Origin of the sequence: Haloarcula amylolytica JCM 13557, assembly GCF_000336615.1 — an archaeon.
Taxonomy (GTDB): domain Archaea; phylum Halobacteriota; class Halobacteria; order Halobacteriales; family Haloarculaceae; genus Haloarcula; species Haloarcula amylolytica.
Genome location: NZ_AOLW01000024.1, coordinates 167,075 through 222,021 on the forward strand (window position 1 = coordinate 167,075; position 54,947 = coordinate 222,021).

At 65.6% G+C, this 54,947-nt stretch carries 59 protein-coding genes (2 of these 59 running past the window's edge); 26 read left to right on the top strand and 33 right to left on the bottom strand.

The annotated features are described in order from the left end of the window. Positions 1-15, top strand: partial view of an iron-sulfur cluster assembly scaffold protein gene (locus C442_RS13240; RefSeq protein WP_008311217.1) — the end only. It extends 414 nt beyond the left edge of the window; 15 of the gene's 429 nt are visible here — the last part of the coding sequence; its start codon lies off the left edge, out of view; it ends in the stop codon at positions 13-15. A gap of 57 nt (positions 16-72) precedes the next feature. Continuing rightward, positions 73-834 (top strand): class I SAM-dependent methyltransferase, encoded by a 762-nt coding sequence (locus tag C442_RS13245; protein ID WP_008311219.1) that lies wholly within the window; start codon positions 73-75, stop codon positions 832-834. A gap of 19 nt (positions 835-853) precedes the next feature. On the opposite strand, the gene C442_RS13250 is transcribed toward C442_RS13245, so the two are convergent. After that, entirely contained in the window at positions 854-2,863 is a 2,010-nt protein-coding gene (locus C442_RS13250) for a heme-binding protein (RefSeq protein ID WP_008311221.1), read from the bottom strand. Positions 2,864-2,986: 123 nt separating this feature from the next. Between C442_RS13250 and C442_RS13255 the strand changes: the two genes are divergently transcribed. Next, on the top strand, positions 2,987-3,913 hold the full coding sequence (locus C442_RS13255) for a S49 family peptidase (protein ID WP_008311223.1): 927 nt from the start codon (positions 2,987-2,989) through the stop codon (positions 3,911-3,913). 1 nt (position 3,914) lies between these two features. After that, positions 3,915-4,997, top strand: a complete 1,083-nt coding sequence (locus C442_RS13260; protein WP_008311224.1) for a DUF4350 domain-containing protein — start codon at positions 3,915-3,917, stop codon at positions 4,995-4,997. A gap of 91 nt (positions 4,998-5,088) precedes the next feature. Here the strand turns inward: C442_RS13260 and C442_RS13265 are convergent, their stop codons facing one another. The 5 genes from C442_RS13265 to C442_RS13285 all read right to left on the bottom strand — a co-directional run bounded on the left by C442_RS13265 (position 5,089) and on the right by C442_RS13285 (position 8,202). Continuing rightward, positions 5,089-5,406, bottom strand: a complete 318-nt coding sequence (locus tag C442_RS13265) for a DUF5783 family protein (protein WP_008311226.1) — start codon at positions 5,404-5,406, stop codon at positions 5,089-5,091. 123 nt (positions 5,407-5,529) lie between these two features. Beyond that, on the bottom strand, positions 5,530-5,763 hold the full coding sequence (locus C442_RS13270; protein ID WP_008311227.1) for a hypothetical protein: 234 nt from the start codon (positions 5,761-5,763) through the stop codon (positions 5,530-5,532). 95 nt (positions 5,764-5,858) lie between these two features. After that, positions 5,859-7,322 (bottom strand): single-stranded-DNA-specific exonuclease RecJ, encoded by a 1,464-nt coding sequence (locus C442_RS13275; protein ID WP_008311229.1) that lies wholly within the window; start codon positions 7,320-7,322, stop codon positions 5,859-5,861. Between the two features lie 75 nt (positions 7,323-7,397). Continuing rightward, the gene (locus tag C442_RS13280; protein ID WP_008311230.1) at positions 7,398-7,943 is read right to left on the bottom strand and encodes a hypothetical protein; all 546 of its coding nucleotides are present in this window, start codon (positions 7,941-7,943) and stop codon (positions 7,398-7,400) included. Positions 7,944-7,947: 4 nt separating this feature from the next. After that, positions 7,948-8,202, bottom strand: a complete 255-nt coding sequence (locus tag C442_RS13285) for a hypothetical protein (RefSeq protein ID WP_008311233.1) — start codon at positions 8,200-8,202, stop codon at positions 7,948-7,950. Positions 8,203-8,418: 216 nt separating this feature from the next. Here C442_RS13285 and C442_RS13290 point away from each other — a divergent pair, with 216 nt between their 5' ends. After that, positions 8,419-9,144: a PspA/IM30 family protein gene (locus tag C442_RS13290; protein WP_008311235.1), complete on the top strand. Its 726-nt coding sequence runs from the start codon at positions 8,419-8,421 to the stop codon at positions 9,142-9,144. Positions 9,145-9,180: 36 nt separating this feature from the next. On the opposite strand, the gene C442_RS13295 is transcribed toward C442_RS13290, so the two are convergent. From C442_RS13295 to C442_RS13315, 5 genes are all read right to left on the bottom strand, one after another. Next, the gene (locus tag C442_RS13295) at positions 9,181-9,972 is read right to left on the bottom strand and encodes a uroporphyrinogen-III synthase (RefSeq protein WP_008311237.1); all 792 of its coding nucleotides are present in this window, start codon (positions 9,970-9,972) and stop codon (positions 9,181-9,183) included. Beyond that, positions 9,972-10,724, bottom strand: coding sequence for a uroporphyrinogen-III C-methyltransferase (gene cobA / locus C442_RS13300; RefSeq protein WP_008311238.1), 753 nt, complete (start codon positions 10,722-10,724; stop codon positions 9,972-9,974). The genes C442_RS13295 and cobA overlap by 1 nt, the downstream gene beginning before the upstream one ends. After that, the gene (hemC, locus tag C442_RS13305) at positions 10,721-11,875 is read right to left on the bottom strand and encodes a hydroxymethylbilane synthase (protein ID WP_008311240.1); all 1,155 of its coding nucleotides are present in this window, start codon (positions 11,873-11,875) and stop codon (positions 10,721-10,723) included. Before hemC ends, cobA begins: the two co-directional genes overlap by 4 nt. Positions 11,876-11,945: 70 nt before the next feature. Further along, the gene (locus C442_RS13310) at positions 11,946-12,491 is read right to left on the bottom strand and encodes a CDP-2,3-bis-(O-geranylgeranyl)-sn-glycerol synthase (RefSeq protein ID WP_008311242.1); all 546 of its coding nucleotides are present in this window, start codon (positions 12,489-12,491) and stop codon (positions 11,946-11,948) included. A gap of 208 nt (positions 12,492-12,699) precedes the next feature. After that, positions 12,700-13,074, bottom strand: coding sequence for a NifU family protein (locus tag C442_RS13315; protein WP_008311244.1), 375 nt, complete (start codon positions 13,072-13,074; stop codon positions 12,700-12,702). A 145-nt stretch (positions 13,075-13,219) separates the two neighbouring features. On the opposite strand from C442_RS13315, the gene C442_RS13320 reads away from it, so the two are divergent. Continuing rightward, on the top strand, positions 13,220-13,744 hold the full coding sequence (locus C442_RS13320) for a helix-turn-helix domain-containing protein (protein ID WP_008311246.1): 525 nt from the start codon (positions 13,220-13,222) through the stop codon (positions 13,742-13,744). Between the two features lie 32 nt (positions 13,745-13,776). Here C442_RS13320 and C442_RS13325 read toward each other — a convergent pair whose 3' ends face one another. Continuing rightward, on the bottom strand, positions 13,777-14,250 hold the full coding sequence (locus C442_RS13325; RefSeq protein WP_008311249.1) for a DUF6789 family protein: 474 nt from the start codon (positions 14,248-14,250) through the stop codon (positions 13,777-13,779). A 148-nt stretch (positions 14,251-14,398) separates the two neighbouring features. Between C442_RS13325 and C442_RS13330 the strand changes: the two genes are divergently transcribed. Continuing rightward, positions 14,399-14,971: a peroxidase-related enzyme gene (locus C442_RS13330; protein ID WP_008311251.1), complete on the top strand. Its 573-nt coding sequence runs from the start codon at positions 14,399-14,401 to the stop codon at positions 14,969-14,971. A 26-nt stretch (positions 14,972-14,997) separates the two neighbouring features. Here C442_RS13330 and C442_RS13335 read toward each other — a convergent pair whose 3' ends face one another. Continuing rightward, the gene (locus C442_RS13335; protein WP_008311253.1) at positions 14,998-15,165 is read right to left on the bottom strand and encodes an FmdB family zinc ribbon protein; all 168 of its coding nucleotides are present in this window, start codon (positions 15,163-15,165) and stop codon (positions 14,998-15,000) included. A 143-nt stretch (positions 15,166-15,308) separates the two neighbouring features. Here C442_RS13335 and C442_RS22195 point away from each other — a divergent pair, with 143 nt between their 5' ends. The 4 genes from C442_RS22195 to ribB all read left to right on the top strand — a co-directional run bounded on the left by C442_RS22195 (position 15,309) and on the right by ribB (position 18,058). Then, positions 15,309-15,446 carry a hypothetical protein gene (locus tag C442_RS22195; RefSeq protein WP_004964745.1) on the top strand — a complete coding sequence of 46 codons (138 nt, stop codon included), beginning with the start codon at positions 15,309-15,311 and terminating at the stop codon, positions 15,444-15,446. 74 nt (positions 15,447-15,520) lie between these two features. Then, positions 15,521-16,501 carry a 4-demethylwyosine synthase TYW1 gene (twy1, locus tag C442_RS13340; RefSeq protein WP_008311259.1) on the top strand — a complete coding sequence of 327 codons (981 nt, stop codon included), beginning with the start codon at positions 15,521-15,523 and terminating at the stop codon, positions 16,499-16,501. Positions 16,502-16,698: 197 nt separating this feature from the next. Continuing rightward, the gene (locus C442_RS13345) at positions 16,699-17,397 is read left to right on the top strand and encodes a DUF120 domain-containing protein (protein WP_008311261.1); all 699 of its coding nucleotides are present in this window, start codon (positions 16,699-16,701) and stop codon (positions 17,395-17,397) included. After that, complete coding sequence (gene ribB, locus C442_RS13350; protein ID WP_008311262.1) at positions 17,384-18,058, top strand: 3,4-dihydroxy-2-butanone-4-phosphate synthase; 675 nt, start codon at positions 17,384-17,386, stop codon at positions 18,056-18,058. Before C442_RS13345 ends, ribB begins: the two co-directional genes overlap by 14 nt. A gap of 136 nt (positions 18,059-18,194) precedes the next feature. Here ribB and C442_RS13355 read toward each other — a convergent pair whose 3' ends face one another. After that, on the bottom strand, positions 18,195-18,425 hold the full coding sequence (locus C442_RS13355; protein WP_008311264.1) for a hypothetical protein: 231 nt from the start codon (positions 18,423-18,425) through the stop codon (positions 18,195-18,197). A gap of 214 nt (positions 18,426-18,639) precedes the next feature. Here C442_RS13355 and C442_RS13360 point away from each other — a divergent pair, with 214 nt between their 5' ends. Beyond that, on the top strand, positions 18,640-19,572 hold the full coding sequence (locus C442_RS13360; protein ID WP_193363411.1) for a branched-chain amino acid transaminase: 933 nt from the start codon (positions 18,640-18,642) through the stop codon (positions 19,570-19,572). 20 nt (positions 19,573-19,592) lie between these two features. Here C442_RS13360 and C442_RS13365 read toward each other — a convergent pair whose 3' ends face one another. The 3 genes from C442_RS13365 to C442_RS13375 form a co-directional block, all read right to left on the bottom strand. Then, positions 19,593-20,252: a DUF502 domain-containing protein gene (locus tag C442_RS13365; RefSeq protein WP_008311266.1), complete on the bottom strand. Its 660-nt coding sequence runs from the start codon at positions 20,250-20,252 to the stop codon at positions 19,593-19,595. 124 nt (positions 20,253-20,376) lie between these two features. Continuing rightward, complete coding sequence (gene dgoD / locus C442_RS13370; RefSeq protein WP_049942977.1) at positions 20,377-21,552, bottom strand: galactonate dehydratase; 1,176 nt, start codon at positions 21,550-21,552, stop codon at positions 20,377-20,379. 142 nt (positions 21,553-21,694) lie between these two features. Further along, entirely contained in the window at positions 21,695-22,579 is an 885-nt protein-coding gene (locus tag C442_RS13375) for a ketopantoate reductase family protein (RefSeq protein WP_008311268.1), read from the bottom strand. Between the two features lie 89 nt (positions 22,580-22,668). On the opposite strand from C442_RS13375, the gene C442_RS13380 reads away from it, so the two are divergent. After that, on the top strand, positions 22,669-23,226 hold the full coding sequence (locus tag C442_RS13380; protein WP_008311269.1) for a hypothetical protein: 558 nt from the start codon (positions 22,669-22,671) through the stop codon (positions 23,224-23,226). Between the two features lie 24 nt (positions 23,227-23,250). On the opposite strand, the gene C442_RS13385 is transcribed toward C442_RS13380, so the two are convergent. From C442_RS13385 to C442_RS13395, 3 genes are all read right to left on the bottom strand, one after another. After that, positions 23,251-23,553: a DUF7130 family rubredoxin-like protein gene (locus C442_RS13385; protein ID WP_008311270.1), complete on the bottom strand. Its 303-nt coding sequence runs from the start codon at positions 23,551-23,553 to the stop codon at positions 23,251-23,253. A gap of 112 nt (positions 23,554-23,665) precedes the next feature. Beyond that, complete coding sequence (gene metX, locus C442_RS13390; RefSeq protein ID WP_008311271.1) at positions 23,666-24,874, bottom strand: homoserine O-acetyltransferase MetX; 1,209 nt, start codon at positions 24,872-24,874, stop codon at positions 23,666-23,668. Continuing rightward, positions 24,871-26,157, bottom strand: coding sequence for an O-acetylhomoserine aminocarboxypropyltransferase/cysteine synthase family protein (locus C442_RS13395; protein WP_008311273.1), 1,287 nt, complete (start codon positions 26,155-26,157; stop codon positions 24,871-24,873). Before C442_RS13395 ends, metX begins: the two co-directional genes overlap by 4 nt. A 143-nt stretch (positions 26,158-26,300) precedes the next feature. On the opposite strand from C442_RS13395, the gene C442_RS13400 reads away from it, so the two are divergent. Further along, positions 26,301-27,260, top strand: coding sequence for an AAA family ATPase (locus C442_RS13400; RefSeq protein WP_008311274.1), 960 nt, complete (start codon positions 26,301-26,303; stop codon positions 27,258-27,260). A 27-nt stretch (positions 27,261-27,287) separates the two neighbouring features. Here the strand turns inward: C442_RS13400 and C442_RS13405 are convergent, their stop codons facing one another. Continuing rightward, the gene (locus tag C442_RS13405; RefSeq protein ID WP_049942978.1) at positions 27,288-28,073 is read right to left on the bottom strand and encodes a TrmB family transcriptional regulator; all 786 of its coding nucleotides are present in this window, start codon (positions 28,071-28,073) and stop codon (positions 27,288-27,290) included. A gap of 195 nt (positions 28,074-28,268) precedes the next feature. On the opposite strand from C442_RS13405, the gene C442_RS13410 reads away from it, so the two are divergent. After that, complete coding sequence (locus C442_RS13410; RefSeq protein WP_049942979.1) at positions 28,269-28,601, top strand: DMT family transporter; 333 nt, start codon at positions 28,269-28,271, stop codon at positions 28,599-28,601. Positions 28,602-28,702: 101 nt separating this feature from the next. Here the strand turns inward: C442_RS13410 and C442_RS13415 are convergent, their stop codons facing one another. The 5 genes from C442_RS13415 to C442_RS13435 are packed head-to-tail and all read right to left on the bottom strand — an operon-like array spanning position 28,703 to position 35,526. Next, entirely contained in the window at positions 28,703-29,098 is a 396-nt protein-coding gene (locus C442_RS13415) for an SHOCT domain-containing protein (protein ID WP_008311278.1), read from the bottom strand. Between the two features lie 44 nt (positions 29,099-29,142). Next, positions 29,143-30,756, bottom strand: coding sequence for a DUF7519 family protein (locus tag C442_RS13420; protein WP_008311281.1), 1,614 nt, complete (start codon positions 30,754-30,756; stop codon positions 29,143-29,145). 2 nt (positions 30,757-30,758) lie between these two features. Then, positions 30,759-32,147 carry a DUF58 domain-containing protein gene (locus tag C442_RS13425; protein ID WP_008311283.1) on the bottom strand — a complete coding sequence of 463 codons (1,389 nt, stop codon included), beginning with the start codon at positions 32,145-32,147 and terminating at the stop codon, positions 30,759-30,761. A gap of 2 nt (positions 32,148-32,149) precedes the next feature. Next, positions 32,150-32,749, bottom strand: coding sequence for a DUF7269 family protein (locus C442_RS13430; protein ID WP_008311284.1), 600 nt, complete (start codon positions 32,747-32,749; stop codon positions 32,150-32,152). After that, the gene (locus C442_RS13435; RefSeq protein ID WP_008311286.1) at positions 32,749-35,526 is read right to left on the bottom strand and encodes a transglutaminaseTgpA domain-containing protein; all 2,778 of its coding nucleotides are present in this window, start codon (positions 35,524-35,526) and stop codon (positions 32,749-32,751) included. The genes C442_RS13430 and C442_RS13435 overlap by 1 nt, the downstream gene beginning before the upstream one ends. Before the next feature lie 228 nt (positions 35,527-35,754). Here C442_RS13435 and C442_RS13440 point away from each other — a divergent pair, with 228 nt between their 5' ends. From C442_RS13440 to C442_RS13455, 4 genes are all read left to right on the top strand, one after another. Continuing rightward, positions 35,755-37,083 (top strand): NosD domain-containing protein, encoded by a 1,329-nt coding sequence (locus tag C442_RS13440; RefSeq protein ID WP_049942980.1) that lies wholly within the window; start codon positions 35,755-35,757, stop codon positions 37,081-37,083. A 57-nt stretch (positions 37,084-37,140) separates the two neighbouring features. Further along, positions 37,141-37,416, top strand: coding sequence for a hypothetical protein (locus C442_RS13445; protein WP_008311289.1), 276 nt, complete (start codon positions 37,141-37,143; stop codon positions 37,414-37,416). A gap of 94 nt (positions 37,417-37,510) precedes the next feature. After that, a complete protein-coding gene (locus tag C442_RS13450; RefSeq protein ID WP_008311290.1) occupies positions 37,511-38,449 on the top strand; it encodes an ABC transporter ATP-binding protein in 939 nt (312 codons plus the stop codon). Continuing rightward, a complete protein-coding gene (locus C442_RS13455; protein ID WP_008311292.1) occupies positions 38,446-39,450 on the top strand; it encodes an ABC transporter permease in 1,005 nt (334 codons plus the stop codon). Before C442_RS13450 ends, C442_RS13455 begins: the two co-directional genes overlap by 4 nt. A gap of 2 nt (positions 39,451-39,452) precedes the next feature. On the opposite strand, the gene ligA is transcribed toward C442_RS13455, so the two are convergent. From ligA to C442_RS13480, 5 genes are all read right to left on the bottom strand, one after another. After that, positions 39,453-41,537: an NAD-dependent DNA ligase LigA gene (gene ligA / locus C442_RS13460; protein WP_008311294.1), complete on the bottom strand. Its 2,085-nt coding sequence runs from the start codon at positions 41,535-41,537 to the stop codon at positions 39,453-39,455. Positions 41,538-41,616: 79 nt separating this feature from the next. Then, positions 41,617-42,327, bottom strand: a complete 711-nt coding sequence (locus C442_RS13465; protein WP_008311295.1) for a bacteriorhodopsin — start codon at positions 42,325-42,327, stop codon at positions 41,617-41,619. Further along, a complete protein-coding gene (locus C442_RS13470; protein ID WP_008311297.1) occupies positions 42,320-43,921 on the bottom strand; it encodes a methyl-accepting chemotaxis protein in 1,602 nt (533 codons plus the stop codon). Before C442_RS13470 ends, C442_RS13465 begins: the two co-directional genes overlap by 8 nt. Positions 43,922-44,108: 187 nt before the next feature. Beyond that, positions 44,109-44,426, bottom strand: coding sequence for a HalOD1 output domain-containing protein (locus C442_RS13475; RefSeq protein ID WP_228841581.1), 318 nt, complete (start codon positions 44,424-44,426; stop codon positions 44,109-44,111). Positions 44,427-44,565: 139 nt separating this feature from the next. Further along, complete coding sequence (locus C442_RS13480) at positions 44,566-45,669, bottom strand: pyridoxal-phosphate-dependent aminotransferase family protein (protein ID WP_008311300.1); 1,104 nt, start codon at positions 45,667-45,669, stop codon at positions 44,566-44,568. 171 nt (positions 45,670-45,840) lie between these two features. On the opposite strand from C442_RS13480, the gene C442_RS21830 reads away from it, so the two are divergent. After that, positions 45,841-45,999, top strand: coding sequence for a hypothetical protein (locus C442_RS21830; protein WP_161606628.1), 159 nt, complete (start codon positions 45,841-45,843; stop codon positions 45,997-45,999). On the opposite strand, the gene C442_RS13485 is transcribed toward C442_RS21830, so the two are convergent. After that, the gene (locus C442_RS13485; RefSeq protein WP_008311302.1) at positions 45,965-46,438 is read right to left on the bottom strand and encodes a hypothetical protein; all 474 of its coding nucleotides are present in this window, start codon (positions 46,436-46,438) and stop codon (positions 45,965-45,967) included. The genes C442_RS21830 and C442_RS13485 overlap by 35 nt on opposite strands. A gap of 137 nt (positions 46,439-46,575) precedes the next feature. Here C442_RS13485 and C442_RS13490 point away from each other — a divergent pair, with 137 nt between their 5' ends. Next, positions 46,576-47,202, top strand: coding sequence for a hypothetical protein (locus tag C442_RS13490; protein ID WP_008311304.1), 627 nt, complete (start codon positions 46,576-46,578; stop codon positions 47,200-47,202). 33 nt (positions 47,203-47,235) lie between these two features. Beyond that, positions 47,236-48,981: an excinuclease ABC subunit C gene (locus C442_RS13495; RefSeq protein WP_008311306.1), complete on the top strand. Its 1,746-nt coding sequence runs from the start codon at positions 47,236-47,238 to the stop codon at positions 48,979-48,981. 109 nt (positions 48,982-49,090) lie between these two features. Here the strand turns inward: C442_RS13495 and C442_RS13500 are convergent, their stop codons facing one another. Then, positions 49,091-49,807 (bottom strand): fumarylacetoacetate hydrolase family protein, encoded by a 717-nt coding sequence (locus C442_RS13500; protein ID WP_008311309.1) that lies wholly within the window; start codon positions 49,805-49,807, stop codon positions 49,091-49,093. Between the two features lie 246 nt (positions 49,808-50,053). Here C442_RS13500 and C442_RS13505 point away from each other — a divergent pair, with 246 nt between their 5' ends. From C442_RS13505 to gfo6, 4 genes are all read left to right on the top strand, one after another. Next, complete coding sequence (locus C442_RS13505) at positions 50,054-51,007, top strand: M48 family metallopeptidase (protein WP_049942981.1); 954 nt, start codon at positions 50,054-50,056, stop codon at positions 51,005-51,007. Positions 51,008-51,355: 348 nt separating this feature from the next. Continuing rightward, complete coding sequence (locus tag C442_RS20960; RefSeq protein WP_014039293.1) at positions 51,356-51,544, top strand: hypothetical protein; 189 nt, start codon at positions 51,356-51,358, stop codon at positions 51,542-51,544. A gap of 733 nt (positions 51,545-52,277) precedes the next feature. Next, positions 52,278-53,723 carry a 2,5-dioxovalerate dehydrogenase gene (gene xacF / locus C442_RS13510; protein ID WP_008311312.1) on the top strand — a complete coding sequence of 482 codons (1,446 nt, stop codon included), beginning with the start codon at positions 52,278-52,280 and terminating at the stop codon, positions 53,721-53,723. Between the two features lie 724 nt (positions 53,724-54,447). After that, a protein-coding gene (gene gfo6 / locus C442_RS13515) for a D-xylose 1-dehydrogenase Gfo6 (RefSeq protein WP_008311314.1) crosses the window boundary here: on the top strand, positions 54,448-54,947 show its start. It continues 583 nt past the right edge of the window; 500 of the gene's 1,083 nt are visible here — the first part of the coding sequence; it begins with the start codon at positions 54,448-54,450; the stop codon falls past the right edge of the window.

Genomic DNA, 54,947 nt, shown 5'->3' on the forward strand with positions numbered 1-54,947 from the left:
GAAGACGACGACTGAGACGGACTCACACACCGTCAGTACGCTTTTCATGCCACTCGGGTGATAGCCCAGTCAATGCCGGAAAACGAGTGGGACCCCGACGACTACGACGGGGGACACAGCTTTGTCGCCGAGTACGGAGCGGACGTGGTCGAGTTGCTGGACGCACAGCCGAGCGAGCGCGTCCTCGATATCGGCTGTGGCACGGGCCACCTGACAGCCGAAATCGGCGACCGAGGTGCGGCTGTGGTCGGTATCGACGCCGCCGAAGAGATGGTCGCTCAGGCTCGCGAGCAGTATCCCGACCTGACGTTCGAGGTCGCCGACGCCCGGGACTACGACCCCGGCACGTTCGACGCTGTCTTCTCGAACGCCGCACTGCACTGGATACCCAGCGACGGCCACGACGCCGTGTTGTCGATGGTCGCCGAGGCCTTGGACGAAGGCGGTCGCTTCGTCGCGGAGCTTGGCGGCCAGGGGAACGTCTCACAGGTCGAAACAGCGGTCCGTTCGGTACTCGCCGAACGGGGCTACGAGACCGAGAACCCGTGGTATTTCCCGAGCCTCGGCGAGTACACGTCGCGTCTCGAAGCGCACGGACTGGAGGTCACCGCGGCGTGGCTGTTTGACCGTCCGACACCGCTTGAAGGCGGTAGCGCGGGCTTGAGAGAATGGCTCGAAATGTTCGGCGATTCGGTGCTGGCTCCGGTCCCCGAACGCGACCACGGAGCTGTTCTGGACAGTATCGAGGACCGGCTGCGACCGGCGTTATACGACACAGAGACCGAGACGTGGACCGTCGACTACCGGCGGTTGCGGTTCGTCGCCAGTCGATAACGAACAGCTGGCCTGTGATTCAGGCCAGGAAGACGTGGCGCGGTCGGTCGGCCAGTACGTCGCGACCCCAGTCGACCGTCTCCGAGAAGTCGTCGGAGCGGAAGAACGCCATCGCATCCTCCTGTGAGTCCCACTGGCTGGCGATGAACATGTCGTTCTCGTCGTCGTGGTTGAACAGCAGCGAAGTCTCGCGGTGCCCGTCCATCTCTTCGAGCAGGCCGCCGACGGTGTCGAACTTCTCGACGAAGTCGTCGTGGTACTCGGGCTTGACGGTGTAGAACATCCCCATCGTCCCGAACCCGTCGCCCTCTCCGTGGCGGCCGACGACGCCGGGCAGGTCGGTGAGGTAGTCGCTGGCGGTCTGGGCGGCGTCTTCGGTGTCCCACAGTGACGCGACAGCCGAGAGGTCGCCGTCGGTGTCGCCGTACACTGTCGTCTGGACGTGGGTGTCGTAGCGGTCGAACGCGCTCCGGAGGTCCGCGACCTCCTCGTCGAGCGTCGCCGCGTCGGCTTCGGAGTACACGACCAGCGCGTACACGTCTTCACCGTGTGGTTGGCCGGCATAGACGCCCGCCGATTCGAGCGTCTCTCGGATGGACTGCGACGACTCGGCAGTCTGGGCGTCACTGCCGTCCTCGGTCTCGGCGCTCTCGGCACCCTCGCCGAGGGCGCCGCCGAACTGTTCTTCGACGCCGTCGATGTCCTTCAGGAACCCGGCCGCCGTCTCGGCGGCGTCTTTCGCCGTCCAGATGCTGACGACGTAGGTCTGGCCGCTGTCGGCGCGCACGGCCGTCCGGACGTGGCGGTCGTAGTGGTCGAAACTGCTCTCGAGGTCGGACACGTCGTCGACGATGTCCTCCGCATCCGCCGAGGAGTGGAACACCAGCGCGTAGTCCCCGGCGTCGTACGCATCGCCCTCGTGCAGCCCCAGTCGGCCGAGCCGCTGTGGTGCGTCGTCGACCTCTTCGAAGTCGGCCGAGACGTCCGGCCGGCCGCCCGAACTGCTCGACGATCCCGAGTCGTCTTCGTCGGAGGATTCCTCGGAATGCGGATGGTCGCCCTCGCTGGCGCTCCCGGGATGGGCACCGCCGTGGCTATCGGTGTCACCGCCAGCGTGTGCCCCGGCCTGTGCGTCGCTCGCCGTCGGCTCTTCGGCGTGGCTGTGACTCGTGCCGGCATCAGCCGGCGCGTGTTCGTGTTCCGCAACGTCCGCCGGCGTCTCCGGAACCGACTCGTCGTCGGTCGGAACGCGCTGACCGGCCAGGACGGCCGGCAACTCCGACGGGTCGAACTTCCGGCCGACGTAGAACGGACCGAACTCGGCGAACTGCGAGGTCGAGGGGTCGAATCGCATCTCGGTCAGCAACTCCTTGATGTGGCGCATGTCGTCGCTCCAGAGCGTGATGCCCCACTCCCAGTCGTCGAAGCCGATGGAGCCGGCGATCATCTGGTTCACGTCGCCGCCGTAGGTGCGGCCGATGTCACCATGCCGTTTGATATGGGCCGCCCGCTCCTCGAAGGAGGTGTCGTACCAGTTCTGGTCGGGCTGGCGGCGCTTGCTCATCGGGTAGAAGCAGACGAACTCGTCGTCGGGCACGTCGGGGTGGAGTCGGGCCTGGATGTACTGGGCCAGCCCGGAGTCGTCGTCCACCTCGCCCTCGAAGTACTCGCGGGACTTCTCGGTGTAGCCCGACGCCTCCGTCACGGAGACGTAGGAGAACTCCCGTTCGGTGAAGGCGGCGAACTCCGTCTGCTCGAAGTGCCGTTCGGCCGCGTCGAGGTCACCCATCGTCGGCCGCAGGTGGAGGATCATGATGTCGGCCTTGTGACCCATGACGGTGTACACCGCCGTCTGGCCCTCCTCGGCGTCCTCGACGGCTTCGTACGCGTCGAGGAAGCCGATCCCCTCCGAGAGCGCACGATCACGGACTCGCTGGGGGGCCTCGCGCCAGGCGTCCCAGTCGATGCTCCGGCAATCGTGCAGCGCGTACCAGCCCTCTTCCGTGGCTGGCGGCTTTCGTTGGTCCATAGAGATCGGTTGCAGGTCGACAGTAAGGAAACTTCTCATGTCGTTCCGGTCCGGCGACTTCTGACCCAGCAGTTCAGGCTATGCTTTTATTAGGCTAACGTGACAGCGAATCTATGTTGTCGCATGAATAACCCAATCGATAGACGGGTCGCAACTGCCCTCCAGTCGTACACGGTACTTGCGGTTATTGCCATTCTCATTGGTGCCGCCGTCGTACCGTATGCGGCGTCGGTCTCCGAGGGTGACGAACAGTACGTCGCTGTAGTGAACATCGACGAAACGATTTCCAGTTCTAGCTCACAGGACACGGTACAGAAACTCCGCGAACTCCGCAGTAACGAGTCAGTCAAGGCAGTCGTCCTGCGGGTGTCGAGCCCCGGGGGGAGCGCCGCCTCCAGTGAGTCGATGTATCTGGCTGTCAAGCGGCTCTCGGCCGAAAAGCCGGTGTACACGAGCGTCGACCAGTACGCCGCTTCCGGCGCGTACTACACCGCGGTCCCGAGCGACCGCATCTACGTGACGCCGGCCAGTCTCGTCGGCCACGTCGGCGTCATCGGAACCGCGCCGAGCGACGGTCTGAGTTCGTCCGCCACTACTGGACCAGACAAAGCTCATCGAGGTATGACGCGCGACCAGTACTACGCGAGCCTCGAATCGATGAAACGGGCCTTCGTCGGTGCAGTCATGACCGAACGCGGTGACAGGCTCAACGTCTCCCGCGAGACTGTCGCTGAAGCGTCGGCCTATCAGGGCGGTCGCGCGGTCCAGACCGGCTATGCGGACGAAGTCGGTGGACTCGAAGCCGCGATAGCCGGCGCGGCCGAAGCCGCCGACCTCTCGGAGTATCAGGTCGTGTACCACAACCCCGCGGACCCACAGGGGCTGTTCCTCCTCAGTGGCGGGAGTGAAGCCGGTGGGAACGCTACCGTCGCCGCCGAAGGCGCACCGTACACGTTCCAGGGCGTCGACACAGTCCACTTCCTCATGATATACGGCACGCCGGAAAATCAGCAAGTCGTCTACAACAGCAGCGCACAGGGAGGTGCCTGAAATGGCATCTGATAGCTCAAGTTCGAGTTCGATCGCCCGAACCGGGTTTTTCGTCGGGATACTCGTCCTCTCGGTGATTGTCGGCACCGTAGCAATCGGCGGTGGTGGCGGCAGTCAGGCGGCCCCCGATGTAACCCAGGTGAACGCCCCGTCGTTCAACAGCGACGAGTCCGTCGCGACGCCGGCAGCCGAGAGCGGTGACCTCTCGATGTCGGCCGACGCGTCCGGGAAGGTCGTCGTTATCGACGTCGCTCACGCCGGCGACATCGACCGCGAAGCGCTCACGCCGCTCGTATCGACCCTGACCCAAAACGGAGCAACGGTACGGTACCACGTCGGTGAGCGGCAGAACGGGAGCCCGCTCAACGAGTCACTGCGTTCGGCTGACGCCTTCGTCGTTCTCGGCGCGGAACAGCGCTACACCGAGAGCGAACTGAACGGTCTGTCCGCGTTCAGCAACGCGGGCGGTCGCGTGCTCTTGCTGAACGAGCCGTCACAGGCGAGTCCCGCCGGACTGGGGCTTTTCGGCCCGATTTCCTCGGATGGCGTGACCAAGCCGATGGCCCCACTGGCGAGTCAGTACGGCCTCTCGTACGGGAACGGCTACCTGTACAACATGCACGAGTACGACACCAACTACCAGAACGTCTACGCGACGCCGACGGGCGATACGGAACTCACAGAGGGCGTCGACCGAACGGTCTTCTACGCTGCGATCCCCGTTCAGGGCGGCGACACCGCACTCACTACGACGGAACAGACAACGCTCTCGAAGACCCGGCGACAGGACACGTACGGCGTCGTTGCTCGCTCGGGGAACGTCGTCACCGTCGGTGACACGAACGTCTTCACACAGGAGTTCCTCTACCGGGCCGACAACGAACAGCTAGTCGGGAATCTGCTTGACTTCCTCGTCACAGGCGAGAAATCACCCGCAGACGCACCACAACCCGCAGACACCGGCGAGTCCGGACCTGGCGGCTCGCTCCCCGGTGCCGGAACGGGCGGTGGCGGCGCACTGCCGTCCGAGCCGGAATCAACCCTGACGCCCGAACCGAACGAGACGATGAGGGCCGACGAGTAGGGCCGACGAGTAGGGCGTCACCGCCCGCTCTCGTCGGGGATACCGGCAGAACAGGAATAACGCAGCAATTGTCGAACCGCGGCGAGTGCAGTCAGTCGTCGATGTCGAAGACGCGGCGCAGTTCGCGCTCGATCTCGTCGACGTATTCGGAGAGCACGGCGTCGAGTTTCTCGTCGTCGACGATGATCGCCGAGAGCCGCTCGGTCGGGTTCTCCGGCAGTTCGACACTGAACTCGCCGTCCTCGTAGAACGGCTCCGACTCGTTGAGGACCTGCTGGTCGATCGCGTGGACTAGCTCGGAGTCGTACGTGTCGTTCATCCGCTCGAAGGCGTTCTTGTAGGCCTTCTGGAGCTCCGGGAAGTAGTTCGCGTACTTGTCCTCGAACTTCTCGGGGTCGAACTCTGTCATTGTCAGAACGGTACAGGGCTGGGGATAAAGATGGCCCGATGTTCATACTGTCGGCTGTACGTCTGTGACGAATTTCGCCTCCCAGGGGTGTCGACTATCCAGAGATAGTTACAGCCGACAGTATCACCGTTGTATCGTGCGTGCGTCCTTCTGTGGGAGGTACATCGTGAGGTACGCGACGAAGCAGATGCCGAAGATGCCACCCAGGACGAGAAAGACGCGGATGTCTAGCCTGGCGATAGCTGCGATAATCTCTTGCAGCGACGTCCGCGGGTTCGCGAAGCCGAACGTCTCAGTGTAGGCTAGCAGGCCGGCGACGACGACGAGCACGATATCGAACAGGCCCCGAGAGTCCATCGTGGGGTGTTCGGAGAAGCGGACGTATAGCTTTTATTGCTGATACTGGTGGCAGCGTCATCAATCGCTCTGCCGCACAGCTTGCTACGTCTCGGCTACGATACTTGCTCGCTGATAATCTCGTCGGCGGCCTCGATGAACGCCGATTCCTTGCCGGTCGGGATAGTCGCGCCCGCCGCGATATCGTGGCCGCCGCCGTCGCCGCCGACGGCCTGGGCGGCGTCGCGCATCACGACCGACAGGTCGACGCCCCGGCCAACGAGCGGGCCGGTCGCCCGCGAGGACACCTTCGTCTCGTCCTCGTCGGTGCTGGCAAAGGCGATGATTGGCTTGTCCGAATCGACGCCGTCGGTCCCCAGCGCCATCCCGGCGACGATGCCGACGATGGTCTCGCGGATGGCGTCACCGGCGTCGAACCACTGGACGGTCCCGGCCTGGGTGACGCCGCGCTCCTTGACGAGCGTGAGTCCCTCCGAGAGGTTCCGGCGGTGGTTCGACAGCAGTGTCCGCGCCCGCTCCAGCGGTGCGTCGCGCTCGCCGAGACAGACCGCCAGTCCCACGTCCGCCCGCTCGTAGCGGGCCGTGGCGTTCAGGAGCGTCGAGAACTCGCTCGCGTCCCGGAGTTCCGTCCCGCGCGGTTCCGCAGTCAGCGTGTAGGTGGTGCCGACCAGCGTCTCGATCTTGTCCGCCGGCACGCCGCGCTCGACGGCACGCTGGACCAGCCCGCTGGCGACGGTCTGGCGCTCGTCGTCGGAGAGGTCCGCCCACGTCCGCCAGTCTCCATCGGCTTTCAGGTCCAGACCGAGGCCTTCGAGGAACCGCGTCGCGCCGGCCTGGTCGTTCGAGATACCCGGAATCGGAACTTCCGTGGCGTACTCAAGTAGCTTCGGCAGCGGCCGGGTCTGTTTGCCGTACAGGGAGAGGTCGGTGCCCTCCTCCAGCACGTCGGCGGCGATGCCCTCCTCGACGAGACCGGCGTTGGCTCCGACGAGTTCCCCGCCGACGGCCTGCATGTCCCCGACTGCGCCGACGACCGCCAGCGCGGCGAGGTCGCGGTTGTCCGTCTCATCGGTCGAGAGCGCGCGGGCGAGGACGTACGCCGCTCCCGCACCCGAGAGCTCCGACGCCCCGTTGATGCCCTCAAGCAGCGGATTGAGGTGAGTGTCGAAGTCGGCGTAACCGTCGGTGTCGACGACCGCGTCGGGGTGGCAGTCGTCCGGGGCCGCCGGCTGGTGATGGTCGGCGATGACCGCCTCGAAGTCGCCCGCGGCGACGTGTTCGGAGATTACGTCGAGCTGGCCGGACCCGAAGTCCGTGAACAGCACGGTGTCGTACTCCCGGGCGGCGATGCTCTCGATCTCAGCGGCGTCGAGTTGCTTCTTGAACACGGTCTCGACGGGGATGCCGGCCCGCGACAGCGCCGCGGTGGCGATGGCGGCGCTGGTCAGCCCGTCGGCGTCGATGTGGGAGGCCAGCAACACGCGGTCGGCCGCCCGGAGTCGGTCGGCGCAGGCGGCCGCGCGGTCGGCGAGCGCTGGCACGGGGCCGGTCGTAGTCATCGTACCGGGGATAGGTGCGCTCCGGCATAAAAACGTTCAGACGCGCGGTCAGTCGTCCCAGACCGGCGTGCCCCGTCAGGCGACCTTCCGCTGGTCGCTGAGCGTGACGGTCCGGTCGGCCGTCTCGACAGTCGTCCGGATCGTTATCCAGCCGTCCGCCTGTTCGATAGCGTAGGCGTCACCGAACGACAGGTCGACGCGCCGAGTCGTGGTGTAGGACTCGTCAGCTTCGAGCGTCCCCACGTCCTCGGAGCCCTCCCAGACCACGTCACCGTCATCAGTGGATTTCCCGGCGTAAATCCGCGTGTAGACGGTGATGTCCGCCGCCGTACTGTTCTGCTGATTCGTCAGCGTCGAGGTCACGTCGCGGCAGGTCTGGCCACACTCCTCGATAGTATCGACGGTGAACGCAAACGGCGGAGTGCTGGCCGCGCCGCCGTCAGCATTGGTTCCGTCCTCGGTGCTGGCGGTATCGCTATCAGGCGTCTCCGTCGGGAACTCCGAGAGGTCCTGCCCGCTGCTTTCCGCCTGGAACGGACCGAGGCCGGCGACGAACGCGCCGCCGATACCCGCGAGCAGGAGCACGACAGCGCCGCCGACGGCGAGCAGCTTTCCGTTCATCGGTCTACGTCCCGACCCCTGTCGCCGCCCCACTCACGTCCGAGCCGGGGCTGTCGTCGCTCCCACCGGCGAGGAACTCCTGAATCGCTTCGATGATCGTTGTCACAAAGTCAGGGACCTGATCCGGGAGACCGCCGGGCGGGCCGACGGCGTTCGTCCCGTCGTCACCGTCCACCGCGGGCGCAGCCGCGGCCGCCGCTGTGAAGAGTGTCAGCGCGAGCACCAGCGTGCCGACCGTACGCAGTAGGGTTCGTGTCATCGTCGTCCATCGATTGATTCCGGCACCCCATCAAGTAGCCAGACGGTAAGCTCGAATAACCGCGGATTTCCGTCGTTTTAGCCGATTAACCCCGTATTAAATCGAGTAATACCCTGTTATTATAATATCTACAGTCATACGAGATGACATGAGAGCTATCACGACCGAGCCGCAGTCGGAATCGCTTCGAGTTCCTGTCCGACCGGAGCAGGCCCGATGAGTCTGCTCCGACGGTTCGCGTTCGCGATCCGCGCCAAGCTCAACGCCCTGCTAAACCGGACCGCGGACCCGGCGGCAGAACTGGATTACTCCTACGAACAGATGCGGGACGAACTGCAGGACGTGACCCGCGGTATCGCCGACGTGACGACCCAGAAGAAACGCCTGGAGATACACCGAACCCGGTTGCGGTCGAACGTCGAGAAACACGATACACAGGCCCGGGCCGCCCTGCAGGAGGGGCGCGACGACCTCGCGCGCCGGGCGCTGGAGAAGAAGCAGGTGAACGTCAGCCAGATCACGGAGCTGACGGGCCAGATCGACGACTTACAGGAGACACAGGACCGGCTGGTCGGCAAACGGGCCGAACTCAGCAGCCAGATAGAGCAGTTCCGGACGAAAAAAGAGACGATGAAAGCCCGCTATCAGGCCGCCGAGGCGTCGGCCCGAGTCTCGGAGGCGTTTACTGGCGCTGGCGATACGATGGCCGACGTGCACCGCTCCATCGAGCGCGCGACGGAGCGCACGGAGCAGATGGAGGCGCGCGCGGCCGCGCTCGAAGAACTCGAAGAAAGCGGCCAGCTCGAATCGGTACTCGATGACGGTGACTCCATCGACCAGGAACTCGACCGGCTCTCCAGCGAGCGGGCCGTCGATAACGAACTGGCGACGCTGCGGGCCGAGATGGACGAGCGCGACGCCGTCGAAGAGGCCGCAGAATAGCTCCGAAGAAACGCCGAAACCGCCGTCCGAGTGTCGTTACTCGTAGTGTGTCGGGGCCGCCGCCTCGACGGCCTCGCAGGCCAGCGCCTCGAAATCGGCCTGGTCGGGGACGACGTCGACCGAGATGCCGGCGTCCTCGGCCGTCTCCCGCGTCGGCTCGCCGATCGCGCCGACAGTCGCCTCGTTCAGCCCGTCGATAGCGGACTCGCGGACGCCGCGCTCCGCGGCCGCATCGAGGAAGTGCTCGACCGTGAGCGAGGAGGTAAACAGCGCCGCGTCGAGGTCCCCGCTGGCCGCCAGTGCAGCGGATTCGCCCGATCCCGGCGGCCGGACCAGCCGATACAGCACGGTCTCGTGGACGTACGCGCCGGCGGCCTCCAGCCCGTCAGTCAGCACCGCGGAGCCGTGGTCCGACCGGGCGACTTCGACTCTTGCGCCGGCCACCGCCCTGGCCAGCGTTTCGACCAGTCCCGTCGAAGAGTACTCCGCGGGGATGATGTCGACGCCGTAGCCGGCCTCGTGGAGCGCCCCGGCGGTCGACTCGCCGATGGCACACACCGTCGCCTCGCCGGGGTCCCAGCCGGCTTCGGCGGCGAGTTCGACGCCGGTCTTGCTCGTCAGAACGACGTAGTCGGCGTCGGTGCGCGGCGTGACTCGGTCGTCGTCATCGCTTTCGTCACTGGCGCTTGGCATCGTTGCCGGTTCGACCGCCAGCATCGGGTCCGGGACCGGGTCGGCACCCAGCGACTCCAGCAGTTCGACCGCGTCGTCGAGGCGGTCGTCGGCCGGGCGGAAGGCGGCCACGCGAAGGCGGGGTTCCTCTCGCATCAGTACCCCTCCAGGAACTCCACCACCCGCTCGCGCTCGCCGGCTACCTCGCCGATAACAGTGATAGCAGGGGGTTCGATGCCGGCTTCGTCGCGGACCGAGACGATGGTGTCGAGCGTGCCGGTGGCGACCTGCTGGTCCGGCCAGGTCGCCCGTTCGATGAGCGCCACGGGCGTGTCGGGGTCCATCCCCGCCTCGCGCAGCGCCTCGGTGTACTGTGGCAGTTTGCCGACGCCCATCAGGACGACGAGCGTGCCGCCGGTCGCCGCGAGCGCCGCCCAGTCGACAGCGGATTCGTCCTTCGTGGGGTCCTCGTGGCCCGTGACGAAAGAGACAGAAGAGGTGTAATCGCGGTGCGTGACCGGAATCCCGGCGGCTTCGGGGCCGGCTATCGCGCTCGTGATACCCGGGACAACCTCGACCGGAATCCCGTTCTCCGCGAGATGGGCCAGTTCCTCGCCGCCGCGGCCAAACACCGTCGGGTCGCCGCCTTTCAGTCGGACGACGGTGTTGCCGTCCTCGGCGAGTTCGACCAGCCGGGCGTTGGTGTACTCCTGGGGCGTCCACTCGCCGCCTGCGCGCTTGCCCACGTCCTCGCGCTTCTCCTCGGGAATCATCCCGATGATTTCCGGGCCGGGGAGCTTGTCGTGGAGCACCACGTCGGCCTCCTCCAGCAGGCGCTTTGCCTTGACTGTCAGCAGGTCCGGGTCGCCGGGTCCGGAGCCGACCAGGTACACTTTGCCTGTGGTCATTCCTCGTCCTCCTCCCGCACCGTCGAGGCGTCGTCGTCGGCGCCTGTCGAGTCCCGCTTGGCCTCGGCAATGAGGTCGTCAGCGCCCTGTTCGGCGAGTTCCGCCGCGAGGTCCTGTGCCGCGTCGATGTGGTACTCGGCCGGGACATCGCGGCCGACCGAGACCTCCTCGGTGCCGTCCTGTGAGAGCACGCGCACCCGCGTGTGGACGACGCCGCCTTCCAGGTGGGCGTGGACGCCGATGGGCGCGACACAGCCGCCGCCCAGTTCTTCGAGAATCGTCCGCTCGACGGTCGTCTCGACACGCGTCTGGGGGTCGTCCAGCCGGTCTTTGATGTCCAGCGCGAGGTCGCCGTCGACGGCGGTCACCGCCAGCGCGCCCTGCCCCGGGGCCGGAACGAACCGGTCGGGGTCGAGGTCGGACATCCCGACGTAGCGCGTGAGCCCGGCCCGGTGGAGGCCCGCCTTCGCCAGCACGATGGCGTCGTACTCCACGTCCGGGTCCCGCTCCATCGCTCGACGCTCAAACTCGGTGAGGTCGTCGAACCACTCCTCGACCGTGCGGTCGTAGGGGTGTTCGTCCTCTTCGTCGGTGTCGGGGTCACCGGCGTTGCCCTTCCGCTCCTGTTCGGCCTCGTGGCGCTCCTGATGTTCCTGCTGGAGCGACGGGGCCAGCAGTTTCGCGATGCGCGTGTCGACGTTGCCCCGGAGCGGTTCCACGGTGAGGTCGTCGCGCTCGGCGAGCAACTGTGCCTTGCGTCGCAGGCTCGACGTACCGACAGTTGCACCCTCCGGCAGTTCTTCCAACGAGTGGCCGTCCGGCGTCACCAGTACGTCCTCGGCGGCGGCCCGCTCGGGGACCGCCGCGACGACGAGGCGTTCGGGCCGTTCGGTCGGCATGTCCTTCATGGAATGGACCGCCGCGTCGAGTTCGCCGTCGAGAACCTTCTCGTCGAGGCTGCGAACGAACGCGCCGGTCTTGCCCAGTCGGTGGATGAGTTCGTCCCGTATCTGGTCGCCCGTCGTCTCCACCTCGACGAGTTCGACCGACAGCCGGCGACTGCTCAGCGAATCCCGAACCGTCGCCGCCTGGCGCAACGCGAGGTCCGAGCCCCGCGTCGCCAGTTGCAGTGTCTCCCCGCGTGTTGTCATACCCGACACTCCTCGGTCAGCGCGTAAAAGCACACTTCTTCGTCGGTTCGCACGGCCCCGCCAGCGCTGCTCACCACGGCTCGTTTTTCAGCCCGAGCAGGTAGGCGATGCCGTTGGTGACGACGTGCAACACCGGCGTCGCGACGACGACGACGACCAGCACCGGGAGCGTGAACGTCTCGGCAAACCACGACGGCGCAGCCACGAGCGCACAGAGCAGCGCTCCGACGACGAAGTCCAGTTGGTCTAGCCCCGGGAACGCGGCCCCGCGCTCGCGGCCCGTCCGGCGTTTGAGGAAGGACGCGCCGATGTCCCCGAGCATCGCGCCGAAGGCGAGTCCGAGCCCCGCACGGAGCGGAAACGTCGGGAGGTCAGTCCCCAGTGCGGCGCTCACGCTGGGCGCGACCTGTGTCAGTCCGAGCGCGAGCAGCGTCCCGGCGGCGGTGCCGATGAGCGTCCCGCGCCAGGTCTTGCCGTCGCCCAGCACGCGCCGCCCGCCCCACGTTCGGCCGCCGTCTATCGGTCTGCCACCGCCGGCGAGTACCGCGGCGTTGTTCGGGATATACGCCGGCAACATCGCCCACAGCGCCCAGACGACCGTGTCGACCGTCTCCATATCCTCGCGGTCTGGTCCTGTCGTCTTAATCTGTGTGACTCGCTGCTGCAGTGATGGTTGCTTGCGTTGGTTCGGATGCGACGAGCCAGAAAGCCCCCGATCGGAGCCAGTCGGAGCTTTCTGGCTGTTGAGCACAGAGACGGCGACTCAGAGAGACGCTTCCACACCTGCGGCTAGCCACGTTTCTAAAAAAGATCGAGAACTGGCCTCAGAACGGCGCTTCGGGGCCTTCGTCTTCGTCGCCGCCGACGTCGCCGCCGCGGGATTCGCCGGGGAACGACGGGCTCATGCCGCCGCTGCCGCCGGACATTCCTTCCTGCTGTTCCATCCCGGTACGCGCGGTGACCTCGTTGATCTCCGGGATCTCCTTGACCATGCGCGTCTTGATGGCCTGGATGGTCATCGGCGAGATGCCACAGCCGGAACAGGCGCCGCCGAGGCGGATCGTGACGCTGCCTTCCTCGCGGTCGATCTCCTCGATGGCCGCGCTCCCGCCGTGCATCTGGATCTGGGGGAAGTTGCGGCGCAGGAAGTTCGTGATTCGCTCGCGCAGGTCGTTGGCGTCCTCTGTGTCAGTGCTCATAGTGAATTGTATTCCGTCCCGGGAGGGCTTAGACCTTTGGACTAACATCTATATGACGGGCGAGAAACCGCGACCCGCCGGCACCCGCCCGTAGTTACTCCGACCATACCTGAAGCTTCTACCGGCGGGGTGAGTAGCCCGTCGTATGACACCCTCCGCTGACGAACCGCGGCTGTTCGAGTGTGAGACCTGCGGCGGCGTCGGCATCGGCGACAACCGGCCGGAGTGCTGTGGCAAGCCGATGGCGGCGACCGAGACAGGGGAGACGGCGGTCAGCGAGCCGTCACTCGAAACCCTGCTGCAGACCGTCTTCGATATGTCCGGCACTGAGCTGGATGTCTGTCTCTGCGTGATGGAAGGCGGCGAACTGACCGTAACGGCGCTGGCCGAACAAATCGGCTACGACCGGAGCGTCGTCGCGCGGCATCTCAATCACCTCGCCGACCTCGGTGTCGTCGAGAAGCGCCGGCGAATCAGGCCGGAGGGCGGGCATGTGTACGTCTACACGCCACAGCCGCCCGAAGTAGTGCGTGAGCGGCTCCGCGGGGAGTTCCTGTCGTGGGTTCGGCTGGCGACTGCGCAGTTGGACGACCTGCAGCGCGAGAAGGTCGAGGCGATAGCCGACGCCAGAACCGACGAGCGACAGTGGACCGTGTTTCAGGAGCAGTAGCGGCGACCGCGACGGCTCAGGTACGGCCGATCTCAGATGCGGTCCGCGGTCACGGCGTAAACGACCGCGAGGACAGCGCCGTAGACGACGTGCCACAGCAGCGACGGCGGCGCGAAGTTCGGGAACGGCGGCGAGGCGGGCGAGCCGACCGCGCCGAGCCAGACTGGCATCAGGAGCGCGGCAAAGAGCGCCCAGGTGGCGACGCCCCAGCCGACGCCGAGTCCAAGCAGTTCCCCGGGCGATTCCAGACTGAGGAGCCGCGCTAGCCCGGCGAACAGCACGCCCATCACAGCCCCATGGGAGAGGTGGACGACGAGGCCGGCCGCCGGGCTCGGCGGCGGCGCGAGTCCGTACAGGGACGGGATTGCGACGGCGAGCGTCGCGGTGTTCATCACCAGTATCAGCGCCCCCATGACGGCGCTCCCGGCGATACCGCCGAGCACGCCGGCTTTCCAGTTGCCGGTACTGACGTCGTACGTCTGTGTCGTCTCTGTCGTCGTTGACATGCATGTGAACGGTCGCGCCGTCTAGCAAAAGAGCCGGCGTGGCTGTTCGACCTCGTGCCACGTCCCCGGAAGAACTATACACCGGCTCTCGGCAGCCATGGCCAGGCAGGCAGCTAACTTTCAAGCCGCGGCCGGACGGACGTGTGGTATGGCAGACTCCGACACAGTGATGGCTCGGTTCGAAACCCCCGACATCGACGACCTCCCCGAAGACCTGCAGGAACGCATCGAAGAGGAGACCGAACGCGCCGGCTTCACGCCGAACATCTTCCCGGCGATGGCCTATCGCCCCTCGCACTTCCGGGCCTTTTTCGCGTACCACGACGCGCTGGTCGAGGAGACGGCGCTGGAACGCGAGGAAGTCGAGCTGATAATCGTCGCCGTCAGCGGCGTCAACGACTGCCTCTACTGCATCGTCGCCCACGGTGCGCTGCTGCGGATCTACGCCGACGCGCCCAAACTCGCCGAGCAGGTCGCTGCGAACCACCGAACTGCGGACATCAACGAGACGCACAAGGCGATGCTCGATTTCGCGGTGAAGCTGACAGAATCGCCCGCCCGTATCGAGGACGCAGACCTCGAACGGCTGGAGGACCACGGCTACAGCCGCCGCGCTATCTGGGACATCGGCAGCGTCGCCGCCTTCTTCAATCTCTCGAACCGCCTCGCACAGCTCGCCGACATCCGCCCGAACGACGAGTTCTACGACCTGGGCCGCTGACTCGTGGGCCTACTGGCTACCCGACCTCACGTCGCTTCGGCCGGCCGCACCGCCCCAGCGCCACACTCCGGACAGGTCAGGCCCTCAACGGTCGCCACGCGTTGTGCGAACTCGGTCTCGCAGTCAGCACAGCGGAACCGGTAGTGCTGGTCCCCGGAACCGAACAGCTCGGAAACTGTGTCAATCACACCCATACTAGTACACTCAGCGTCGAAACCCCAAAATCTTCCGGCTGAGATACATTTTCGGTGGGGTTTGATACATATAGCATACATCACAGCGCGTATCTATACACCTAGTAGTTCTGGTCTTGCCTATCAGGGGCATCCACAGGTGTATGAACAAAACACTCTATCTGATGCAGAAGGACAGCGAAACCCGAATCGAAGTTGACGACGACGGCTACGACCGGATCATGGAGAACGGCAACGTCGTCGGCCACCACATGAGCAACCCCATCGTCAAGCTGACGTAAGTTGCCCGACGGAGCGAACTGGCTGACGCGCAACATCCGGGAGTTTTTGCCGCTGGCTGTTAAACTGGTGTCCAATGAGTGACGCCGACGGCGGTCCGAAACAGGTCTCGGACCCGGCCTACCACAGTGAGAACCACACGGCCGCCCAGACCTGCGGCTGGACGAAAAACGCCCTTCGCGGTGAGGGGAAGTGTTACAAGTACATTTTCTACGGTATCGAGTCCCACCGCTGCATCCAGATGACGCCGGTCGTGAAATGCAACGAGCGGTGCGTGTTCTGCTGGCGCGACCACGCCGGCCACGCCTACGAACTCGGCGACGTGGAGTGGGACGACCCCGCGGCGGTCGCCGACGCCTCCGTGGAACTCCAGCGGAAGTTGTTGTCGGGCTTCGGCGGCAACGACGAGGTACCGCGCGAGGTGTTCGACCAGGCGATGGAGCCGCGCCACGTCGCCATCTCGCTGGACGGCGAACCGACGCTCTACCCGCATCTGCCGGAACTCATCGAAGAGTTCCACGACCGCGACATCACTACGTTCCTCGTCTCCAACGGGACCAACACGGAGATGCTAGAGCGGTGTGACCCGACCCAGCTATACGTCTCCGTCGACGCCGCCGACCGCGGGACGTTTGATTCGACGGTACAGGCGATGGACGACGACGCCTGGGACTCGCTCATCGACACGCTGGACGTCCTGGCCGAGAAAGACGACACCCGCACCGTCATCCGGACGACGCTGGTCAAAGGCCACAACATGCACCACCCCGAGTGGTACGCGGCGATGTGTGACCGGGCCGATGCGGACTTCGTCGAGATGAAGGCATACATGCACGTCGGCCACTCGCGGGGCCGCCTCGACCGGGACTCCATGCCCGACCACAGCGAGGTCCGGGAGTTCACCCGAGAGATGGGCGAGTACCTCCCCGACCACGACGTGCTGAAGGAGGTCGAGGACTCCCGCGTGGCGATGCTCGCCGAGGACGAGAACACATGGGTTCCGAAACTGGAGAAGTCAAGCGAGTTCTGGGAGCAGGACTCGCTCGTTGAATACTAACGGTATCGTGCGACGAGGAACCACCATCACAGCGGTGTGATAGGGTCGAACGTGTTAGGCAGCGGCTTGAATTGTATCCAGTAGAAACGGTAAGACGCGCTTCTGCTACCAACCCCGTACCAGTTTTTCTCCGTTCCAAAAGTGGAATGCATTCCACCTTCGGTATGCTTATCCGGCGGGAATCCCTACTGCAGTGCATGGCTGAATCAACGGGACAGGGCGTCGGTCGGGACGAACTGGCGACGCTGAAACTGCTCGCCCTCGACGGTGCGCTCGACGAGTCGGCAAAGGTGTCCTGTGCCGATCTCGCGGAACGACTGGACGCCTCGAACCAGACCGCCTCGCGGCGGCTCCAGCGGCTCGAAGACGCCGGGCTGCTGGCCCGAGACATCGTCAGTGACGGACAGGAGGTCGAACTGACCGGGGACGGCGAGCGACGCCTCCAGTCCGAGTACGCCGACTACCGGCGCATCTTCGAATCCGACGCCAGCGTCGACCTGACCGGCGTGGTCACCTCGGGGATGGGAGAGGGGCGGCACTACATCACGCTGCCGGGCTACATGGAACAGTTCATCGAACGGCTGGGGTACGAGCCGTTCGCGGGCACGCTCAACCTCGAACTCACGGCCGAGAGCGTCCGCAAGCGGGCGCGGATGAGCGCCATCGAACCGGTCACCATCGAGGGCTGGGAGGACGACGAGCGGACGTACGGCCCCGCGTACTGCTACCCCGCCTCGATAGAGGGCAGCGACGGCGAGTACGAGCCGGCCCACGTCATCGCGCCCGAGCGGACCCACCACGGCGAGGAGCAACTCGAAGTGATTGCACCGGAAAAGCTCCGCGAGGTGCTGGAACTGGCCGACGGCGATGAGGTGATCGTGCATGTCTCGGAGTGAGGAAACCGCCGTCGACGCCGACAGCGTGGCCGACGCCGTCGCCGCCTTCGCCCGCGGCGAGCCGGTGCTGATCCACGACGCCGCCGACCGCGAAGGCGAGACCGACCTCGTCTATCCGGCCGGTGCCGTCAGCCCCGACGCCGTCGCCCGGATGCGAAACGACGCCGGCGGGCTCGTCTGTGTCGCCCTCTCTGACCGCGTCGCCGAGGCGCTGGAACTGCCGTTCATGCAGGAGGTCCTCGACCACCCGACGGCGGCCGACCACGACCTCGCCTACGACGAGCGCTCCTCGTTCTCGCTGACGGTGAACCACCGCGACACGTTCACCGGGATCACCGACGACGACCGCTCACTGACGATCCGAGAGTTGGCTGCCGCCGCGACGGACCCCGACCCAGAGGCGTTCAGCGAGGCGTTCCGGTCGCCGGGCCACGTCCACCTCCTCCGGGCAGCCCCGGACGGCCTGGCCGACCGCGAGGGCCACACCGAACTCGCGCTCGAACTCGCCGACGCGGCCGACCTGCCAGCGGCCGCCGTCGTCTGTGAGATGCTGGACGATGAGACGGGCGCAGCGCTGCCCCCGGCAGCAGCGCGGGCCTACGCCGACCGCGAAGGGCTTGTGTACGTCGAAGGTGCCAGCCTGCTAGAGCGATTCGACTGATACTGGTGGCTGTAGCTGAGACAGAGTAGTCACCACTCCGTGCCGCAGAATTATTGAGAGAGCAACGTCCGACAGTGTGGGAAGCAGACAGCCAGTGTTTATTTCCAGCAATCACGGGACTGGACCGGTTTGCGAGTCAGAATGGAGTATCCGCCGCCGCTGCAAGTTGTCTGAGACCGCTGGCGACGAGGTACAGCGTCGCTCCAGTGAACAAAGCGATACCCACGGCCCGAGAGAGCCCGGGCACCGGTGATTCGACGACGCCGGAGAGATTTCGCGTGATGACCTCGGCCTGAATCAGGAGCAGGCCCAGCGGAAGCAACAGGACAGCGACGCTGCGGTGGAGCGACCGCTTCAGGGAGGACATGTGCGGTGCGGACGGCCAGATTCCACTAAAGCGTTTGTGCTCGCCGGGGCAGTGCTCCGTACTGGCCGTACGAGACAACACGACCCTGACCCGCGGGGGTATCGTCAACACTCTTAACCAAGGGAATCAATGGGGTAGATATGACACACGACGAGACAGCAGGAGGCATCACCCGCGGGCATCGCGACTGTCAACTCACCGGAGGGGTCGTACGATGAGTGACCGTCCAGAGATGTTCGAGGGGACCGACCGCATCTGGATGGACGGCGAGTTCGTCGACTTCGAGGACGCACAGACCCACGTTCTCACGCACGCGCTGCACTACGGGACCGGCGTTTTCGAGGGCGTTCGCTGTTACGACACCGAGCAGGGGCCGGCCATCTTCCGCTGGGAAGAGCACTTGGACCGCCTGTACAAGTCCGCGAAACCGTACGACCTCGACATCGAGTTCAGCAAAGCGGAACTCACCGAGGCGACGACGGAACTCATCGAAACGGAAGGGTTCGAGTCGTGTTACATCCGCCCCATCGTCTACTACGGCTTCGACTCGCTGGGCGTGAGCCCGAAGAGTTGCCCGACGAAGACCACCATCGCCGCGTGGCCGTGGGGCGCGTATCTGGGCGAGGAAGCGCTGGAAGAGGGCGTCGACGTGATGGTGTCGTCCTGGCGCAAGCACGCCTCCAGCCAGATTCCGACAAACATCAAGACGACGGGGCTGTACGTCAACAGCATGCTCGCCGGCGAGGAGGCCCGGCGGAACGGCTACACCGAGGCTATCGTCCTGAACAAGGAAGGCAACGTCGCCGAAGGCCCGGGTGAGAACATCTTCATGGTTCGAGACGGCGAAATCTACACGCCCGGACTGGCCGAGAGCATCCTCGAAGGCATCACCCGCAACACCGCAATCACGCTCGCTGAGGAGATGGGCTACACCGTCCACGAGGAAGCGACCATCTCCCGCGGAGAGCTGTACACCGCCGACGAGCTGTTCTTCACCGGCACGGCGGCGGAGGTCACGCCCATCCGAAGCGTCGACGACAACGAGATCGGCGAAGGGACGAAGGGGCCGGTCACCGACGAACTCCAGTCGGCCTTCTTCGACGTCATCGAGAGCGGCGACCGCGAAGAGTGGTTCCACTACGTCTGAGCGGGAACTGAACCGCGCGGCTAGTCGTCCGCGAGGTCTTCCTCGTCGGCGACCGGAATCGGCGTGGCGGTACTCCGGTCCGTGTCGCCGAACCCGGCGCTGAGAATGCGCGTCAACGCTTCCTCGACGCGCTCGTCGATTTCCTCGTAGCGGTGTGGTTCGACCTCGACGACGTAGCCGGTCGTGATGTTCGGCGCTGTCGGCAGGAAAAGCACCTCGCGGCCGTCCTCGGTCGTCTGTCCCGTTTTGAACGCGGTCATCCGCATCCCGTCCCACACTTCGATTTTCACCGGTGCCTGAAGTTCTTCGGTTCCACCGACAGCCGTCTCGACCGCCATCTTCGAGGCGTTGTACACCACCCGGAGCCCGGGGACGTGGTTCATCGCGTCGTCGATGGCCCGTTCGACGATGTCGCCGAAGGCCGTCCGCATCAGATAGCCGATGGAGAACACGATGAGGATGAAGATAATCAGCGTCGTGAACACCCGTGCGAGTTCGACAGACGACGTTCCCGAGGGGAGTCCGAGCGTCGCTAGCAGTTCGCCGTCAATCGCCGGGATGACCGCCGCGGACGCGAGGATAGAGTAGAGATAGATGATAACGTAAACCGTCACCAGCAGCGGCAACAGGATAATAAGGCCGCTCGCGAAATCGCGCTTCCACGACGTTGAGGAGGCCATACAGGTACGTATCGGGCGCGGAATATGAGCCCTTTCCTTTGGTGCGTGTCCGTGCTGCCGGTCTCACAGTTGTCCGGTGAGAGAGTGCGAGGGGATAGCCAGTTACCGAGGGGGAGCCACCGGGCTACCACTCGGCGACGCTGCCGTCGTCGTGTCGCCAGACCGGGTTGTGCCAGTCGACGTCCTGCTGGGACTGCTCCCGGAGGAACGCCTCGTCGATGTCGATTCCCAGGCCAGGGTCGGTGGGCACCGTAACGAACCCGTCCTCGTAGTCGAACACCGACGGGTCAGCCAGGTAGTCCAGCACGTCGGTGGTCTCGTTGTAGTGGATGTCGATGCTCTGCTCCTGAATGAGAGCGTTGGGCGAGCAGGCGTCGACCTGGACACAGGACGCCAGCGCGACCGGGCCGAGCGGGCAGTGGGGTGCCATCGCCACGTCGTAGGCCTCGGCCATCGACGCGATCTTGTACACCTCGGTGATGCCGCCGGCGTGGGAGAGGTCCGGCTGGATCACGTCGACGGCACCGTCCTCGAACACCTCCTTGTAGTCCCAACGGGAGTACATCCGCTCGCCGGTCGCGATGGGGATGTCAGTGTGGGCCGCGAGCGCCGGCAGCGCGTCATTGTGTTCGGGCAACACCGGTTCCTCGATGAACATCGGCTCGTGGGGCTCCAGCGCGGACGCGAGCCGTTTGACCATCGGCTTCGTCACCCGGCCGTGGAAGTCGACGCCGATGTCGACCTCTGGACCGACAGCCTCCCTGACCTCTCGGAGTCGCGTCGCGGCGGCCTCGACCGTGGCCGGGTTGTCGACGCGCTCGATTTCGGGCGTCGCGTTCATCTTCAGCGCCGTGAATCCGGCATCGACCTGCTCCCGGGCGGCGCTGGCCACGTCTGAGGGCTCGTCGCCGCCGATCCACTGGTACACTCGAATCCGGTCCCGGGCCTGGCCGCCAAGGAGCTGGTAGACGGGTGCGCCGAGTTGCTTCCCTTTGATGTCCCACAGCGCCTGGTCGATGCCGGCGATGGCCGACATCAGGACCGGCCCGCCGCGGTAGAAGCCGCCCCGGTACATCGCCTGCCAGTGGTCCTGGATGTTCTCGGGGTTCTCCCCAATGAGATAGCTGTCGAGCAGTTCCTCGACGCCCGCACGCACGGTGTGGGCCCGGCCCTCGACGACGGGTTCGCCCCAGCCGACGGTGCCGTCGGCCGTCTCCAGACGCAGGAAGAGCCACCGGGGCGGCACCTCGAACAGTTCGTAGTCGACGATGCGGTTCCCGCCCGCGTCGTCGGCTGTCATACCAGTGGCCTCCTCGCTGTAGTACACGAAGCAGTCCCGCTGGGAGCACTACGCGGCGCATCGAGCCGTGCTCCGTCGGTCTGTGGAGTCATGTGAGACACACATAGGAGACGTGTATATAGTCGTTGTGTGATTCCAGAACCTACCGCTCGCGGTGTCGCTCCCACGTACGGACGAGCCCGGCAAGCGTCTCGTTCACGGGGACCGACCTGGTCGCGGTGTCGGCGACGTACCCGTTGATAGCGGCGATCTCCGTTTGGCGGCCGTCCGAGATGTCCTGGTACATCGACGAGTGGTTGGCGGCGGTGTCGCCGACGACACGTTCGACGAGCGATACTGCACGCTCGTCCGAGAGGTCGATCCCCTGCTCGCGGGCGACGGCGGCCGTCTCACGGGCGGCGTCCGCGGCGATGGCGTCGGCCGGCGAGTCGGCCAGCGCGCCGTTCGCCACGCGGGCGAGCGCGGTCACAGCGTTGATACCGGTGTTGACCGCAAGTTTCTCCCAGAGACGGGTCGGCATGTCCACTGCGACGGTCGTCTCGATGCCGGCCGCACGGAACGCCGCCCCGACCTCGTCGGCGACCGCGGACCGGCCGCCGTTGCGGTCCCCCAGCACGATTTCGCCGCGGCCGGTGAAGGCGACGGTGCCCGGTTCCCGGAGCCGCGCACCGTAGGAACATGTCCCCGCCAGCACCGGACAGTCGAGTTCGGCGGCTAACCGCTCCTCGTTGCCCATCCCGTTCTGGAGCGAGAGGCAAGCGTCGAGGGTGCAGTCCGCGAGGTCCGTCGCAACGGCGGCGGTGTCGTAGGCCTTGACCGTCACCAGCGCGAGGTCGGCACGCTGCGGAATCGTCGTCTGTGCGCCCGGCCGGACCCGGAACTCCTCGGTTCCCACTACCGACAGACCGTTCTCGCTAACGCTGCCGACGTGTGGCTCGCGGCCCACGAGCGTCACGTCGTGTTCGCGGGCGAGCAAGCCACCGACGAGGCTGCCGAGGCTTCCGGCCCCGACGACGACGATATCCATACCGACGAGCAGGGACGGCCGGGACAAAAACCTACCACCGGCGCGCCGGAATCAGCACGCACTTTGCCGCGAGCGACGAACGAGCGGCCATGGGCGACTCCGACGACGCCGAGGCGGTAGTTCGGGCTATCGACGAAATCGGCATCGGCCGGCTGACCGAGACAATCGTCACGGCGTGGGAGGGTATCGGCGGCGGCGTCGAACCGGGGCCGACCTGGCCTGAAGACGAAACCATACGTCGGTTCGAACTGACCGAGCCCGACGAAGCGGTCGGGCTAGACGTACTCGCGGCGGTGCTGGACGCGTCACCGCGGTCCCCCGAAAAGGCCTTTGTCCACCTCGGTGTCGGCCGGCGAGACACTCCCCAGCGCGAGCGGTTCGCTGTCGAGACATTCGCGGGCCACACCGACGTTTCAGCTACCGACACCCACACGACCGGAGCGGTGCCGGTGACGGCAGAAACGTTCGACGCGCTGGCGCGGGTCTACGGGGGGACACTGGTGTACGTAGTCATCGGTGATGCGGACGGGCACGCAATTCTCGAACTCGACTGGACGACGCTGCGGTTCTCGCTCCCGTCGTCGGCCGTTGAGACCGTGCGGGAGTCAGTCGGACCGGCCGTCGCCGAGCGATTCGAGCAGGCGTAAGCGGCCTGTCACGCGGGCGTCGCCTCAATCCTCCTGCCAGTAGTAGATATCCTCTTTTGGCGCGTTGCAGGACGGGCATTCGTCGGGGATGTCCTCTATCTGGCCCATCTCGCCGCATTCCCAGCAGCGCCACATCAGTTCGGCCTCGCCCGCGGCCCCGGCGCTGAGATGCTCGCTCGACAGCGACTCGATGCCGTCCTCGACCGTGACGTAGAAGCCGTGTTCGTCGAACCCGCGAATTGTGCCAAGTGCGTCCCCGTCCTCGTCGTACACCGTCTGTCCGAACGAGTACTCTTCACTTTCGATGTTCGTGGTCATGTCAGCCATACATAGAACTAGTCGTGCCGATATATGTTAAATGCTAGCGTGGATCTGTGCATGATTAGCGAGCCGAATCGGGGCCAGCGAACCCGCCTGTCGGCGAACGGCACTCGCGTCGCTACCGCGAGAAGAGGCTATTGTGGACCGGTGCGAAGTCACTCTCCTGTGAGTCCTCGACCACCGAATCGGTGACGGCCTTGCCCGCGACGCCGTCGTCGAGGAAGTCCGCGAGCGGCGGCCCGACGTTGTCCGGTTCCACGAGGAACGCGTCGTGGCCGTGGTCGGAGTCGATGACGTGGTGGGCGACGTTCGCGTCGGCTTCCCGGAGCGAGTCGGCCAGCGCCTCCGCCTGCTGGGTGGTGAAGTGCCAGTCGGCGGTGAAAGACATCACCAGCGCGTCGCCGTCGAACGCCGCCAGCGCGTCCGCATCGGACTCGAACCCGGCGGCGAGGTCGTAGTTGTCCATCGCCCGCGTCAGGTAGAGATAGCTGTTGGCGTCGAAGCGCTCGGTGAACTTCTCGGCGTTGTAGTCGAGATACGACTCCACGTCGCGGTACGGGAAGAACGCGCCCGCGGCATCGGTGGGGAACGTGCGGACGGCGTCCCGGCCGGCGGCGCGGCGGCCGAAGCGGCGCTCCATCGACGCCTTCGAGAGGTACATCACATGGCCCAGTTGGCGGGCCAGCGCCAGCCCGTCGTTCGGTGGGTCCTGGTCCTCGCCGTAGTAGTGGCCCTGGTTCCAGTTCGGGTCGGTCGTGATGGCCCGGCGGGCGATGGCGTCGAGCGAGAGGCACTGCGTGTCCAGTCGCGCGGCCGCGGCGATGGGGACGATGCGGTCGACGTGGTCCGGGTGACGCTTGGCCCACTCGATGACGTTCATGCCGCCGACGCTGCCGCCGACGACCGCGTGGAGGTGCGGAATCCCGAGTTCGTCAAGCAGCGCGCGCTGGGCCTCAGTCCAGTCCGTGACAGTGACCGGCGGGAAGTCGGTGCCGTAGGGCTCGCCCGTCTCCGGGTTCTCGCTTTTCGGCCCCGTCGACCCGTAGCACGAGCCGGGCACGTTCGCACAGACGACGTAGTACTCCGTGGTGTCGATAGCCTTGCCCGGACCGACGATGTCGTCCCACCAGGCGCGGGCCTGGTCGGCGCTGTCGACCCGGTCGCGGCCGGCGACGTGGGCGCTGCCGGTCAGCGCGTGACAGACCAGCACCGCGTTGTCGCCGTCGAACTCCCCGTAGGCCTCGTAGGTGATTTCGAGGTCCGGAATCGTCTCGCCGCAGTCGAACTCGAACTCGCCCAGCGAGACTGTGTTGTGTTCGACGTTCATGTGACTCGTTCGATGGCGTCGTCGATGTCCCCGATGATGTCCTCGGGATCTTCGATGCCGACGCTGAACCGGAGGAGGTCCGGCGTCACGCCGCTTGCACGCTGTTCCGCCTCGCTGAGCTGGGCGTGGGTGGTCGAGGCCGGGTGGATGACCAGCGTCTTGGCGTCGCCGATGTTGGCGAGGAACTGGGCGAGGTCCGTCTCCTCGCAGAACCGTCGGCCGGCGTCGTAGCCGTCCTCCAGCCCGAAGGTGACGATGCCGCCGAACCCACCCGAGAGGTACTGCTGTGCCAGGTCGTGGGTCTCGTGACTCTCCAGTCCGGGATAGGTGACCCAGGCGACCTCGGGGTGGTCCTGAAGGTGCTGTGCGACGGTCATCGCGTTCTCGCAGTGGCGTTCCATTCGCAGGGAGAGCGTCTCAGCACCCTGGAGCGTCGCCCACGCGTCGAAGGGCTTCTGGCCGTCGCCCAGCGATCGGAGGGCGCGCTGGCGGGCAGCGACCGAAAAGGCGCGGTCGCCGAAGGCCTCGGCGAAGTTCTTGCCGAAGGCCTCGTTCTCGCCGCCCAGTTCCGGGAACTTCTCGGGGTACTCGTCCCAGGGGAACGAGCCGCCATCGACGAGGACGCCGCCGACAGTTGTGCCGGAGCCGTGAATCCACTTCGTCGTCGACTCCCAGAGGAGGTCCACGCCGTGATCGAGCGGGTTACAGAGCGCCGGTGTCCCGAACGTGTTGTCGACGAAGACGGGGACGCCGTGGTCGTGCGCCACCTCGGCGATGTCTTCCATCGGCGGGACCACGAGCGAGGGGTTCCCGATGGTCTCGAAGTGGACGTAGGCCGTGTCCTCGTCGATGGCCGCGGCGTAGGCGTCCGGGTCGAGCGTGTCGACGAACCGCGTCTCGATGCCCCGCCGACTGGCGGCCTTCGAGAAGTACGAGTGCGTGCCGCCGTAGATGGAGGAGGCCGTCACGATGTTGTCGCCGTTGGCCGCGAGGACGAACGTCCCGGCGTCGAGCGCGGCCATCCCCGACCCCGTCGCGACGGCGTCGACGGCGTTTTCGAGCGACGCAATGCGGTTTTCGAGCATCCTGACAGTGGGGTTGTCGAACCGCGAGTAGACGTTGCCGTCGTCCTCCAGCGCGTACCGGTCGGCCGCGGTGTCGGCGTCCTCGAAGACGTACGACGAGGTCTGATAGATGGGCGGCGCGCGTGCCCCTGTGGCCGGATCCGGCTCCTCCTGGCCGGCATGGACACAGCGCGTCCCGAATCCGTAGTCGTCGGTCATGTGCAGTATGCATATATCTCTAGCTATCTATAACTCAGAGTTACGGCAATACTCTCTTATTGTGATAGGGTAGCACGGTATCAGTCCGCCGACCTGTGGACCCGAGGGAGAGGGTATTTGTCGGTGGCTGTCTACACGCCGGTATGGACCACGACACTGCCGGACGAACCAGCCGACAGATTCTCGACGCCGTCGGCAGTGCCGTTATCGCTGACGACCACTTCCTCGAAACCGTCATGACCGGGATTCTCGCCCGGGGGCACGTCCTGCTGGAAGACGTGCCGGGCACGGGGAAGACGCTCACCGCCCAGTCGTTCGCGACGGCGCTTGACCTCTCTTTCAAACGGGTGCAGTTCACGCCGGACCTGCTGCCGTCCGACATCACCGGCTCGAACGTGTTCAACGAGGCCACCGGCGAGTTCGACTTCCAGCCCGGTCCCGTCTTCGCCAACGTCGTGCTGGCCGACGAGATCAACCGCGCACCGCCCAAGACGCAGGCCGCGCTGCTGGAAGCGATGGGCGAGAAGCAAGTGACCGTCGACGGCGTGACCCACGACCTGCCCGAGCCGTTCTTCGTCATCGCCACGCAGAACCCCGTCGAGCAGGAGGGGACCTTCGGCCTGCCAGAGGCCCAGCGGGACCGCTTCATCGTCAAGACGTCGATGGGCTACCCCGACTTCGGCGGCGAACGCGAACTCATCGACCGGCGGGCAGACCGGACAGCACAGGCTCCGAGCGTCACCAGCGTCATCGACGGCGAGCGCCTGCCGGCGCTCCAGCGGACAGTCGAATCGGTCACCGTCGACGGCACGCTCCGGGACTACGTCGTCGAACTCGGCCGCGCCACCCGCGAGGACGACCGCGTGGACGTCGGCGTCTCCCCGCGTGGTATTCAGCGGCTGTTCGAGGCGACTCGCGCCGCCGCGGTTCTGGACGGCCGCGACTACGCCGTTCCCGACGACGTGAAGAGCGTCGTCGAGGAAGCGTTCGCTCACCGACTCGTCCTGACCGCCGACGCGGGCGTTCGCGGGGTCGACCCGGCGACCGTCGTCGATGATGTGCTGGACCGCGTCGAGGTGCCCGCAGTCAGCCCCGGCCGCTGAGACGGGGGGCCGTCAGTCGGTTCCGGATTACCGCCCCAGCAACGGCTCCGCCTCGACCCACAGTCGCTCGAAGCGGGCCTCGAACGCCGCCGCGACCTCCGAATCGGTGATCCCGACCACGCCGAGCCTGTCGGCGGGCGAGAGCGGGTCCGGAACGTCGACCGTCACCGCCGCGGCGTCGATCACGTCGAAGGAGACCCCGACCGTCGGCACCGCCCGGACCGCCGCGTTGCGGTCGGCGAGCAGGTCGGGGAAAGACTCGGGAAGCACGTCGAGTACCGCCTCACTACAGAGCAGGTCGACCCGCACGTCCTCGCCCACACCGTCGAGGAACGCGTCGACCTCGGTCTGGAGCGTCTCCCACGACGCGCGCTCGTACGGCGGACCGACGGTCGCCCGGACGTGCTCTCGGGCGGTCCTGACGTGCCGGTTCATCGCCGCCCGCATCTCCTCGCTTCCGAGCGATCCGAGCCAGAAACTGCTGTCGACGGGCGGCGCGGGCAGGAGGTCCGCCCTGACGGACGCGGCGACGGACCGGTACCGATCGAACTCCGACGCCAGTTCGCGGGTCCGCTCCGAGAGCAGCCTGTCGACAACCGTCTCCGGGTCGACGGGGGTGTACCGCGTCGGGTCAGTCGACTGGGTCCGGACTATCCCGCGGGCTTCGAGGCCGTTGAGCACGTCGTAGATCCGCCCCCGAGGGACGCCGCTCGCGTCGGAGAGGTCGCTCGCGGACACCGCACCGGTCACCAGCAGCGTCCGATACGCCGTCTCCTCGTAGTTCGAGAGCCCGAGTTCGGCCAGTTCGGTCATCGTCGGGTGGTCGAGCGGCCGGTACAAAGGTCCACAGGACCGGACTCGACGCGGGGTGCGGCCGGCGCGAGGAGCGCCGCCGATGTGGGCACCCTGCCGCCGGAAGCGCCGCCAGAGCCGCCGAGCGGCCGAAACACACCGAAAGTGGCGGGGCGTTTCAGTACGTTCATCCCACCGCCGGCCGGCGTTCTCACTATGAATCCGTACGTGTTGCTCGGAGCGGCAATCGCCTCGGAACTGCTCGGAACGACCGCGCTCAAGCTCTCGGAGGGGTTCTCGAAGCCCGTTCCCAGCCTCGGCGTCGTTCTCGGCTACGGCGCGGCGTTCTACCTCGTCTCGCTGACCCTGGAGGAGCTCCCCATCGGCGTCGTCTACGGGACGTGGGCCGCCCTGGGTATCGTCGGTGTCGCGGCCATCGGAACCGTCGTGTTCGACGAACCGGTCGACCCCGTCGGCGTCGTCGGGATCGCGCTCATCGTCGCCGGCGTGTACTGCCTCAACGTCCTGTCCTCGATGGCCGCCCACTGACTCATAGGATTGGCGGCGAAACCCATCGCTTTCGCCGAGGAAGTCGATGCCCGACATCCGCTCGGACTGAGAACGACACCGACCGGCTACGCTACACCCACTCAGCTCCGCTCGAACTCCCGTTCCCGCTCGTCCCGAGTCGCGTCCTCGGCGTCCTCCAGCGTCTCCGTCTCCAGCAGCCGCTCCAGTTTCCGCTCGAACTGCTCGTCGGTCAGTTCGCCCTCGGCGTAGCGGCAGCGCAGGCGCTCCAGCGGTGTTTCGTCGCCAGTATCGCTCGACGGCGCTGGGTCCGCTTCCTCGATATCTTCCGCCTCCTCGTCCGCATCGCCGTACAGCAGTTCGGTCAGCGGAACGACCACGACGTAGCCGACGAGCAGCGCCACGAGCCACCACTCCTGCCCGGTGAGGAGAGCAACGAGCCAGAACCCGGTGACCGCCAGAGAGGTGAGTTCCGTCACGTTGTCTCTGGCTCGCTCCAGCGGGGACCGGTCGGTCATGCTACTTGCTTGTCACCACACCACAATGGATTGTTCGGTGCGCCCTACCGTATCGCGGCCACGAGTGCCAGCACGGCGACGAGACAGACCACGAGACCAGCCACGGCGACCGACGGCTCGACAGCGATAGAACCCCGGGCGACGCCGGCCAGACCCAGCGTCACCGCCGCGCCGACGCCGCCGACCGCGACGGTTCCGCCGGTGTGGACGAGTTCGGTGCGGCGCGTCGCGGCCCCGGTGCCGACCTCGTGTCCCAGCGTCGTCCCGAAGGAACCGGCGTCCCAGACGACGACCGCACCGACCAGCCCCGCGAGCACCAGCCACGCCGAGGTGTCAAGCGTCGCCGCGAACGCGCTCGCACCGAACAGGCCGGCCGCGGCGAGCGTGACGCCGGCCGTCCGCTCACGCAGATAATTCGTCGCCAGCGCCAGCCACAGCTGTCCAACTGCGCCGACGACGGTAAACAGCGCCACGACGGCCAGTGACAGCGTGACGGTCTCGGGGCCGTACACGTCCAGTATCGGAACGAAGAACTGTTCGGCGGCCGCCGCGGCCGGCGTCGCCCGGAGCGCCGTTTCGATGGCATCGACTGCCGGCCCCGCGACCCCCACCGCGGCGAGCGTGATGACGCCGCCGCCGACGTACGGTGCGAGAACGGTCCCGACGCGGTCGGCCGAACTCTGGACCGTCCGCCGGAGGAACCAGACAGCCACCGAGACGGCCGTCCCAGTGAGGAACAGCCACCAGAGGAGCCCGCGGAGGCCCGGCGCGGCCGTAACTGTGACGAGCAGGTCGTACAGCCCGACAGGGAGCAGTTCGGCCATGGGTTCCTGACCGAGGCCCAGTTCGAACAGGCCGGCGACCGGTGCGACCAGCAAGGCGAGCCGGCCCGTCCACCGGAGCGTTCGCTCGACGGCGGCGACGGCCCTGTCGACGTCGGGCGCGTCGCTCGTCTCCGGGACGAGTTCGGCAAGCGGCAAGGCGTCGAGGCCGCGGGCCAGCGCCGCGGCGGCGAGGGCGAGCAGCAGGCTGAAGATAGCGATGTGCGTCCGCCCGGGAACCGGGTCGAAAATCGGTTCCAGCACCCGAGTGAGCAGTTCGCCGGTCAGTTGCTGGACGCCCGGCGTCCCAGTGTTGGACTGCAGGAAGTCGACGGCCCCTCGCGTGAACAGCACGAGGGCAACAGCGAACGGAACGGCGGTCGTCCGCACGACGAGGCCGCCGTAGGCCCCAACCCGCTCAGTGTCGACGACGCCGCGGGTGGCCGCGGTCGCACCGAAGACGGCGGTCAGGCAGCCGAGGACGACGACCACCTGCGACAGCAGTGTGACGACCGCCGGTCGGACGCCAGTCTGCGAGGTGACGGGAAACAGTTCGGCGCCGAGCGAGGCGACCGTGCCGCCGGTGGCGACCATGAGCCCGACGGCGACCGGCAGCGCGAGGGCGCTGGCCAGAGCCGTCCCGACCGCCTGCCAGCGGTCCCAGCCGCTCAGCCACAGCGACAGCGCCAGCAAGACGCCGGTGGCCACGCCGACGAGCGCGGCCCGGTCGGCGGAGACGGTCCCCAGCAGTCCCGCGACCAGCAGCGCCGTCACGCCGACGACGGTTGCGAGGCTGGTCCAGGGCATCCGGGTCGGGAGTGAGATCGTGTCGTCCATAGTTACACGCTGAACAGGTCCGCGAGCGAGGCACGGAGCGCTACGTCGATGGGGCTGTCGAGGTCCCAGTCGATGACGGTCGCGCCGGACAGTTCGGCCCGCTGGAGCCGAGCAGTGCGTTCGGTGCCGGCGACGGCCGCGCCGAGCGAGTCCCCGCGGGCCAGCGACGGACTGACCAGGGTCGTCGGGTAGTCACGGACCGCAAGTGACGATACCAGCGAGACGGGCCAGTCGTCGGCGGCCGGCGAGAACACGACCACCTGCGCGGTCGGCGGGAGCCGAGCGAGCACGGCGAGCAGGTCCGAGTCCTCGATTGTGCCGCCATCAGCTGTCGTCACCTTCACATCTCCGCCCTGGGACTGCTCTGAGGACTCGTCCTCGGACACATCAGCGACATCGGCCGCGTCGGTATCCGACTGCCGGGCCGCAGCGCGGCCAACGCTATCGAATATCTGTCTCGCGTGGGCGGCCGCGTGGCCGCCCGAGGCGTCGACCCACGCCAGTCCATCGGGACCGAGCCCGCCGGGGACATCCTCCGGGGCCAGTCCGACGGCACAGACGCTCGCGACGACGCTGGTCCGGGAGAGGGCATCGAACAGGCGCTCGGCGGCGTAGGCCGACAGTTCGGCTCCGGTCGGGAACCCGGGCTCCGGTGTCACGCGGGCCGGCGGCCGCGCGTCGACGACCAGCACCGTCCTGACAGCCTGTTCTTCCCGGTAGTCGATGGTCGTCAGCTCGTCGGTCTTGGCGTAGCGCCGCCAGTCGATGCGGTTGACCGGGTCACCGGGCTGGTAGCTCCGCGTGGAGTGGAACTCGAGGCCGCTCCCGCCGGAGTCGGTCGGAAGCGTCCCCGCCCGCGGGAGCGTGGCGTCGGCCATCGGCACTTCGGAGACGGTGTTCGAGCACGTCAGCGTCCCGTCGCCGGCGACGGGCAGGTCGACGGTCACCTCGTCGCTGGCCGACAGCGTCCGCACCCGCACCGCGGCGGCGCCGAACGTGTAGGTCCCGCGCTTGGCCATCACGGCGTACGACAGCGTGGCGCTCTCGTTTGGCCGCAGTGACGTACAGAGCCGCGGCGACCCCTCGACGACAGCCAGTTCCTCGGGCACGCCGTCGATGACCCGCACGTCGGTCAGCGAACTGCTGCCCGTATTGGTCACGGTGAGTTCGACCTCGACCGGTTCGCCGGGCGTCGGCTGGGCGTCGGAGACGGACCGTGCCGCCTGCAAGTCGGTTCCCGCCGGCATCCTCGACAACGCGCCGTAGGCGACGTAGATGAGGGGGATTGCGGTCGCCGCGAGCAACAGCGGCTCGGCGGTCAAAAGCGAGACGCTGACGAGAAACAGCGCCGCCGCGAGGCCGCCGCTCCAGCGCCGCACGCGGCGATGCATCGTCAGCGCTCACCCCCCGACATCCGCTCGATGGCGTCGACCGTCCGGCGGATGCGGCGGCGGCGCTCGCTCTCCGGGTCGAGCCACAGCCGGAGCCGGGCCAGCAACGACTGAGACTCTGTCGGGGAAAGGAGTGCCGCCGCGACGGCGTCGTCGGTCCACGTCCCTGCGCGTACTGCCTGGTGGGCGGACGCCTGCGAGACACTGCTGCCGACAGCGTAGGCCGTCGTCGCCGCCGCGGCGAGTCGCTCGGTGACCGTGTCCATCGCCTCGTCGTCGCCCGCAACCGCGTCGTCGATGGCCGCGTCGATGTCGGCGGCGAACAGCCGACTCCCCGTGGCCGTCACGTCTTCCGGCGGGGTGTCGATAGCCACGTCGAAGGCGGTCGCCGAGCCACCGCCGAAGAGCCCACCGAGCCAGCCGGCAAGAACCGCACAGAGCCCAACGGTCAGGCTCCCGGCGAGGAGGGCGGTCGTCGGGGCAACACTGCCGAACACGGCGACCAGGGACTCGCCGGCGGCCGTCGGCGCAACAATGAGGGCGGCCGCGACGGCGGTCGCCAGCAGCCCCACAGTCCCGAAGACGACCGTTCGCAAGCGCATCAGGGCCGCCCCTCCGTCGCGTCGTCAGTGTCGTCGGTCGCGCTGGACTGCTGCCCGGCGGCCGCCTCGATAGTCCGAATCGCGTCCTCGACGGCCGCGACGTGCTCCTGTGGGTCTCGCTGACCGTACTCGACCGCCCGGAACGCGTCCCGGACCGTCCGAACCGCGGCCGGCGGAAGGCCGTCCCGTTCGATGGCGTGGGTCGCGATTTCACCGGGCGTCCGCATCCAGTACCGACGGAGCGAGACGTGGGTCAGAAAACGCGTCCACGCCTCGCGGATGGTGACGCGGGCCGCGGGCGTTCCGTCGCCCCCGTTCGATTCAGTGGTGGAGACGGCCGCCACCGCATCGCTGGCTGCCTCTTCGGCCGCTGAAAGGCGTTCGTTGACCCACACTCGCAACGCGTCGAGCAATGCCGAAGGGGACCGGCGGCCGGCGAGCAGGTCCCGGAGCGCCGTGACAGTGCGTTCGAGTCGCGTTCGGAGGCGGCCCAGCAGGTCATCGGCCATCACCGCGATGCCGACGAGCACCCCGACTGCGAGTTCGCGTGCGGCCCGAACCCAGTCCCATACCGTCCCCGGCGTGACGTTTCGCCGACGAGCACCGATGACCGTCCCAGCGACGAGAACACCGAGAGCGAGCACGACGCCCGCGGCGTTGACGAGCAAGCCACCGACCGTCGTCGTGGCCGTCTGGCCGTACTTCGAAACGGAAATTTCGGCGCTGGCCGCGAACGGCAGCCCGACCGTCGCCTGACCGGCCGCACCGGTCCGTGCTGTCGGCTCTCCGCCGACGGCAACTGTCGCGTTCGTGACCGGGTCCCCGCCCATCGTCGCGTTCACCGTCTGGCCAGCGACGGGCAAGGCCAGCGGGAGCGACGGCGACGTTGCCACGGAGAGCCGTTCGAGCGCGACAGTCGTGTTGCCGCTGACAGCGTCCCGCTCGACGGCAATCGAGGCGTTGCCCGGTTCGGTCGGGAGCGTGAGCGTTGCCCGCCCCCGCCGGTCCGTCGTCGCCTCCTGCTCGCCGTCGAGCAGCACATCGCCGTCCCGCACCGGGACGCCGTCGACGGTCGCAGTGACAGTCACCTCGCCACCGGTGACCCGCTCGCCGGTGATGCTCACCGATGCACTCGTGTTCAGTTCGTAGCTCGCGTTCGTCGACTGCTGGGCCTGCGGGCCGGCGACAGCAAACGCGCGAGTGCTGTCCCGCGGGACCGACGGGGCGACGAGTGCGTCCTCGTCGTCAGGTGCATCGACGCTAATCGTCAGTTCGTCTTCGTAGGGGACCGTCCCGGAAACGGTGCCGTCCGGCCCCGTCGTTCCGATCGGCTCACCGTTGAACGAGACAGTCGCGCCCTCGACCGGCGCGCCGTCGCGAGTCACCGTCGCGGCCACCGCCGCGCCCGGCGTCGCCGTCCGGTTGAGTTCGATGACGAACTCGCCGGACTGGGAGACCGTCTCGCCGTCGCCCGAGTCGCCGGTTTCGTCGCTGTCACCGGTCCCGTCTGCACCTGTCTCGGTGCCCTCGGTTTCGTCACCGCCAGACTCCTCTCCAGCCCCGTCAGTCGGGGCTTCGGTCTGTGGCTCGTCCGCCGGCGTCCCGACGGCGAACTCTTCGTCGGGGCTCCCGGACTCCGCGGCGCTGTACTCCTGGCTGCTGTTTTGCATCGCCTGCTGCTCGGATTCCAGACGCTCCTGGCCAGGCGTCGGGTCGAACTGCACCCAGCCAACGCCCTCGAAGTACACCTCGACCCACGCGTGGGCGTTCATCCCGCGAACGGTGTACTGGTTCTGACCGGTCCGCTCGCCGGTCGAGTAGCCGACGACATAGCGCGCCGGGATGTCCTGGCTGCGCAACATTACGACCATCGAGGTGGCGAAGTACTCACAGTACCCCTCGTCCATCTGGAAGATGAACTCCGAGGCCACGTCGTCTTCGGGCGGCTGGCTGACGTTTAGCGAGTAGTTCTTGTTCGCCTCCAGCCACCCCTCGATGGTCGCCGCCGTCTCGTAGGGCGAGTCGCTGTCCTCGGTCAGCCGGTCGGTGAACGGCCCCACCTGCGCCGAGGTCGACGCCGGCACGCCCGTGTAGCGCGATTCTATGGCGTCAGGGTAATCGCGGCCACTCGTCCGCAGCACTTCCGGGTCGTCGGGGGGCGTCACGCTAGTCGCGCTGTATGTCGTTCCGGCGGGCAGCGGCCGCTCGGACGTGACCGCGCCGTACTCGGTAACCATTACGTCGCCGCGCGAGACGGATTTCGGCCGCCAGACGGTCGGCAGCGACGTGGCGGACTTGGCCAGTCGCACTTCGTAGTCGACTGTCGTGTCGGCCATCCCGTCGACCGCCATCGCCCCCTCGTAAGCCTGCGGGTCCGCGCGTCCGTCCCACCCTGTGCCGGTGTAGGTTTCGTACGCGCCGGTCCGCCAGTACGCCGGTTCCGAACTCGTGACGGTGAAATGCGGCTCCGTGTCCTGTGACTGGTACGGGCTGTCGCCGCTGTCGAGCGAGCCGCCAACATCAGTCTGGCTTCCCGGGTTCAGCGCGCCGAGTTGCCCCCCGCTGCCACCGGTCGAGGTTCCCCCAGCCTCCCCGAACGGGTTCTCTTGGGGGAGAGGAATAATGGACTCCATCGGGCTCTGTGTCCCACCAGGGGCCAGAATCGGGAGGGTCGCCGTCGCCAGCACCACGGCGACGACACAGACGGCAGTGAGCAGGACCCGGAGGTAGTCCCGGTCTGCCGATACGTCGTCGAACGGCGAGTCGTCGGAGCCCACGTCGGATTACCGTATCGTCCCGTCGCTGTCGGCATAAATCTGCTGTCAACGGTGGGGATAGTGAGCCCGGGTGTCGCGTTCCGGTGATTGGAAACCCGTGTCGCCACCAACCGCACTCCCGGAGATTTGCCAGCTATGTAGGACTGACAGTTCAGGTATGGACGAGTACGTACGGGTCAGACTGCTATTATAAGCGGTTATTGCGAGCGGGCGGGCAGCCCCAGATACATGACTGTTGACATAAACGGAGCTGGTACTGGGTCACAGCAATCGGGCTGGCAGGCGTCACGCCGGTCCGTGCTGTCCAGTATCGGTGCCGTAGCGGGCATCGGACTGTTCAGCGGAACCGGGCAGGCACAGACGGGGGCTGGACTATCGGGGGCAGGAGCGCTGTACCTCGTCACGACGGGAGCCGGACAATCAAACGGGAACGGCAACGGAACGGAGTATCTGGTGCTCGACGGCAGCGGCAGCGTCGCGTTCTCGACCGGCGGTACTGCCGATGAGGCGTTCCAGTATGCCTTCGACAACGTGCCGGACAGCGGCGGGCCCGTTGTCGCTAGCGCCGACACCTTCCGCTTTGGCGGCCCGGCGACGATGGGCGACAACACCGCATTGACCGGACAACAGGGAACCCGGTTCGTCGTCTCGCAGACGGGAACGGCTGAGGACCCCGCGCCGTCGGAGTCCCAGTCGAACCCGCTGCCGGCCGGCCACGACCTCGTTCGCGTGCGCGGTGACAACGTCGCCGTCACCGGCATCGAGTTCGACGCCGACGGAACGCAACTGAACAACCAGGCCATCCAGGCCGACCAGTGCGACGGCGTCTACATCGCCCGCAACCGTACGGTGAACGGCTTCCAGATGGCGCTGTCGTTCACGCGATGTACGGGTGTAACAGTCGAACACAACGAGGTCGTCAATCCGAACTGGTACGGTATCACCAGCCGGGCCGCACCGACCGGCAGCGACCGCGACCTCCGGCAGTCGAGCGACGTGGTCATCGCCGGCAACCGCGTCGTCGGCGTGAAGTTCAACAACATCGCCCCGTACAACGTCTCGAACTTCGCCGTCATCGGCAACGTCGCCGTCGACGGCGGCCACAGCCTCATTGCCTGCTCGCCGGCCCAGCGCGGGACCATCGTCGGGAACGTCTGCCGGGACCTGACCGAGTTTGCACCCGACCCCGGCGGCGAGGCTGGCATCGAAATCGAGTACAAGGAAACTCACCTCCGGGAGGAGGTGGCCGGGACCCCCAGAGCCCGGTCGTCCGACATCACTATTTCGGGTAATCAGGTCGACAACTGTCCGGTTGGCATCCTTGCGCGAACGGTCCCAGCGGATGCTGACAACACCGACGCACGGAGTGCAGAGCGACCGTACAGTTTCACCATCACGGGCAACACGGTCAGCGACGCCTCAGCGGCCGGCATCCGACTCCGGTCGGGCAACGCGGGCGTGGTCGCGACGAATACAGTCCGGAACGCCGGGACTGCGGTCGACATCGACGAGGAGTTCACCGCGGACATTGAGCAAGGACTGAACGTGACCCGGTAACAGCGGTTCGAGAGGGGGTTGTAAGATATAAACCGCCGGCCCGCAAACGACACAGCAATGACCGACGACGAGGAGACGGTCCAGTGCTGGCTGGTCGAACGCTCCAGTTTCGGCGACGAGCGGATGGTGACGCTCATCTACGCGCCCCCGGAGGGCGACCGCCACCTGACCAAGCAGCTCTCACCGAACCTGCTCAGACGGAAACGGATTACGGCAGCGACGGATGTCGAGGTCGACAAGCTCGAACCCGTAACCGACGAGGAGACGCGGGAGCGCTACGCCACGGAGGCCCAGCGGATGGCCGAGCGCCACGACCCCGACGCTGAGGTGTAACCGGCCCTGAGACGGTGTGTGGCCGCGTGCTGACTTTCTTGCGTGATAACTGGAACACGAAAGACTATACAGGCGGCCGTCACAAACCGGCCGTATGGCAGCGATAGAACTGGATGGCGTCACCAAGCAGTTCGGGAGTCTCACCGCACTGCAAGGGGTCGACCTCACCGTCGAGGAGGGGGAAATCTTCGGCTTCCTCGGCCCGAACGGGGCCGGGAAGTCGACAACGATCAACATCCTCCTGGATTTCGTCCGCGCGACCGACGGGTCGGCGACGGTGCTCGGCCACGACATCCACGAAGAACCGAAGCAGATCCGTGCCCGCACTGGAGTCCTCCCCGAAGGCTACGACGTGTACGACCGGCTCACCGGTCGCCAGCACCTCTCCTTTGTCATCGAATCGAAAGACGCCGACGCTGACGCCGACGAACTGGCCGAACGGGTCGGCATCGCCGACGCCATCGACCGCAAGGCCGGCGGCTACTCCAAGGGGATGCAACAGCGGCTTGTGCTCGCAATGGCCATCGTCGGCGAGCCCGACCTCCTCATCCTCGACGAGCCGACGACTGGGCTCGACCCGAACGGCGCACGGCTGATGCGTGAGATCATCCGCGAGGAGAACGAGCGCGGCGCGACCGTCTTCTTCTCCAGTCACATCCTCGGCCAGGTCGAGGCCGTCTGTGACACGGTCGGCATCCTCCAGAACGGCCGCCTCATCGCGAAAGACAGCGTCGCCGGGCTGCGCGAGGCCGCCGCCGGGGACACCGTCCTCCGCGTGACGCTGGCCGACGGCGACGGCACCGACGCCGCGGTCGCGGCTATCGAGGGGCTCGACGAGGTCTCGACCGTGACCGCGGACGGGACCACGCTCACTGTGGGCTGTGACAGCGACGCGAAGATGGCCGTCCTCAACGCCGTCGAGGAGAGCGGGGGCGAAGTCGCCAACTTCGAGACAGAGGAGGCCTCGCTGGATGAGGTGTTCGCCGCCTACACCGAACAGCAAGAACAGGAGCAACCGGAGGTCGACGCATGAGCGCCGAGCAGAACCCCGTCAAGCGCCTCCTCGGCGATATCGACACGAGCATCAAGAACTCCGAGTTCGCCGACTGGTACCCTATCTCGAAAAAGGAGTTCCGCGATACGGTCCGCTCGCCATGGATCTGGGTCCTCTCGTTGATCTTCATCGTCCTCTTCGCGCTGCCGGCGCTGCTTGGCCTGTATTTTAACATCGGGCAGCAATTCGCCGAGTCCGGGGCGTCGCTGACGACAGACGCGTACGTCCGGTTCGCACTGCCCATTGCAGCGCCGCTGCTCCCCGCAGTCGCTATCGTGATCGGCTACGCCGCCATCGCCCGGGAGAGCGAGCGCGGCTCCCTGAAGATACTGCTCTCGCTCCCGTACACGCGCGGCGAACTGCTCGCGGGCAAGTTCGTCGGCCGGAGCGCGATCACGCTCATTCCGGTCACGGTCGGGCTCCTGACGACCCTGCTGGTGATACTCCCGTCACAGATTGAGATCGCGTGGGAGTCGTTCCTGCTGTTCGCACTCACCACGATGGCCTACGGGGTCGTGTTCACGGCATTTGCAATCGGCCTCTCGGCGGCGCTGAAGACTGCACGACGGGCGATGGCGGCGTCGCTCGGGATCTACGTCTACCTGCAGGTGTTCTGGTCGAACCTGGGGACGGGCCTGGGGAACCTGCTGTCGGACCACGCGAATATCGGCGAGGTGACCCAGCTTCACGTCGAACTGTTCGTCTCGCTGCTGAGCCCCATCGCGGCGTACCGCACGCTCGTCCAAGAGATCCTGCAGGGCTCGCCGATCCGCTCGCGGCTCCTCCTGACGTCGAACCCGCAGGCGACATGCGAGAAGATGCTGGGTGGGACGCTCGAAGTGACACAGGCCGGTGGCGAGTGTACCAGCGCCGCGCTACCGCCCCAGTACGGGACGGTTGCAGTCATTGGCTACCTCCTGCTGTGGCTGGTCGTCCCGCTGGTCGCCGGCTACTACGTCTTCGAAAACAAGGACCTGTAGGCCTACAGGACACCAGCGTCGTCCAGCAATTCTTCGAACTCGCTCTTGGTGAGCGTCTTGACGCCGTGTTCTTCCGCGTCGTCCCGTTTTCGCTGGCCGGGATTATCGCCCAGCACCAGATAGTCCGTGTTGCCGGAGACGCTGCTCGTCGCCGACCCGCCGTTGCGCTCGATTAGGTCCTGTGCGTCGCTGCGGGTGTAGCCGTCGAGCGACCCGGTGAAGACGAACGTCTGGCCGTTCAGGGCGTCGCCGCCCGTTTCCTCAGCGGCCTGGGGGTTGACGTGGTCGAGCAGACGGTCGATGACGGCGCGGTTCCCCTCGCCCTCGAAGAACTCTACGATTGAGCGCGTGACGGTCGAACCTACGTCGGGCACGGCCTCGAAGGCGTTGGTGTTGCCCTCGTCGGCAGCGTCCAGTATCGCCTCGAACGTGCCGAACTCCTGGGCGAGATTTCGTGCGGTGACGGTGCCCACTTCGGGGATACCCAGCGCGACGAGGAAATTCGCAAGCGGCGGCTCGCGGGCGTCCTCCATCCCTTCGACGAGGTTCCGGGCGCTGGTCTCGCCCCAGCCCTCCAGGTCGGTGAGGTCCTCAACGGTGAGTTCGTACAGGTCCGCGGGGTCCGAGACGAGGTCGGCGTCCAGCAGTTGCTGGACGGCCTTCTCGCCGAGGCCCTCGATGTCAAGCGCGTCGCGGCTGGCGTAGTGCTCGACGCTGCGCTCGCGCTGGGCGGGACAGGTGAGGCCGCCGGTGCAGAACGCCATCGGTCCATCGTGCTCGACGGGGCTGTCACACGCCGGGCAGGTGTCCGGGAACTCGAAGTGGCCGTCGCCGTCGTCGTCGAGCACTTCGACGACGTCCGGAATGACGTCGCCGGCCCGCTTGATGCGGACGCGGTCGCCCACGTCGACACCGAGGTCAGCGATGAGCGAGGGGTTGTGCAGCGAGGCGCGGGAGACAGTGACGCCGCCGACCTCGACAGGGTCCATCAGCGCGACGGGGGTGAGCCGACCGGTCCGGCCGACCTGCACGACGATGTCCCTGACCGTCGTCTCCTCCTTGCGGGCCGGGAACTTGTAGGCGAAGGCCCACCGCGGGGCGCGCGAGGTCGAGCCGAGTTCGTCGCAGGCGTCCATGTCGTCGACTTTGATGACGACGCCGTCGATCTCGTAGTCGAGGTCGTCGCGGGCCTGCTGCTGGTCGGTCCGGTAGTCGATGGCAGCGTCGATGTCGTCGACGACAGCGGTCCGCTGGCACACCCGGAGGCCCCACTCGGGGAACCGCTCGTGCATCTCGCTGTGGCTCTCGAAGTCGACCGAGGCATCGAGGACGCCGAAGAAGAACACCGACAGCGGGCGTTCTGCGGTCACCGACGGGTCGAGCTGGCGGAGCGTCCCGGCGGCGGCGTTGCGGGGGTTCGCGAAGGGGTCCTCGCCGCGCTCGACGCGCTCGCGGTTGAACGCCGTGAAGGCGTCCCGCGGGATGTACACCTCGCCGCGGACGGCCAGGAAGTCGGGGTAGTCACCGCGGAGCCGCTGGGGGACACTGGAGATGGTCCGGACGTTCTCGGTCACGTCCTCGCCGACCTCGCCGTCGCCGCGGGTCGCAGCGCGCTGGTAGACGCCGTCCTCGTAGACGATCTCGATAGAGAGGCCGTCGAACTTCGGCTCGCAGAAGTACTGCACATCGTCGGTGTCGAGCCCGTCGCGAACCCGCTCGTCGAACTCCTGTACGTCCGCTTCCTCGCCGCCCTGGTCGATAGAGCCCATCCGGGCGACGTGTTCGACGTCGGGGAGTTCGTCCAGTGGCTCGCCACCGACGCGCTGGGTCGGACTGCCGTCGGTGTCGAGGTCGAACGCCGATTCGAGTCGCTGGAGCCGGGCAAACAGCGCGTCGTAGGCCCGGTCGCCGATGACCGGGTCGTTCTCGACGTAGTAGCAGTAGTCGTGATAGCGGAGCGCCTCGCGCAACTGATCAGCTTGCTCGCGGGCCGTCGCTTCGTCGAGAGTCGTTGTGTCCTCGAACTCGGTCGGGGGTCCCTCGACATAGGGGTTGTCCGCGAGATCAGCGTCGTCGGCTACAGCCATTACAGTCTGTTCTGGGTGCCGACCACTAAGCAACTCCGTCTGGGATTGCAGAGTGTTATACCAACAACAGCGGCCCTCGTCAATCAGCGCGCTGAGCGCCAGCCGACTCCGACGTTACGCCGGCAAAGCCGGTCCGGTCGACCGCGATAGCATCGACGTTGGCAAACAGGAACCCGGCGAAGCCGACGCGGATCAGGAGCCCCATGTACTCGCTGATGACGGTCAACACGAACGGGTCGAACACGTCCGCAACCGCAAGCAACGAGTAGGCGATGAGCATCCCGATGAGGAACAACAGGAGGTTCCGGGACTTCCAGTGCAGGAGCCGCTGGTCGTCGGGCAGGTCGGCCGCACGACGCCAGACTGGGCCGAGTAACAGGTACGCAAGCAGGAGCTGGCCGATAACGAGGACGCCAAAGCCGACGAGTCCGATAGCGCCGCCGACGATCGTCCCGCCGTTGAAAGCGATGACCTGTACCGCCGGGATGGCGGCGGCGACAGCCAACGTTCGGCGGGACGCCCCGGCTATCGCGACCGTAAGCGTCCACAGCACCGTGTACGCGACGAAGTCGTCGACGATGTTCGGGACAGTGAGCTGGGACCCGGGCACTGGCAGGACGCCGGCCGCCGTCAGCGCGGTCGTCACGGCTGAAATCCCGACGACGGCCACCACCGGGTAGCAGTAGTGTCGGTGGGACGACGGAATGCGCCTGAGCCACCCAGAGAGCACGACGGCCGCGACGGCCAGCAGGACCGCGGCGATCTCGTAGACGGCCGACCCGCTAATCATCGTCGCCCCCGACGCGCTGTTGTCCGGCGGTCGGTGTCGCCCCGTCCGTTCCACCGTGACCGACTGCCCGCGTCTCGAACGCATCGAGTCGATCGATGAGTTCTCGGGTCCGTGTCGAGAGGTCCTCTGCCCGCTGCCGGACGGCACTCATCGTTTCGGCGGTTTCCTGGGCCGTATCGGCCAGGTCGTGGGACTGCTCGGCGACGTCGCTGGCAACCTCGCCGACGGTGTCGATAGTCGCGGCCAGTTCCTCGGTCGCGCTGGCACCGTCGTCGGTCGCCCGCGAGATCTCGGCCATCGCATCGTCGACATCGTCGACAGTGTCAGTCAACCGCTCGACGGCGTCACCGACCTGATTGACCGTGGTAACGCCCGCGTCGATGCGCTCTCTGGTGTGGTCCATCTCGTCGGCCACCTCGTCGACTTCCCCGCGAGCCCCCTCAACGATACTCTCGATCTCGTCGATCGCCGCCTGGGTTTCCTCCGCGAGCGTCTTGACTTCCTCGGCGACGACAGCGAACCCGTCACCGCCGTCACCGGCGTGTGAGGCCTCGATGTTGGCGTTCAGTGCGAGCATATTCGTCTGCTCGGCGATATCATCTATCAGTCCGGTCGTGGCCGCGACGTCGTCCATGCGGTCATCCAAGTCAGTCACCAACTCATCGAGATGGGTCACAGCGGTTTCGATTCCTTCGATGGCCTCAATGGCCTCCGCCGTCCGGTCTGTCCCGGTCGCGCCAACGTTCGCGGCTTCCCCGGCCTGTCGAGCGACCTCGTCAGTCGTCGAGGCGACTTCCTCGACGGTCGCGGACAGGTCGTTCGTCTCCTCGATGGCCGTTTCGAGCTGGGTTGCCTGGGCTTCGATATCGCCGGCCAGTTCCCGGATATCGACGGCAAGAGACTGGTTGAGTTCCTCGACCTCTGTCGCGTCGGCAGCGACGGCCGTGCTTGCTTCCTCAACATCAGTTGCGAACTGCCGGATATCGACGACAGTCTCCGAGAGGCCGTCGGCCATCTCCTCGTAGGCGACCGAGATCCGTTCGACGGCATCGACACCGGTGTCTGTGTCGAGGCGTCGGGTGAAATCGCCGTCAGCCGCGGCCGTCATTGCGTCACCGATGTCCGTCGCATGATCAAGGAGCGTTTCGTTGAACTCCTCAGCCTCCTGTCGCGCCGCCTGTGCGTCTTGCTTGGCCTGTTCGGCCTCCTTACGTGCGGTTTCGGACTCGTCGAACGCGTCGCTGAGAGAGCGGCGCATACTGTCAAAAGCCGATGCGAGGCGACCGAACTCGTCCGCGCGGTCGACGTCCGGACTAGTCTCAAGGTCGCCGTCCTCGATAGCTGTCGCGGCGTCGGTCAGGCGCCGGAGTTCGACCGCCGCGTTCCCGGCCAGAACAATCGCGAGCAGTCCGAGATTGAGCGTTACCACGAACAGCGTCCCAGAAATAGCCGCGAGTCCAGCCCCCTGATTTGCCGCGTGCGCGGCAAACACAGCCCCGAACGCGAGCGTGACTGCGAGCGTCACACCGATTGCGACCCCGATTCGTCGGCTGTAGTGGGTCACAACCCTCGTTCGCACGTTCGTTTCAGTCATACGTGCGAATTTCTGACCTCCTGACTTATGCCTACCTTTTCGAATTCAAATACTGATAACTGGGGCGTCGAGGCCTAAAAACGGTCTTTTATAGATATTCGGAACTGGGCGTTTCGATCCTGCACAAGCACAATCGCTATCAGGGGGAAAACAGGAGAGGAGGGGCAAAAACTCCGCAAACCGAAAGTTATCGGCCAATACTGGCGCTTGGTGCCTTGATAACGAGTTCCCCGTCGCTTCGGACAGTGACCGAGTGGCCGGCATATTCAAACGAGATACTGACAGGCGTCGAGCGCTTCGAGGAGTCGACGAGTGAGTCGAGCGCTTCGGGGTCGACAGTCTCGTACAGCGGTGCGAAGTCAGTCTGTTCCCGGCCGGTCATGGCGGAGATGTACTCAGTCACTGCCGCGCTCGGTCGCGTCTCGCTCCAGTCGAACTGTTTTCTGGTCACGTTCATCGGTGTTGAGGAGTCGCTGTCCCTACTCCGCCTGTTGCTTTTACTCATATGGTTCGTCTATCTACATCAAAGTAGTCGGCAGTAATATAGTCTTCCCAGCATTATCAAACTGTGAAAACGCCAAGTGGTAGAAGCGAGCCGCCCTAGAACGGCCTATAGCCCCGGCCTCAGTCGATTATTCCTCAATTTACAGATCGGCCACGTCTTCGATTGCGTCGGTTAGCTCTTTGATACTCTCAACGGTGTGTTCGCCCATGTGTCCGATACGGAAACTCTCCTCGCTGATGTCGCCGTAGCCGCTGGAGAACACCATGTCGTATTCTTCGGAGACGGCCTCGACCGTCTCGGCGACGTTGATGTCCTGCGTGTTCTCGATGCAGGTCACCGTCTGGGACTCGTAGCCTTCCTCGGGGTAGAGGTCGAAGTGTTCGCGCGCCCACTCGCGCGTGTACTCGGCCATCTCCTGATGGCGCTGGTCGCGGGCGTCGTGGCTCTCATCGAGCATGTGCTTCATCTGCTTGCGGTACGCGAGCATGAGCGGAATCGCCGGCGTGGAGTGGGTCTGTCCCTTCCGGTCGTAGTAGTCCAGACAGCGCTGGAAGCCGCCGTACCAGGACGCCGAATCCTTCTCCAGTTCCCGCTCGTAGGCCGCGTCGCTGACGGCACAGACCGCGAGCCCCGGCGGCATGGCGAAGGCCTTCTGCGTGGACGTGAAGATAGCGTCGATGCCGTGGGCCTCGATGTCGATCTGGTCGCCGCCGAGGCAGGAAATCGCGTCAACGATGAAGTAGGTATCCGGGTACTCCGCGACCACGTCGCCGATCTCCTCGATAGGGTTCCGGACGCCGGTCGAGGTCTCGTTCATCACGGCCCCGACGGCGTCGTAGTCACCGGATTCGAGCGCGTCACGGATGTCGCCGGGCTTGACCGCCGTGCCCCAGTCGTACTCGATGCGGTCGACGTCCTTGCCGAGGCGCTCTGCGACGTTGGCCTGGCGCTCGCTGAACGCGCCGGAGGTCGGCACGAGCATACTGTCTTCGACCAGGTTGAGCGTCGTCGACTCCCAGAACTCCGTGCCCGACGCCGTGAGCACGATGACATCGTTGTCGGTGCCGAGGAACTCCTTCGTGTCCTCGACGATGGTGGTGTAGAGGTCCGTCATCCGGTCCATCCGGTGGCCGAACATCGGTTCGGCCATCGCCTCGATAACGTCGTCGCGCACCTCTGTCGGCCCCGGGAGATACAGCGTCTTGTCCTGGTACTCGTCTTTGTATTCGCGTTTTTCGGTCACAGAACCACCTGTAGTAGGTGGACTCTCGAATCCGGGAGGCATGGTAGTTTTGATACCGGACGAAGCGAATCAATGCGTGCTCTAAAGCGGGGACCCGCTCACGCAAAGAATACGCAGACAGCGATTGTACCCTTCAGGAAGTATTTACCAATTGAGCAGTCACGTTCGTCCATGGGCAGCCACACCCCGCTCACGGACGCCCAGCGAGCGGCCGTCGCCGATAGAGCGGTCGAGCAAGTCTCCGACACGCTGATCGAGATGCACGCCGACTCGGGTTCGGGTCACCGCAAACCGCTCAGCGACGACGATACCAGCGGACGCCGTACATGACCAGACCGGCGTAAATTGCCGGGCCGAACAGAACTGTGGCACTGGTCGCCACCGCTCCGCTGAACAGATATCCGAGGAACACGTCGATAAACACCAGTAGGAAGGGAGCAAGCGCGAGTGCCTTCCCGCCGGTTCTGAGCGCCGCGTCGAACGTCGACTGTGTCGCGGCAATTGCCCCGACACCGGCGACGACGAGGAGATACAGCGCGGCACCCGGAGGCGAGACGAGTGGGAGGGTAAACAGCGCGATACCGGCGAGCAAGACACCGACGAATGTCGGCCCGTTGTCGCTCTGTGCGAGCGCGTTCTGGATACCGTCGACGTCGCCGGCGTTGAGGGCCGCTTCGAGGTCAGACGCGGTCTGACTGCCGTCGGCATCAAGGACTGTTGTCCCGGTTCCGGCATCGACCGGGCTCTCGAAGTCCCGGCCGCAGTGCATACACCACGTCGCGGTCGCACTGACTTTCTCCGAGCAGTGAGGGCAGCGGGGATCGGCGGTCATACTGTCATGTTCGAGGGCGCACAGTTAGCGGTTACGGGGGGAGAATATACAGGTGTCCGCGGTAAACGGGGTGTATGGATTGGGTCGCACGGGCCGAGAGCCTCCTGTACGATGGCGAGGTGATCGAAGCGGACGTCAGGCTGGACCGTGGCGGGGTCGTCGTGACGAGTCACCGCATCCTCGTGTTCACGCCCGACCGCGAGGGGTCGAACTACCGGCAGGTCGACCGCCCCAACGTCGAGGGCGTCGACGTCACCACCAGCGGCGACTGGTCGTTTCTCGAACTCGGCGTGAAGGCGCTGGTCGTCGGCGTCGTGCTGGTGGCCGCCGGGATGACCGTGAGCCTCGACAGCCTCGTCAGCAACGTCTCGCTGGACAGCGGCGGTGCCGCCAGTGCCGTCGGTATCGGGGGGATGCTGGGGATGCTCCGGACGATGCTGTCGCTGATGGCGCAACTGGACGACCTGCTGCGCCTGTTCGGCGGCCTCGCGCTGGCCTTCGCCGCCGTCGTCCTCGGGGTCTATCTCTGGAGCCGCGACCGACTGCTCGTCGTGCGCGTCGCCGGCGACGACGACATCGAACTTGCTGCGCCGGAGGACGAGAGTATCGTCGAGCGAATCGAGGCCGCCATCGTTCCGGAGGCGGCCCCTGCCGACGCCGGGAACGTCGACCGGCCTGCGCCCGACGACCCGCTCCCGTGACGTTCAACCCCGCCGAGCACCAACTCCGAGCTAATGGACGCCGACGGGGTTCGAGAGCGCGCGGGGTCGTTGCCACGGGAGCCCGGCGTATACCTGTTCGAACAGGGCCGGGACGACAAGCGCCGGGTCCTCTACGTCGGGAAGGCCGTCGACCTGCGTGACCGCGTGCGCTCGTATGCCGACCCGCGGAGCGAGCGCATCGCCAAGATGGTCGAGCGGGCCGAGACCATCGACTTCGCCGTCACCGACACCGAGACGCAGGCACTGTTGCTCGAAGCGAACCTCATCAAGCGCCACCGGCCGCCGTACAACGTCCGGCTGAAAGACGACAAGTCCTACCCGCTGGTCCAGTTGACCGACCATCCAGTCCCCCGAATCGAGGTGACCCGCGACCCCGAGGACGGCGCGACCGTCTACGGGCCGTTCACCGACAAGGGGCGGGTCGAGACGGTCGTGAAGGCACTGCGCGAGACGTACGGCCTGCGGGGGTGTTCCGACCACAAGTACAGCAACCGGGACCGACCCTGTCTCGACTACGAGATGGGCATCTGTACCGCGCCCTGCACCGGTGAGATCAGCGAAACCGAGTACGCCGAAGACGTCGAGTCCGTCACGCGGTACTTCGAGGGCGAAACCGGCGTCCTCGCGGACCCGCTACGCCGCGAGATGGAGACCGCCGCACAGAACCAGGAGTTCGAGCGCGCCGCGAACCTCCGGGACAAGCTCGGGGCCGTCGAGGCGCTCCACGGCGAGGGCGACACCGCCGTTAGCGACTCCGGGGGATACCAGACGACGGACGTTCTCGGGGCCGCCGTCGAGGGCGAGCGCGCCATCGTCGCCCGGCTCCACGCCGAGGGCGGCAAGCTCGTCGAACGGGACCGCCACACGCTGGAGGCCCCGGACAGCGAGGGGACCGCGGGCGTGTATCGGGCGTTCATCCCGCAGTACTACGCCGAGCGGGACCTGCCGGACCGGATTCTCTGTGCCGAGGACCCCGCCGACCCGGACATCGAAGCGTGGCTTGAAAGTGAGGGCGTTACGCTCGGGGTGCCCGGTGCCGGACGGGAAGCGACGCTGGTCGACCTCGCGTTGAAAAACGCCCGCCAGCGCGGCGGGGCTGACGACGAGAGCGGCCGTCTAGCCGACGCACTGGGTATCGACCGCCCGAGCCGTATCGAGGGCTTCGACGTGAGCCACGCGCAGGGCCGGTCAGCCGTTGGTTCGAACGTCACCTTCGTCGACGAGACGCCCGAGAAGAGCGACTACCGCCGGAAGAAGCTCACCGAGCAAAACGACGACTACGCGAACATGCGCGAACTCCTCCGTTGGCGGGCCGCGCGCGCCGTCGAAGGCCGGGACGACCGGCCGGACCCGGACCTGCTGCTCATCGACGGCGGCGACGGCCAGCTCGGGGCGGCCCGCGACGCCCTCGCCGAGACTGGCTGGGACGTGCCGGCCATCGCGCTGGCGAAGGACGAGGAACTGGTCATCACGCCCGACCGCGTGTACGACTGGGACAGCGACGCCCCGCAGCTCCACCTGCTCCAGCGGATTCGCGACGAGGCCCACCGCTTTGCCGTCCAGTACCACCAGACGCTACGGGATGAAGTGTCGACGACGCTCGACGACGTGCCCGGCGTCGGCCCCGAAACGCGGAAGCGACTGCTCCGACGCTTCGGCAGCGTCGACAACGTCAGGACGGCCTCCGACGAGGAGCTGACAGCTATCGACGGTATCGGCGAGCAGACCGCAGAGACGATTCGGACCCGGCTACAGTGATTTTGTATAGCGTTTAGTAGTTTATCGGGCCATAGCGCTCAGATTCGCTAATCTGTCGAGAAGAGGCTAAAGAAGGTCGCTATATGGCGATCCCAGCGTCTTAATGCCGTTATAGCGAAACGACCGAGTTCCGGAGCGTCCCGACACCCTCGTAGGTTATCTCGATTGTGTCACCGGGCGCGACCGTCCCCGGGTTGGCCGGACTGCCGAACGCAACAACGTCGCCCGGACGGAGCGTGAACCGCTCGGAAAGGTACGCGACCACCTCGTGGGGACCGAACAGCATCTCGCTGGTGTTGGCAGACTGCCGGCGCTCGTCGTTGATGTCAGTGTACATGTCGAGACCTGTGGGGTCGACGTCAGTCTCGATCCACGGCCCCAGCGGTCCGGACCCGTCGAAGGCCTTCCGTGCGGTGCGGCCCTGCTGGTCCAGCGCGTCGACGTCGTTCAGTACCGTGTATCCCTGGACGGCGTCGGAAACGTCAGCCGGGTCAAGGTCACGACACCGCTCACCGATGACCGCAGCCAGCTCACCGGCGTAGGTGAGTTCGTCGGTGAACGGCGGGTAAGGGATGTGCTGCTCGTGGGCGAGTAGCGCTGTCGGGGGTTTGATGAAGAAGTCCGGTTCCTCGGGCCGGTCGTAATCCATCTGGTCGTTGGTCGCGGCGTAGTTCCGACCGACGCAGTACAGCGCGGTCGGTTCACACGGCGGGAGGAGTCGTCCATCGCGGCCGACCACATACTGGCCATCGTCAGCATGGACGACGCCGTCAACGTATTCGCCAGTGACCGGTCCATCGTCCGTTAACAGTCGTGCGGTTCGCATACGCTGTGGTCCGAAGGCCGGTCAAAAAGGCGTGTCGCCCCACACTGCTCGAAAGACCGTTTTGAATGGGATGTGAGCCGTTCTCGGGTCGCTTCGTCGAATGAGACTGCCACTGGAGCAGTATTAGATAAATTCCATCGCGCTATATGAAATGGCCGCTAGCGACAACCCCATTCAGAACCTGGGGGTCAGAAACGCCGTGCTGACCACCGAAGTGACTTTTTCGGGCAACGCGTATCAGCAGATATGGCTGTGACCCGACGGCTCCTCATGGCCGTCGTCGGAGTGTTGTCGTTGCTGGTCTATCTCTCGGCGGCATACGTGGGGTACGCGCTGCTTCTACCAGTGTGGGACAGCCGTCCGTCGCCGCTGATAGCCGCCCTTGTCGTTATCGTGACGGCAATTGTTCTCGGCATCGTGAACTACTGGGCTGCTACGGCGCGGCTCAAGCGGTCTCTCGACGCAGTCGAACTCTCGCGAGCGCGTGTGCCGGAGGTCTACCGCCGCCTCGACACGCTCGTCGATCAGATGGACGTCGAGACGCCGACGTTGCTACTGGCGGAGCTGCCGGTCCCGAACGCGTTCGCCATCGGCGGCGGCGCTGGGGTTATCGTCGTCGACCGGCGGCTGTTCCAACTGTTATCCGCGACGGAGTTCGAGGCGCTGCTGGCACACGAACTCGCGCATCTGGAGACCCGGGATGCGCTCGTTCAGACTGTCGCGTACAGCCTCGTCCAGACGGTTGTCGGGCTTGTCGGCCTTGTTCTGTTTCCCGTCGTGGTGCTAACCGGTGGCCTCGCGCGCTCGTTCGCATTACTGCGTGGCAACCCCTCGTCGTGGTCGCGCTCCTGGCTCGGGCGGGCACAGCGGTACGCGCTACAGGTCGTTGCCGGTCTCGGATTCGCGGTAGCGCTGCTGATACTCGGCTACTCCAGGCGTCGCGAGTTGGCAGCCGACGACCGCGCGATCGAAATAACGGGGAACCCCGTTGGACTCGCCCGAGCCCTCACGAAAATCGAGCAGGCGTCGAAGCCGGACACCGGTCTCCTGCGACAGCTATACGTTCACAGCGAAGCGGACAGCGAGCTTTCACGTCTCCTGTCGACGCACCCGCCGATGGATGAGCGGATACAGCGGCTACAGGAGAGCGCAGCACGGAGTTCCGCGAGGGTGAGCGAGGCGTCGGGCAGCCGTCGGTAGCTGCGTCGTTCAGCGACGGCCGGGAGCGCCGTAGTATATGCAAACGATTGCTTATAGAGATGGACAACCTCATTCAACAAACATATAGGACATATATGACCAGGAATCGGTCTTCTTCGTGGTAGATACCGCTCGAAACACGTCGGTTTTGGCGGGCGTGTCTGACCGACGACAGTCTCGTTTGAGGCGTGAGAGGGGACGAACATTGTACACCAATCTCGTCAAGGTGAGTGAGCAGTAGGATGTGTCGCGTCCGAGGCCGACACGGGGAAAGTCTCTATATGCACATTGAGAGCAACATAGCGGTCCTAGAAACCGCTATGTTCGGCAAGGCGCTTACATCCGCATATGCAAGCCAGCATCCCGCAGCGAGCGACCGAGGGGGCAAAGAGCCACACATACGGATGCCCGCTGTGTAACTGTGGTGCGGACAGTGAAGACGACATTTACTGCCATCTGCTGGTCTCACACCGGAAGAGCGCACTTGTTGACGCGCTTCTCGAAAGAGTGGACAGCGACGAGTTGGCCCGGGTTTAATTTCGGTACGGGCGTCAGTATCGTCTGGTAGTACCAAATAGTTAATTCTGGAGAGAGTAGTACGGTATTTGTGTTCATACTTGTCCACTTGTTACCCATATTCTGAAATCGAAGGGTAACACTGGCACCGCTCGCGTGGTAGATTCGACTCGGTTCGAGAGCCCTGGGCCGTACTACAGCGCATTGACTGCTATTTTTTCGTCGGTGCGGTTTATCGCTATAAATTGAATACTGCTATATCAAATGCTGGGAGACGACTCGGGCGACGGCCGGTCCAGCAACTACCAGCAGCGGGTCAATAACATACATACACATGTTAGACTATGAGATGTATTTATATACTAGGAGAGGTCGCAGCAGCGATCAGTCGTAGCGACACGGCAACAGAATGCGAATAGCTCTGGGATACCGGTACGGCCGACCAATAGTAATTTCCAAGGAACACAAATACCGCAACGCGGCCACGTCCCACGTTGTGACAGATCTGGCAACACACAGATCGTGTTGGTGCTATTTGACAGCGGTAGCTATTTTAGTGGGCTTCAATTTCGGTTCCGCTGTGAGTCGGTCATCGCGAATTCGGGGTTGGACCGGCGACGCTGATTACACTGGCTACGGTGCCTGTTATCCAGCATTGCCTCCGTGACCCACCAGTCGTTCCATACCGTCGAACGACGCGGCACAGCGAAGGATGGGAAACGCGTAAGTATTGGGAATGAGATGAATTAAACGTATGACGCAGACGTATGAGAACTATATCGGCGGTGAGTGGACCGGGAGCGGAGAGACACAGGACGTCACGAACCCGGCAGACGAGACTGACGTCGTCAGCACGGTTCCGGTGGCCTCGGCGGCGGACGCCGACGAAGCGGTCGCGGCCGCGGCGGAAGCAACAGACGAATGGGGCGGGATGCCTGGCCCGGAGCGCGGCGCGATCCTGCGTGAGACCGGTGAAATCCTGAAGTCCAGGAAAGACGAGCTTGCGGAGACGCTGACCCGCGAAGAGGGGAAACCGCTCGGCGAAGCCGAGGGCGAGGTACAGCGTGCGATTGATATCTTCTATTACTACGCGGAGAAGGCCCGCGACTTCGGCGGCACTGTGAAACAGCCAAGCGGCGGCCGCGCCGGTCTGCAGACGAAAAAAGAGCCGATGGGCGTCGCGGCGCTTATCACGCCGTGGAACTACCCCATCGCGATTCCGGCCTGGAAGATCGCCCCGGCGCTTGCGGTCGGCAACACCGTCGTCATCAAGCCCGCGATGCAGGCGCCGACCGTCGGCGCAATGATCGTCGAGGCGCTGGACGAGGCCGGTATTCCGGACGGCGCTATCAACCTGGTCTGTGGCCCCGGTAGCGAGGTCGGAGAACGGCTGACCACCCACGACGACGTCGACGTGGTGTCGTTCACCGGCAGCGCGGCCGTCGGCGAGCACGTCTACGAACAGGCGACGAGCAACGGGAAGCGCGCACAGGCAGAAATGGGCGGGAAGAACCCGACCGTTGTCATGCCGAGCGCCGACGTGGACAAAGCGGCCGACATCGTCGGGGCAGGGGCCTTCGGCGGGACGGGGCAGGCCTGTACAGCGACCTCCCGGGCTATCGTCCACGAAGACGTGTACGACGAGTTCCTCGACGCCGTCGTCGACTACGCAGAGTCGCTCGAGATCGGAAACGGCCTCGACCGGGCCGGCATGGGACCCCACGTCAGTGAAGACGAGCTCGCGGGGAGTCTGGAGTACATCGACATCGCACAGTCGGAGGGAGCAACCCTCGAAACGGGCGGCGAAGAACTCACTGGTGGCGAGTACGACGCCGGGAACTTCATCTCGCCGGCCGTCTTCTCCGACGTCGAGCCTGACATGCGTATCGCACAGGAAGAGGTGTTCGGGCCGGTGCTCGCCGTGATTCCCGTCTCCGACTTCGACGCAGGTGTCGAGGTCGCCAACGACATCGACTACGGGCTCTCGGCCAGCATCGTGACCGACCGAATCGAGGAGGAAAACGAGTTCATCGAGCGCTCCGAGTCCGGTGTGGTCAAGGTCAACGAGAAGACGACCGGACTGGAACTGCACGTTCCCTTCGGCGGCCTCAAGCGCTCCTCGACGAACACCTACCGCGAGCAGGGTGACGCCGGACTGGAGTTCTTCAGCTACATCAAGACGGTGTACCGCAACAGCTAATGGAGGCGGCCACCGTCGCTGACGGTGGAGTGTAGTTTTTATTACAATAAAGTTATATAGTATTATTCTTAATATCCTGTTGCTCTTGTCCACCGCAAGAGCAAGCGTGCAAAGTCATGGTCGTAGCCCAACCGACCGACGATGGTGGAACGGTCCCAGCATCAACACTGTCTGTCCCGTACAGGCGTTCCACTCTCGTTGTTAGCGCCCCGGCATCCGAAGCAAGTTTCACTACCGCGAAGTGCCACTAGCCGGTCAGAATGCGGCGAGAAACGAAAGCGTCATTCGAATGGGCGCAGCGCCGTTCTGTCAGTGGCAGTCATTGTAGACACCTCGTGTGAACACAGCGAGTGCGACAGGGCTTCGAAGTTGTCCCTGTCAGACGAACCGTGGCGCTCCGCCCTCGACAGTCCGTTCAGTATTATGGAACGTTTTCCGTAACGGTTGTACTGTCGTTATTCTCGATACGGAAACCGGAGAGCGTAGACGAAGACAGTCCACAGACGGCCCGTGAAACAGTATTTTCCGCCCGGATTATCGACGGGTCGCTGTAGAATATCTGCGGGTGAGACAGTCATATGGTTCCATAATACCAAACATCTATGTCATCTGCTGGGACTAGTTTACTTAACAGACGAACTACCATTCGCCACTCTAGAACAGCGGGAGCTGACACGGGCGTGCCAACACAAAAGATAATATCCAGCCAGTCGATGGCAGCGGCATGAACGTTGACGCGCTCACGGGAGGATTCGACCGTCGAGACTGGCAGGAACAGACAGAGACCGACGATCCAGTACGGTTCGCGATGATCGGCGTCGGCTGGTGGACCACCGAACAGGCGATGCCCGCCGTCGACGCGGGGGACCTCTGTGAGACGACTGTGCTGGTCAGCAGTGACCGCGAGAAGGCGGCCGATGTGGCCGCTGATTCGGAGACAGTCGAACACGCGATCACCTACGAGGAGTTCCACGAGGGGGCCGCGAGCGACGCGTACGACGCCGTCTACATTGTCACCCCGAACGCGCTCCACCTCCCCTACGTCGAGACGGCGGCAGAACTGGGGAAGGCAATCCTCTGTGAGAAGCCGATGGAGGCCACCATCGAGCGCGCCGAGCGAATGGTCGAGGTCTGTGACGAACACGACGCGACGCTGATGATTGCCTACCGGATGCACACCGAGCCAGCCGTCCGGCGGGCGAAGGACCTCATCGACGAAGGGTA

Bases quoted from the DNA above. Each gene is read 5' to 3' on its own strand.
- C442_RS13245 (WP_008311219.1), top strand. From the start codon at position 73: ATGCCGGAAAACGAGTGGGACCCCGACGACTACGACGGGGGACACAGC.
- C442_RS13250 (WP_008311221.1), bottom strand. From the start codon at position 2,863: ATGGACCAACGAAAGCCGCCAGCCACGGAAGAGGGCTGGTACGCGCTG.
- C442_RS13255 (WP_008311223.1), top strand. From the start codon at position 2,987: ATGAATAACCCAATCGATAGACGGGTCGCAACTGCCCTCCAGTCGTAC.
- C442_RS13260 (WP_008311224.1), top strand. From the start codon at position 3,915: ATGGCATCTGATAGCTCAAGTTCGAGTTCGATCGCCCGAACCGGGTTT.
- C442_RS13265 (WP_008311226.1), bottom strand. From the start codon at position 5,406: ATGACAGAGTTCGACCCCGAGAAGTTCGAGGACAAGTACGCGAACTAC.
- C442_RS13270 (WP_008311227.1), bottom strand. From the start codon at position 5,763: ATGGACTCTCGGGGCCTGTTCGATATCGTGCTCGTCGTCGTCGCCGGC.
- C442_RS13275 (WP_008311229.1), bottom strand. From the start codon at position 7,322: ATGACTACGACCGGCCCCGTGCCAGCGCTCGCCGACCGCGCGGCCGCC.
- C442_RS13280 (WP_008311230.1), bottom strand. From the start codon at position 7,943: ATGAACGGAAAGCTGCTCGCCGTCGGCGGCGCTGTCGTGCTCCTGCTC.
- C442_RS13285 (WP_008311233.1), bottom strand. From the start codon at position 8,202: ATGACACGAACCCTACTGCGTACGGTCGGCACGCTGGTGCTCGCGCTG.
- C442_RS13290 (WP_008311235.1), top strand. From the start codon at position 8,419: ATGAGTCTGCTCCGACGGTTCGCGTTCGCGATCCGCGCCAAGCTCAAC.
- C442_RS13295 (WP_008311237.1), bottom strand. From the start codon at position 9,972: ATGCGAGAGGAACCCCGCCTTCGCGTGGCCGCCTTCCGCCCGGCCGAC.
- cobA (WP_008311238.1), bottom strand. From the start codon at position 10,724: ATGACCACAGGCAAAGTGTACCTGGTCGGCTCCGGACCCGGCGACCCG.
- hemC (WP_008311240.1), bottom strand. From the start codon at position 11,875: ATGACAACACGCGGGGAGACACTGCAACTGGCGACGCGGGGCTCGGAC.
- C442_RS13310 (WP_008311242.1), bottom strand. From the start codon at position 12,491: ATGGAGACGGTCGACACGGTCGTCTGGGCGCTGTGGGCGATGTTGCCG.
- C442_RS13315 (WP_008311244.1), bottom strand. From the start codon at position 13,074: ATGAGCACTGACACAGAGGACGCCAACGACCTGCGCGAGCGAATCACG.
- C442_RS13320 (WP_008311246.1), top strand. From the start codon at position 13,220: ATGACACCCTCCGCTGACGAACCGCGGCTGTTCGAGTGTGAGACCTGC.
- C442_RS13325 (WP_008311249.1), bottom strand. From the start codon at position 14,250: ATGTCAACGACGACAGAGACGACACAGACGTACGACGTCAGTACCGGC.
- C442_RS13330 (WP_008311251.1), top strand. From the start codon at position 14,399: ATGGCAGACTCCGACACAGTGATGGCTCGGTTCGAAACCCCCGACATC.
- C442_RS13335 (WP_008311253.1), bottom strand. From the start codon at position 15,165: ATGGGTGTGATTGACACAGTTTCCGAGCTGTTCGGTTCCGGGGACCAG.
- C442_RS22195 (WP_004964745.1), top strand. From the start codon at position 15,309: ATGAACAAAACACTCTATCTGATGCAGAAGGACAGCGAAACCCGAATC.
- twy1 (WP_008311259.1), top strand. From the start codon at position 15,521: ATGAGTGACGCCGACGGCGGTCCGAAACAGGTCTCGGACCCGGCCTAC.
- C442_RS13345 (WP_008311261.1), top strand. From the start codon at position 16,699: ATGGCTGAATCAACGGGACAGGGCGTCGGTCGGGACGAACTGGCGACG.
- ribB (WP_008311262.1), top strand. From the start codon at position 17,384: ATGTCTCGGAGTGAGGAAACCGCCGTCGACGCCGACAGCGTGGCCGAC.
- C442_RS13355 (WP_008311264.1), bottom strand. From the start codon at position 18,425: ATGTCCTCCCTGAAGCGGTCGCTCCACCGCAGCGTCGCTGTCCTGTTG.
- C442_RS13360 (WP_193363411.1), top strand. From the start codon at position 18,640: ATGAGTGACCGTCCAGAGATGTTCGAGGGGACCGACCGCATCTGGATG.
- C442_RS13365 (WP_008311266.1), bottom strand. From the start codon at position 20,252: ATGGCCTCCTCAACGTCGTGGAAGCGCGATTTCGCGAGCGGCCTTATT.
- dgoD (WP_049942977.1), bottom strand. From the start codon at position 21,552: ATGACAGCCGACGACGCGGGCGGGAACCGCATCGTCGACTACGAACTG.
- C442_RS13375 (WP_008311268.1), bottom strand. From the start codon at position 22,579: ATGGATATCGTCGTCGTCGGGGCCGGAAGCCTCGGCAGCCTCGTCGGT.
- C442_RS13380 (WP_008311269.1), top strand. From the start codon at position 22,669: ATGGGCGACTCCGACGACGCCGAGGCGGTAGTTCGGGCTATCGACGAA.
- C442_RS13385 (WP_008311270.1), bottom strand. From the start codon at position 23,553: ATGGCTGACATGACCACGAACATCGAAAGTGAAGAGTACTCGTTCGGA.
- metX (WP_008311271.1), bottom strand. From the start codon at position 24,874: ATGAACGTCGAACACAACACAGTCTCGCTGGGCGAGTTCGAGTTCGAC.
- C442_RS13395 (WP_008311273.1), bottom strand. From the start codon at position 26,157: ATGACCGACGACTACGGATTCGGGACGCGCTGTGTCCATGCCGGCCAG.
- C442_RS13400 (WP_008311274.1), top strand. From the start codon at position 26,301: ATGGACCACGACACTGCCGGACGAACCAGCCGACAGATTCTCGACGCC.
- C442_RS13405 (WP_049942978.1), bottom strand. From the start codon at position 28,073: ATGACCGAACTGGCCGAACTCGGGCTCTCGAACTACGAGGAGACGGCG.
- C442_RS13410 (WP_049942979.1), top strand. From the start codon at position 28,269: ATGAATCCGTACGTGTTGCTCGGAGCGGCAATCGCCTCGGAACTGCTC.
- C442_RS13415 (WP_008311278.1), bottom strand. From the start codon at position 29,098: ATGACCGACCGGTCCCCGCTGGAGCGAGCCAGAGACAACGTGACGGAA.
- C442_RS13420 (WP_008311281.1), bottom strand. From the start codon at position 30,756: ATGGACGACACGATCTCACTCCCGACCCGGATGCCCTGGACCAGCCTC.
- C442_RS13425 (WP_008311283.1), bottom strand. From the start codon at position 32,147: ATGCATCGCCGCGTGCGGCGCTGGAGCGGCGGCCTCGCGGCGGCGCTG.
- C442_RS13430 (WP_008311284.1), bottom strand. From the start codon at position 32,749: ATGCGCTTGCGAACGGTCGTCTTCGGGACTGTGGGGCTGCTGGCGACC.
- C442_RS13440 (WP_049942980.1), top strand. From the start codon at position 35,755: ATGACTGTTGACATAAACGGAGCTGGTACTGGGTCACAGCAATCGGGC.
- C442_RS13445 (WP_008311289.1), top strand. From the start codon at position 37,141: ATGACCGACGACGAGGAGACGGTCCAGTGCTGGCTGGTCGAACGCTCC.
- C442_RS13450 (WP_008311290.1), top strand. From the start codon at position 37,511: ATGGCAGCGATAGAACTGGATGGCGTCACCAAGCAGTTCGGGAGTCTC.
- C442_RS13455 (WP_008311292.1), top strand. From the start codon at position 38,446: ATGAGCGCCGAGCAGAACCCCGTCAAGCGCCTCCTCGGCGATATCGAC.
- ligA (WP_008311294.1), bottom strand. From the start codon at position 41,537: ATGGCTGTAGCCGACGACGCTGATCTCGCGGACAACCCCTATGTCGAG.
- C442_RS13465 (WP_008311295.1), bottom strand. From the start codon at position 42,327: ATGATTAGCGGGTCGGCCGTCTACGAGATCGCCGCGGTCCTGCTGGCC.
- C442_RS13470 (WP_008311297.1), bottom strand. From the start codon at position 43,921: ATGACTGAAACGAACGTGCGAACGAGGGTTGTGACCCACTACAGCCGA.
- C442_RS13475 (WP_228841581.1), bottom strand. From the start codon at position 44,426: ATGAGTAAAAGCAACAGGCGGAGTAGGGACAGCGACTCCTCAACACCG.
- C442_RS21830 (WP_161606628.1), top strand. From the start codon at position 45,841: ATGGGCAGCCACACCCCGCTCACGGACGCCCAGCGAGCGGCCGTCGCC.
- C442_RS13485 (WP_008311302.1), bottom strand. From the start codon at position 46,438: ATGCACTGCGGCCGGGACTTCGAGAGCCCGGTCGATGCCGGAACCGGG.
- C442_RS13490 (WP_008311304.1), top strand. From the start codon at position 46,576: ATGGATTGGGTCGCACGGGCCGAGAGCCTCCTGTACGATGGCGAGGTG.
- C442_RS13495 (WP_008311306.1), top strand. From the start codon at position 47,236: ATGGACGCCGACGGGGTTCGAGAGCGCGCGGGGTCGTTGCCACGGGAG.
- C442_RS13500 (WP_008311309.1), bottom strand. From the start codon at position 49,807: ATGCGAACCGCACGACTGTTAACGGACGATGGACCGGTCACTGGCGAA.
- C442_RS13505 (WP_049942981.1), top strand. From the start codon at position 50,054: ATGGCTGTGACCCGACGGCTCCTCATGGCCGTCGTCGGAGTGTTGTCG.
- C442_RS20960 (WP_014039293.1), top strand. From the start codon at position 51,356: ATGCAAGCCAGCATCCCGCAGCGAGCGACCGAGGGGGCAAAGAGCCAC.
- xacF (WP_008311312.1), top strand. From the start codon at position 52,278: ATGACGCAGACGTATGAGAACTATATCGGCGGTGAGTGGACCGGGAGC.